The sequence below is a fragment of the Vibrio sp. ECSMB14106 genome, from assembly GCF_000972265.1.
Lineage (GTDB): Bacteria > Pseudomonadota > Gammaproteobacteria > Enterobacterales > Vibrionaceae > Vibrio > Vibrio kanaloae.
On the sequence record NZ_LAUM01000033.1, the window covers coordinates 1 to 57,671 of the forward strand.

The window sequence follows — 57,671 nt, forward strand, 5'->3', positions numbered from 1 at the left end:
CTAGCGTTTTGTGATTTACATCTCAATCGCTAGGGGTGCGTACTATACCTGCGCCACTTAGAGAGTCAAGGGTTATTTTAAACTCTTCTTTCTCTACCGATTTCACTGTGTGACTTTCGTCTCACTCCGTGTCGGTGAGGCGGCATTATAGAGAGATCGACATAGAGCACAAGGGCTTTTTTAAATAAAAGTTTTGTTCGCCTAAAAAGCCACCAGATCCGCATTTTTCGAATAAAAACTAAACATTTGAGACGTATCACAGCAATACATTGGAAAAATGGAAGCCATGAACGTAAGATTCATGTATCTATTTTGTTAAGAGTAGATGTGTCTATTTCGTTTATTAATATGTAGTATTCCGATATGAACTCAAAAAAATCGATGTTGTTAATTGTCGCACTAGCTGTTCTAGGTGGCATTATTTTCTCTCAGGTAGATATATCGCCTGCAATTACCTTTATCCTTGGTGTCTTGGCTTCCGCTTTTGTTGTTAACTTTTCAAGCACCGACTCAAAATCAGATTCAGAACCTAAAGCTTCAACCAAAACACTTTATGTAGGTAACCTTCCATACAAAGCGAACGAATCACATGTACGTGAATTATTCTCTGAGCATGGTGAAGTATTTGCAGTACGTTTAATGAAAGACAAACGTACTGGTAAAAGAAGAGGCTTTGGATTTGTTGTTATGGCAAGTAATGATGTGAATCATGCAATCTCTGCACTTAACGATAAAGATTACATGCAACGAACTTTAAAAGTACGCGTTGCAAATGATCCTAAACATCCTGAAGCGGACGAATCTGAACTGAGCTAAACCCTAACTGCTTTAACATACTATTTAGTGCACTTTCTTTTTTAGGAAGTGCACTACAAAAAACCTCACGCACTCCCCCTTCTTTATTAATGCTTTCCAAACCCAACAAATCTTGAACCCGTTTAGCTATCGCTTTACCAGAATCTATCAGCACTACACTTTCACCTAGTACTTGTTGAATCTCTGATTTGATCAGTGGGAAATGGGTACACCCTAATACGGCCACATCAATGGTATTGATCATCGGTTGAAGGATCTGCTGTAACTCTTCAAGGCTAATCCCCTCACCTCTGAGTTTATCTTCGGCCATATCCACCAGCCGAGTAGAACCCAATAGCTCTACTCTTTTATTACTCGAGAAGTTGTTGATGAGCTCGTGTGTGTATTCACGAGTAATCGTCGCGGGAGTCGCAATAAGGCCAACCGCTTTATTAGCAAGTAACGAGGCTGGCTTGATTGCCGGAACAACCCCAACAATAGGGATTAGGTTACTAGCACGAAGTGTAGGTAATACAATCGTACTTGCTGTATTACAAGCTATCACCACAATATCAATCACGTGGCTAGCCACAAAACTGGTAACGATACTTTGAACTCTGCTAATAAGTACTTGTTGATCAAGCTCACCGTATGGGTAAGCCTCGTTATCGAATACATAGATATAGTTGTGATTGGGTAGTAACTGGCTTATCTCTTTATATACAGACAGACCGCCAACTCCAGAATCAAAGACCAATATGTTTTTTTGTATGCTTTCCGACACAACCATTACCTGTAATAAGTTCCGTAGCAATGATACCCCTTCACTTAGTTTTCGCCAATCATCACTCTACATAATGCAAGCTCGGTAGCGTTGATGCACAAAGCGCTCACCCTGCTCTACATTTTCTAGCTCTATCTTAAGCTTTCCTTTAAAGCATGGCGCTGACGTTACTAAGGTATGGAATTCGCCATCTTCACCACAGGGGTCAACGTGACTTGGCAAACTGTCTATTAGTTCAGGCGTGTATTGTTGCCCACAATAGCCAGCATCTAATGACTCACTATCAACCGTGACGAGAAAGGTTTCGATTCCTCTGTCTATTATTTCACTCGCAAGTGCCTGACTGCTCTCTCCCATTAGGGGAAATACACACTCCCAACCAACTGGTTCTATATAGCTTTTTCGATAATCGGCAATACCATTACAGAACATATCTCCAAATGCGACCGCGTCGATTGATAAGCCAGACCCTTTCAATGCTGAGACAATCGTACTTTGGTAAATCTCATTGCTTGGGAACACTTCCGGAAGCTCTATGGTGATGAGTGGCAAACCGATTAATTGCGCCTGCATGGCAACAACTTCGATCGGAGTCACTTGGAAAGGAACTTCATCTCCCACATACGTCGTATAGAGAGCGACAACTTCATATTCGGTGCTTTCAAGTAGACGCTCTAGCGTTAATGTCGAGTCTTTACCTGACGACCAACTTATGACGACTTTCTTTTTCATTGATATACCCAATAAGAAAAAACCGCCCGAAGGCGGTTTAGATGTAAATTAAAATTGGTAAGTAGCATTCACGTAATATGTACGCTCTGGTGATGGGTATCCACCAGCAGTCTCGTACTCTTCGTCAGTTAAGTTATCCACTCGACCATTTAAAGTAAGATTTTCATTCGCATAATAGTTAACTGAAACATCAAACAAGCTATATGCTGCAAGATCTTCAGAGAAGTCTGTTCGCTCACCTACGTATTGGTAACCTAATGAAACATCAACCTCATCAAAACTAGCTACCGCATTATACTTATAGATCTCTTTAGCGCGGCGGACTAGCTGCTCACCTGATTGGTCTTCAGGGTCTTGAAAATTAGCGCTTACTTGATGATTAATAAAGTATGTATCAAACCCTACGACCATTTCCACACCACGCAACTGGCTTTCACCATCAGTGTTGTAGTACTTACTCGTCGCATAGTTATAATCAATCAAGTCTTCGACATTTGTATCGTATCCAGTAACCGACCAATCTACGCCTTTAACTAGGCCACTAAAAGTCAGCTCTACCGAGTCAGCTTTTTCCGATTCTAGCTGCTCATTACCGTAGTAGCTATATAATTGATACAAGTTAGGCGCCTTGAAGGATGTACCATAAGCTGCTTTAACAACAAGCCACTCCGCATAACGATAGCCTACCCCTGTGTTGTAAGTGGCTTCGGCACCAAATTGCTCATTATCATCAACACGAAAGCTCAACTCACCAAACACTTTATCTGCATCTGCGTTTAATGCTGCGAAGTATGCAATGTTAGTTCTGTCATATTCAGTATTCGATGGTTTTACAATGTAGGCTTCATCTCGCCAATCAACACCACCGCTCAGAGTCAGAGCTGAAGCCAGTTTGTATGAGTTTACCCACTGTAGGTTTAACTGCTCAAGTTCATCAGATGTTGCCGATGCTGAGTTTTTACCTAGAGATTGCTCGTAGTTCCAGTTGTCTTGGTTCTGATAATTAACAAGAAAATCTGACTTGAGTTCACTACCTTTAAATTTAACACCAGCGGCAACTGTAGAATTTTGAACTTCAGCTTCTTTATATGAATGAGCAGTACCGAATGAACCGTCGTACTGAGAGATCGTTTCAAACATTCTGAAGTTAGCGAAACTACTCCATTGCTTATCAAAATTATGTACATAACCAATTAACGCGTTACGTGATTCAAACCCATGACGGTCTCCATCGTTAACACCTGGTAATGGGTGAACGTTGTAACCCTCATCAGAGTCGTAGCCAACGGATACGTTCAAATGACCGTTTTCACCAATCTTATCACCACTAACAAAGCTAAGCTCTTGATAATCTAAACTTCCCAGACCGGCACTTACTGCTGTTTCTTCGTTGTCAGAACTCGCAACTGTAATGATATTAATAACACCACCGATCGCCTCTGAACCATACATTGATGCACGAGCTCCACGAACGTATTCCACTCGGTCAACAAATGTTATTGGTAACTGGCTAAAATCAACACCACCCTTTGCTGCTCGAGCAAAACGAATACCGTCAATTAATACGAGAACCTGATCAGAGTTAGCGCCTCGAACAAAGATCGAAGCTTGTTGGCCTCGACCTCCATTTTGTGAGACTTGGATACCTGTCAGTCGCCTAAACACATCCGTTAAAGATTTCGCTTGAATACGGGCGATATCTTGGCGAGTCACAACCTCAACTTGAGCAACAACACTTTCAGTGCTTTGCTCAAAACGGTTAGCCGTAACCACCATGGTTTCATCGGCAGAGGCTTCTTGGGCGTGTAACGGGGAGATAGGTGAAAGCAGCGATGCTACAGCAACCGCTAAAAGGGATTTGTTCATGTTGTGATCCTAAATCGCGTAAAGTCCTACCAAACCACATTGTGTGGCTTAGCCGCTGGCAGGTATTCGGACTCAAGAGCACAACCTTATGGTTACCTAATATTCGACTTCCCACAAAAAGCTATTTGCAGTGTCTTATGAATATTCGTTCTCTTTTACCGCTGCGCGTCAGTTCTGGATTCACACCAGATTCCCTCTTCAGCCATCTATACATCCAAATGGCACCAGCTTGTCGGAGATAGTATTAACCTATGAATCATTTGTCTAGTCTAAGATAGTTATAAGCTATAGTTTTCAAGGTCGATTTTATATTGAATAGCTCTCAACACTGGACAAGCGCCTGTGATTGAATAAAATCTGCGCTCTTGATTTAAAAGCACGACAGCAAAAGGCATAACAATGGCGAATTTAGATGTAAACCCGCAACGCTACCAAGAACAGCTCGCAGAAAAGACTGAACGTCTTACTGAAATGTTCTCACAATATGATGTGCCTGAGCTGGAAGTGTATGAATCTCCAGAACAACACTACCGCATGCGTGCTGAATTCCGCGTGTGGCATGAAGGTGACGATATGTATTACGTCATGTTCAATCAAGAAACCAAAGAAAAATACCGCGTAGACCAGTTTCCTGCGGCTAGTCGTCTTATCAACGATCTAATGCCTCTATTAACGGATGCAATGAAGAGCAACCACTCTCTACGCCACAAGCTATTCCAAGTAGACTTCCTTTCTACGTTAAGCGGTGAGATTTTGGTGTCACTGCTTTACCACCGTCAGTTGGGTGAGCAATGGATTCAAGATGCTAAAGCGCTAAAACAGCAATTGAACGATGAAGGTTTTAACCTAAACCTGATTGGCCGTGCGCGTAAGATGAAAATCGTACTAGACCGCGACTACGTAATTGAAAAGCTAGACGTGAATGGTGACAGCTACATCTACCAACAAGTAGAAAACAGCTTTACTCAACCAAACGGTAAAGTAGCAGAGAAAATGCTGGAATGGGCTGTCGACTGTACTCAAGACAGCAAAGGTGACTTGCTAGAACTTTACTGTGGTAACGGTAACTTCTCATTAGCACTGGCACAAAACTTTGAGCGTGTACTAGCAACTGAACTAGCGAAGCCATCTGTTGAATCTGCTCAGTACAACATTGCGGCGAACAAGATTGATAATGTTCAGATCATTCGTATGTCTGCGGAAGATTTTACCGTAGCAATGGAAGGTAAGCGTGAATTCCGCCGTCTGCAACAGGCGAACATCGATCTTAAGAGCTACAACTGCAACACTATCTTTGTTGATCCACCGCGTTCAGGTATGGATGTTGATACTTGTAAGATGGTTCAAGGGTATGAACGAATCATGTACATCTCTTGTAACCCTGAGACATTGAAAGAGAACCTAGACATTCTAAGCGAAACACACGACATTACTCGTTTTGCTCTGTTCGACCAGTTCCCTTACACCCACCATATGGAAGCGGGCGTGATGTTGGAACGCAAAGCGTAAATCATGATTCAAACCTCTAAGCGCTCGTGATGAGCGCTTTTTTTTGATATCGCTATACCGCCAATTTCAAGTCCGTGGTTTGAGCTCCACCACATTGCCTTCTGGATCTTCTATATAGGCAGAATAACCAAAACCTTGAGCACCATAGCGCTCTGCAAACTCGCTAACTTTAATATCGTGTTTGTGTAGATAATTGATCAACTCTCGCTCATCAAAAGCCGCTATTTGCAGACAAAAATGGTCGAGGTTTCTCCCATCTTGTTGCGGCGCCTTGCCGCCAAGTTTTCCTAGCTCACTATCGACGACGACTAAGTCAATGATTGACTCCCCCGCCCTTAATTGCGTCAACCCTAAGTCTGGCAATTCCCTTTCAATAAGACAACCCAGCACCTGCTGGTAAAAATAGAGCATCGCCTCACGGTTTGAAGTCCGCAATACAATATGGTCAATGGCCTTTATCTCTATCATGCAGCTTCTCCTTGTAACACGCACACTCCCCTAGTATAGGTAACATTACGTACAAAAAAATCACAATGGATAAGTAAACTACTGGGCTAAATCGTGATATCTAATTGCAAATAAAGCCTTTCCTTTCAAGTGGGCTTCTAGTTCTACATTGTTCTTTTCAAAACGGTTAACCGTTACGGTTAAGACTCTTTATGTCACACTTCACTTGGTTATAAGTATTTAGGAAGTACCAATGGCAACAATTTCAGATGTATCACGTATCGCAGGCGTATCGAAAGCCCCCGAGAGTTGGTCGAAGCGGGAATGAGGGGCTTAAATACAAACCAAACTCGGTGCCGCAAGACTTAACCACCAGCTACAAAAAAGGCCTGACGATAAAGCCAAGCCTTTACTTCACTATTTACCAAGCGAAGTGCTGAGGTTATTCAGCTTAAGTCGCTTTACCGATAAAACCGAGCTTTTTTCCTACCCAAGCTAACAGCAACATCGCAACAATAATCGCAAAAAAGTTTGAGCCCGCATCAGGATGTTGTGCTTTGACAAAAGCCGAGTGGCCAAATGCACCAACAAAGAAGCAAGCTAAACCTACCAATGGAATATCTTCAGAGACTGGGTTAGTTAGATACTCCTGGTAAAGTGCTTGTACAGTCAACACTAAAGCAATAAGCGGGAAAATAGAGAAGCCCACTTCGCTCATTGTGACCCAAGATAACAGCGCATCACCACACACACCGGCAACAACAGCTAGTACGAGTGTTTTTCTTTCAGAACCACGGTTTACAGTATTATTTTCATTCGACATTATTCAATCCCGCCTTTTAATCGGTTACGTTCACGTTCTTTACGATACCAAAAAGCCCCTTTGGCCATCATTCGCAATTGCATGATCAAGCGATCAGCCAATTCATCTCGCTGACGTCGATCTAAATCTAGTGCTTCTGCCCCTGAGTTAAAAACCAATATGACGGAGGCTTCAGCTTGAGTAAAAGCTTCATCTCTTGTCATGCCAGTCGTAATCAAATATTCGGTTAACTCAGCAGAGAAGTGCTGTATTTCACGAGCTACTGCAGCACGAAACTCAAATGAAGTTCCTGAACGCTCTCGTAATAACAGTCTGAATACATTTGGACTGCTTTCAATGAATTCCATAAAGGTTTCAACCGATGTGCGAATCACACTGCCTTCTTTTACTATACGCTGACGAGCTTGACGCATTAATTGACGTAATAATAAGCCACCTTCATCAACCATAGTTAAACCAAGCTCATCCATGTCTTTGAAATGACGATAAAAGGAAGTTGGGGCTATTCCAGCCTCACGAGCAACTTCTCTCAAGCTTAGGTTGGAAAAACTACGATCGGCGCTGAGTTGGCTAAATGCTGCATCAATTAAGCTACGACGAGTTTTTTCTTTTTGCTGTGCGCGAATGCCCATTGGTTTCATACTTTATCAAATTCTTCTTTTACAGCCTAAACAGGCATGTCTAATACTCTCTTCAATATAACGCGAATCACTTATTTATATAAGGCACTCTGGTTATATAAGACACTCAACATACCTCTTTGTTCACGTACCGAAGTAAATACGCTCGAACAAAAAATTTCAATCTCCACACTGTGATTTGGAGACATACAACATACCAAATGTTATTTTTTTGAGAACACTGCGTGATCCCACCGACTCTCTGATGTCCTTTTCATGTACCCAAGAACAGAATCAGTTAAAATCTCACTAAAGCAATGTTAATTAAATATAACAAGGAAGATATCTATGCCGCACTCCAACCACTTTGATGTAATCGTAATTGGTAGTGGCCCCGGAGGAGAAGGGGCAGCGATGGGATTAACCAAAGCAGGGTTGAATGTTGCGATCATTGAGAAAGAGAGCAGCGTTGGTGGTGGTTGCACCCATTGGGGAACCATTCCTTCCAAAGCACTGCGTCATGCTGTAAGTCGTATTATTGAATTCAACAGCAACCCGCTGTTTTGTCAAAATAACAAAAGCATCCACTCTACCTTCTCCAGTATTCTGGGCCATGCTAAATCAGTCATCGATAAACAGACTCGACTGCGCCAGGGCTTTTATGATCGCAACCAATGTACATTGGTGTTTGGTTCTGCACGTTTTATCGATACCAACACTATCTCTGTCATGCAAAGCGATGGGACAGAAGAACATTACAGTGCTGACAAGTTTGTAATCGCAACGGGTTCGCGACCTTATCAGCCAGATAATGTTGATTTCTTGCATGAACGTATCTATGACAGCGACTCGATTCTTTCTCTTAAGCACGACCCGCAACACATCATTATTTATGGCGCTGGTGTTATTGGCTGTGAATACGCCTCAATCTTCCGCGGTTTAGGTGTAAAAACCGATCTCATCAATACTCGTGACCGCCTACTCTCATTCCTAGACAATGAAACGTCTGATGCGCTTTCTTACCACTTCTGGAACAGCGGTGTTGTGATTCGTAACGATGAAACCTTTGAGAAAATTGAAGGTACGGACGATGGCGTTATCATTCACCTAGAGTCTGGCAAGAAAATGCGTGCGGATTGCCTACTGTATGCCAACGGTCGAACAGGTAATACCGATAAACTGAACCTTAGTGCGGTTGGCTTAGAAGCCGATTCTCGTGGACAAGTATCCATAAACACCAATTACCAAACCAGCGTTGACCATGTTTACGCGGTAGGTGATGTGATTGGTTACCCCAGCTTAGCGAGTGCTGCTTACGACCAAGGTCGATTTGTCGCACAAGCGATCGTCAAAGGTGAAGCAGAACACCACCTGATTGAAGACATCCCAACAGGGATCTACACCATCCCTGAGATCAGCTCTGTGGGTAAAACCGAGCAAGAGTTAACCGCTGCAAAAGTGCCGTACGAAGTGGGACGCTCTTCATTCAAACACTTAGCTCGCGCTCAAATTGCGGGTAAAGACATTGGTAGCTTGAAGATTCTGTTCCATCGCGAAACCAAAGAGATTTTAGGCATCCACGTGTTTGGTGAGCGTGCCGCTGAAATCATCCATATCGGACAAGCGATTATGGAACAGAAAGGTGAAGCCAATACCATCGAGTACTTTGTGAATACGACCTTTAACTATCCAACGATGGCGGAAGCTTATCGTGTTGCAGCACTCAACGGGCTCAACCGTTTATTCTAGATAAAGAACCAATAGGAGTATTTGACCACCCATAGGCCAAATACATAAACAGCAAGCCATGCGCTTGCTGTTTTTATTTAAGATATTGAATAGTAAGGTATTGATCGTAATTAGATCATGATGTTCTAAATATCCCTTTACCTGTACAGCTTCATTTATTCTCCACAAAAAGAGCCCTCAGAGCTAAGCGAGAAACTCACCCTTCTTCCACTGAGAAACAAACAACACACCAAGACCAATTCCGCGCATTGCCATAAAGCTCAGCATCGCTAGCCACAGTGCATGGTTCTCTAAACCTGATGCTAAGTAGAAAATCGCGAAGAAACTGCAGGTCGCAACAAACATACTATTGCGCATATCCTTACCTTTAGTGGCCCCAACAAAAATCCCATCCAGTAAAAAGCACCACATAGACACCAATGGCATTGCTATTAACCACGGTAAATACACCTCGGCTTGGCTCTTCACGTCTGGGATTGTAGTAATCATATTGATTAAGCTCGAGCCAGCGATTGCGAAGGCTATGGTCAGTACCAAACAAATATTGAAGCTCCAGAAAAAGGTACCAATCAATGACTGGTTTAACTCATCTTTATCTTTCGCGCCAATCGCTTTACCCACCATGGCTTCCATTGCATAGGCAAAGCCATCCATCCCATAAGAGATGATCATCAAGAAACTCATCAACACGGCATTGGCCGCAACAACATCATCGCCAAAGCTTGCGCCTTGGAAAGTCATGAAAGTAAACGTGGCTTGCAGACACAGAGAACGCAGGAAAATATCTCGATTCAGTTTTACGAAGCGACTTAAACCTTGGCTGGTTTTCTTAAGCAGATTCCATGGTGATGGTAACTGTTTCTTCACCCAGATTCGGTAAACACAAATCAGGCCAAATGTTAGACCGGCATAATCAGCCATTACAGATGCCAATGCAGCACCTTCCACTTGCCACCCTAAACCGATAACAAAAACAATATCCAAAACGATATTGGTGATATTGGTGATGATCACCATCCACATGGGCGCTTTGGCATTTTGAGTCCCGAGCAGCCAACCTAGAATCACAAAGTTAGTAAGCGCGGCAGGCGCACTCCAGGCGCGGATTGAAAAATATTGCTGACCATAGTGCTTAACTTGATCACTGGCGCTACTCAATGAGAAAACTAAATCGGCGACTAGACTGTGTAAAAGCAAAAAGACACCAGCAAACCCCAAGGCCATGGTTACACCTTGCACGAACACCAAACCAAGCTGTTTGCCATCATTCGCACCATAAGATTGTGCAGCTAGCCCTGTTGTCGACATACGCAGGAAACCAAGCAACCAAAAGGTCACGCTGATCATTGTGCCGCCCAGCGCCACACCACCTAAATACCAAGAGTGCTCGAGGTGACCGATAACCGCCGCATCGACTAAGCCCAGCAGTGGAACAGTAATATTAGAGAGAACCATCGGGATCGCGAGCAACAACACTTTTTTGTGCATCGCCTGATTGGATAGCGTTTGAAAAATAGTTTGGGGATTAAATAGCTTCACGATCACCTCTTCGATTAGAGGCGATAGTTTAACCTAGTGGGTGTACTTTCACTATGTTGCGAGGCTTTACTTATCTTTTACTTATACCGAGGCGTGTATTCCTCGATTTTAAGGCTGAGTTGTTAGTATTACCATTTAACGAGGACTAATTGTGGAGTTAAACGTTTTTTGACCTGAGAGATCTTACACAATAATCGCTGCCACAATTTCCAACGATTGCATTGTTGGTCTAGGGGAGAAAACGCTTTTACCCATTGTGCCCATGGCAGCCAATTAAGAACGCTGTCTATTGGTGAAGACAACCCATGAGCATACTTTCCTGAACCAAGCTTTTGTCCCAACGTACTTGAGCTTTTATCTCCAGCTAACACTAAACACGCATGTGCATGAGTAAAGTAGCGGCTCAAAGACTGAATGAAGTTCGCCGTCTGCTGTTCATTGCAATCGAGCAGAGCATGTTCACACACCACCATCACCGAGGCTTGTTCTGGAATATTAAGTTCATCCAACCAAGTTAGGTCATCGACAGAACCACACTCCAAGCGATATCGTTCATTTTTGTGGAACAAGCGTTGCCGCCAAACTAGATTTTCCGTGACATCCAATTCTACCCAATGACAGCGGCCATTATCTAAACGGTAGAAACGGGTGTCGAGCCCAGCCCCAACATTGATGACCCAAGCATCTGGGTTGTGAGACAGAAATTGTTGAACTTGAGAGTCACAAAGCTGAGTCAGGGTTGCGTAGAGAAGTTGTTGTTGGTCGAGTTCACCGGTAAGACATTCTGGTGCCAATTGGCAACGCTTACAGGCTTGCGCTCCGATAGGATCATAAACCAAACCATCATCGGCAAGACTTTCGCGGCTGCGAAACCAAAGATGTTGAACGAGATTCGTCGGAACTTGAAATTCTTGATGTGCAAACCCTTGATCAAAAGAAGCCTTTTGAACAGAGGAGCGCGGCTTACGAGTAAGCGGCTTCATTTGAGGTTTGGTTGGATTTGGCATCATCATCTTCCTTGTATCTCGACAAAGAAGATGATAATGAATATCAATTACAATAACAAGTTATTGAGAATAAATATCAATAAGCTGTTTGTACTGACTACATCCAGTCGGTGTTGCGAATAATACCAACCGCAAGTCCTTCAATAGACAAGTGTTGAGATTCTAGATCGACATGGATTGGAGAAAACTCTTCATTTTCAGCATGTAACAGAACCGTTGCACCTTTACGTTCTAGGCGTTTAACCGTTACATCATCATCGACACGAGCCACAACAACCTGACCATCGCGTACATCTTGTGTTTTATGAACAGCTAATAAATCACCATCCATAATACCGATGTCTTTCATACTTTCGCCATTTACACGAAGTAAGAAGTCAGCTTGTGGTTTAAACATGCCAGGATCAACTTGGTAATGCATTTCTACATGTTCTTGAGCCAAAATAGGCTCACCAGCGGCAACCTGACCGATGAGTGGTAAACCTTGTTCTTCGTTTGCTGCATCTTCAAGCAAAATACGAATACCGCGAGACGCACCCGGGATAATCTCAATCGCTTCTTTACGAGCAAGAGCTTTCAAATGTTCTTCTGCTGCATTAGCAGAACGGAAGCCTAATTCACGTGCAATTTCTGCACGCGTCGGTGGCATTCCGGAATCTTCGATCTTACTTTTGATAAGGTCAAAGACTTGTTGCTGGCGGGGCGTTAACGGCTTCATGATTCACCTGTCTTTTTATACAGTTGACTGTGAGTATATCCAGTAACTGAACAAAAGCAAAGCAATTGGTTGTTTTTAGTTCATTTTTAGCGAATTACAAAAACAATATCTCTAGCCAGACGTAACCCGCTAACATTAAACAGATAAAAACCGCTGCCGAACCGACATCTTTTGCCATTCCAGATAGCTCATGATGTTCACTGCCAATCCGATCAACGACCGCTTCAATCGCAGTATTTATTAGCTCGACAACCATCACCAATACGATGGCAGAGATCATCAAGATTCGCTCAACCTGGCTTACGTCTAGGTAAAACGCCAGTGGGATGAGTACAGCTGCCAGCAACACTTCTTGTCGAAATGCAGCTTCGTTTTTAAACGAACTCGTGATGCCCTGCCATGAAAAGCCTGCAGCTTTGATGATACGTTTGAATCCTGTACTTGATTTCTTTGTCATTTTTAACTCTATACTCAATCAGTCGATGAATGATTTTCCACAAACTTAACGCCAATATGACTATTTCCATTAAAAGGTTAGACCAGTTTCTGGTATTCTTGCATCGATTAAATTTACGCCTAGGCTTACCCCTATTTCACTCATAGGATTTATCCTTTCATCATAGAAATAGCGATACGCTTAAGCACATTGAAATAACTATTGAGGCAGTGAACCTATATGTCTTCTGGACAATCTTTTTCACGTTCATTAATGAAGCTACCTTTATCCTTATTGGTAAAAGGCACATCAATCCCTTCAAACCCAGTTGAGGATTTGAACATTGATTTAGGCAAACCGATTGTATACGCCTTACCGTTTCGCTCAAGTGTAGACATGCTTACATTGCAAAAACATGCACTTGAACTGGGACTACCTGATCCGTTGAGCAAGCTTGAAATCAACGGTAAATCACTGCAACGCTACGTTTTTATCTCTTCTCGCAAAACTTTACTGCAAGACGATGATTATGTACCAAGCTCTTCAATTGAAGTTTTCTCGGAGCTGCTTTCACTGCATGCCGACGACTCTGAGCTTGATGTTCAAGTTATCCCTGCCACTGTGCTGTGGGGACGTAAACCCGGTAAAGAGAATAACCAGAAGCCTTACCTACAAGCAATGAATGGCTTAGAGAAGTCAAAAGCTGTATTACTGGCAGGCCGTGACTGCCTAGTTCGATTTAGCCCTGTGGTTTCTTTACGTTATATGGCTAACTCTCACGGTACCGACAGCACCATCGCGCATAAATTAGCGCGCGTGGCACGTATTCACTTCTCTCGCCAAAAGTTAGCAGCATCAGGACCGAACCTACCCAGCCGCCAAGCTCTTTTTAACCGCCTACTGAAGTCAGAAGCGATCAAGAAGGCAATTGAAGATGAAGCAAAATCAAAGAACATCTCGGTCGAGAAAGCGAGCAAAGAAGCTCAAGATATCATGGATGAGATTGCCGCTAATTTCTCTTACTCACTGATTAAGCGTGGAGAGAAAGTGCTTGGTTGGTTATGGAATAAGTTGTACCAAGGCCTACACATCAATAACGCTTCAACAGTTCGTAAGCTGGCTCAAGATGGCCACGAAATCGTTTATGTACCTTGTCACCGTAGCCATATGGACTACCTACTGTTGTCTTATGTTTTATATCATGAAGGCATGGTGCCTCCACACATCGCAGCGGGCATCAACTTGAACTTCTTCCCTGCTGGCCCTATTTTCCGCCATGGTGGTGCGTTCTTTATTCGTCGTAGCTTCAAAGGCAACAAGCTGTACTCAACTATTTTCCGTGAATACCTAGCAGAGCTATTTGCAAAAGGTTACTCGGTAGAATACTTCAGTGAAGGTGGCCGTTCTCGTACGGGCCGTCTATTGCAAGCGAAAACCGGCATGTTAGCAATGACAATCCAAGCCATGCTGCGTGGTATGAACCGCCCAGTTACTTTGGTTCCTGTGTACATCGGCTACGAACACGTTATGGAGGTAGCGACCTACGCCAAAGAGCTTCGTGGTAAGCGCAAAGAGAAAGAAAACGCCAGCCTTGTGATTCGAACTCTGCGTAAACTGCGCAACTTTGGTAAAGGTTATGTCAACTTCGGTGAGCCGATCCAACTGAACCAATATCTAAACGAACACGCACCTGAGTGGACCAAAGATATCGACCCAATGGGGGCTGGTAAACCACAATGGATGAACCCTGTGGTTAATGGTTTGGCAACTAAGATGATGACGCATATTAATGATGCAGCAGCGACCAACGCTCTAACTCTTTGTGCAACCGCTCTACTCGCTTCACGACAACGTGCATTATCTCGTGACTCTTTGGTTTCTCAGATCAACTGTTACCTGTCTTTACTGAAAAATGTACCTTACTCTAATACATTCACGGTACCAAAAGAGAGCGCTGAAGATCTGGTCAAACACGCTGAATCACTAAACAAGTTCCTGATCGAATCAGATTCAATGGGCGATATAGTTTCACTCGATCGTCACCAATCCATTCTGATGACGTACTACCGTAACAACATCATTCACTTGTTCGCTCTACCGTCGTTAATTGCTCAAATGACGATTCGTCAGCGTGGTCTATCGATTGAAGCTATTCAAAAGAATGTTGCTGCACTCTACCCATTCTTGAAGAAAGAGTTGTTCCTAAGCTACGACGAAGACAAGCTTGAAGGTGTGGTTTCAAACATCATTGAAGAGCTAGTCAGCCAAGGTATGCTTGTTGTGTCAAACAACGAAGTCACCATCAACCAATCAAACAGCCAAGCACTGATGCTATTAGGTCGTACGATTACAGAAACGCTGCAGCGCTACTCTATTGCTCTAAACCTATTGGCAGAAAATCCTGAACTGGATAAATCTGATCTGGAAACAAAGAGCCAAGACATTGCACAGCGCCTTGGTCGCTTACATGGTATCAACGCTCCAGAGTTCTTCGACAAAGGTGTATTCGCATCGATGTTCGCGACACTGAAACAGCAGCAATACCTAGACAACGATGGTAACTGTGATTTAGAAAAGACTCAGCAATTCGCTAAGCTTCTTTACTCTATGCTTTACCCAGAAGTGCGTATTACGATTCAAGAGAGCATCCACCAAGTAGAGTAATCTTTCAGCTAATATTCGCTTTAATCACTAGACTGAAACGATCAAAAAAGGCACCAAATAGGTGCCTTTTCATTTTGAGTCAAGCAACTCAAAAAGCTAAGTTCTACCAGAAGGTAATGAACAAACCGACAGTTACTGCCATCCCAACATAGTTGTTGTTGAGGAAGGCTTGGAAGCATAGGTCTCGGTCGCGATGACGCATCAAGTGCTGTTGGTACACAAACAAGCCCCCTACCGCTAACAAAGCCCAGTAAAAGATATCACCCAAATGGTAATGCATGCCCACTGCAATCAACATCGTCAGTGTTACTAACTGCAAAAAGCCAACGATAAGCTTATCGAATCGGCCAAACAAAATAGCTGTCGACTTAATGCCAACCTTAAGGTCATCATCGCGGTCGACCATGGCATATTGTGTGTCGTAGGCAATCGTCCAAAATGCATTCATTATAAAAATAAACCAAACAACACTTGGTAGATCATTGGTTTGTGCCGCCCAAGCCATTGGTATTGCCCAGCTGAAAGCCAACCCAAGGAACAATTGTGGAAGATGGGTAAAGCGCTTCATGAACGGATAAATGAAAGCTAAGCCAATTCCGATAAAAGACAATTTGATGGTAAGAGGGTTCATAGTTAGCACCAACAAGAATGAGACCACAGCCAGTGCTAAAAAAAGTAATATGGCTTCTCTACTGGAAACCAAACCTGAAGGCAATGGACGCTGCTTGGTTCGTTTTACATGGCCATCTACTTTGCGATCAGCAAAATCATTAATCACACAACCAGCTGAGCGCATCAGCACCACACCTAATACGAAAACAATCAAAACATCAAGGTCAGGCATGCCTTGCGCGGCGATAATCAACGACCACAAGGTCGGCCAAAGAAGTAACAAAGTACCAATTGGGCGATTCATTCGTGTTAATTGCCAGTACGCCTTCGCTTTGGTAGCAAGCATTTACACACTCTCCTTAGAGTAAATGGGGGATGTTGGCAAAAACAGTTCTGCGACGAGCATAGGCTTGTGATTCATCCATAAACGAGAACGACGAGCGAGCAATCGCTCTTCGCCTACAATAACCCAACCAACTTGCAACGCATCTCGCTTTACGTTTTCGGCATTAAACACGGTGAGACCGAGCGGGATGTTCCCTTGTTGAGATAAGTCTGAGTGTTTATCTTCTAACGTCACTCTGGGAATTAAGGTTCGACCTAGTACCCACGGCGCGTCATCACCTTTTAAAATCACTTTACGTAGTAAGCAATCAAACGATGATAAAAGCTGTTCCTCATCGGGTTGCAGCATTGATCGCTCTACAACTTGATTATGAAGCAACTCAACCGATAAGTGCTGGCAGCTCCTTCCTAATTTTCGAGAAAGAGATCCTTGCTCCATAAGCCACTCTTTGGCGGTTTCATTAGGAAAATCAAATATTTCTGTGTTTTGCCAATCTACATTCATTAACGAATTAAGATACAGCGATATTGGCTGATTCATACTAGTATTCAATAGGTGACTTTACACGTACAATAAAGCTTCAATTTTCGAACAAACTCAAAGCGCTGTTGAATTGTAAATGTATTTAGATTTAGATTTAGATTTAGACCGCTCATTGTAACAAGACAAACGCGTTTCGAATATCGCGAATAAACTAAAGAAAAGTCACAAATATGCACAAACGTTATGTAGCCCAAGTATTTCTTGCGATTAGCCTGCTCTTTTCAGCATCAAGTTTTGCTGAAGAGGAGTCTATATCTAAACTCGCTTACTTCACGCTAGAACCAGACCTGACAACCAACTTTTATACTAAAGGTAAAAAACTGGGCTATATCCAAGTACGCCTCGACATCATGGTGGCCGATAGTCATGACTTAGCGACCATTGAACATCATCAGCCATTAATCCGTGATGCTGTTATTGAGTTACTCGGCAAGCAGAATGAAGAAACCATAAAATCGCTATCAGGTAGGGAAGATTTAAGAAAAACCTTGGTTGAACATCTTAACAAGATTTTACTTCCTGAGACGGGGAAAACCCTCATTGCTGACTTACTGTTTACCAAATATCTTTATCAGTAATGATGTAAAAACGAATCCCAATAAAAAAGCGGCTCACCTGGCCGCTTTTTGGTATCTATCAGTTGTCGGTAACTAATCACTCGCTCCTTGCTGAACTAGGCGCTTTCATGGAATCAACTAAACCGATAATCACACCTGCGACTAAACCTGCTAAGTGAGCAGTATTTGCGATCGCCATGAACGGCTGCATGTACCCAAGCACCAACCACACCAACATAAAGCCGACGATCTGTCTTGGGATACCCAAACCAAATTGTGGAGCCTTCGCACCAACAACCCAAAGATAACCAACCAAAGCATATACCACACCAGACAGGCCACCGAAGTTCGCACCTTCAACCCAATATTGCCCAGCACCAGAAAGCGCAGAAGAGACAGCAAAGATCTGAAGTAACTTGAAGCCGCCTAGCTTTTTCTCTATGTCTCCTCCTAACTGCCACCACCACAAAATATTAAATGCGATGTGCATAACAGAGAAGTGCAAAACAGCATGACTCAACCAACGCCACAACTGCCATTGTTGGCCATCAAGCGCTGGGAAATGTAAGGCATTGAAAATCGTCTGACCGAAGCCTATCTGCTGCAGAGCAAAAATAACCACACATAGCAACATGATACCGAGTGTCACTGGGCCAGCTTTGGCTTTTATCATGCCCATGAAGCTAGGGGTATGATAATGAAAGCTACTCTTTCTGGTTTCCACCATATCCCAAGATGCCGCTTGGTAGCGCTTATGGTTTGGCTCTGATAGGAAACGATTGAGCTCTGACTCTGTTTCAACCTGATGCTGGCTATCTGTCAGCCAAAGAGAAAAACGCCCCTCACCTTCAGGAAACATTTGAATAGGGATCTGGCGAGAAGCCATGTAATCAATAAATGCTTGAGCAAGACGCGGGTTGTCTAACACCATCAATCTAATCATTGTTATTTCCTATTCATGCTTTAGAGACGCTTAAAGTGGTTAAAGTACTAAAGGCTATAACCCAGCGATCACTGGAAGTTCAGCACGATGCCAAGCTTCAAAGCCACCATCAACACTATATACCTCTTCAAAGCCTTGGTTCACTAAATATTGTGCGGCACCTTGGCTACTAATACCGTGGTAACACATCACCAAAATAGGCTGTTCGAACTCGACTTCATCCATAAAGGACACCATCGTATCGTTCGTAAGATGGTAAGCGGTTTTTGAGTGAGCAACCGCAAATGACTGCGGGTCACGTATATCGACAAGTCGAGCTTCGCCTTGTTCAATGAGGGCTTGAGCGCCTTTAACGTCGATATGTTTAAACTGGTCCATGACTCTCTCTTTTATGCTGATTTACTTTGCTGCCATTGTAACCTATCCCAAGGCCAACAATCACATCCACTTAATAAGGTTATCCACCAACGATCACTTTTACACCGTTTGTGGATAAACCTGTGTATTGCGTGAATAAAGTGTTTTTTTAAAATAGATCCACAACATGTAGTAATGATCCTGATCTAACTGTGGGTTAGTTGAAACATATCCCCACCACTAAAACCCCTTCAAAGCCTTACTACACCCTGCTTTTAGACAGTTGACGAATAAACTTTTCACAGAGTTATCCACAAAATCATTTTGCAAATTTCGATCGCAAAATTTGAGAAATCGATCCGAAACAAAAAAGGCCGAGATCTCTCGATCCCAGCCTTTTCAAAATTTAGTTTGCTAGCTCTACTATTAGATAGAAGCTAGATACTATTAGAAATCGCCAACGGCTTGTTTCAACTTCTTCATAGCATTTTTTTCTAACTGGCGAACACGCTCTGCAGAGATACTGTAGGTATCCGCTAAATCTTGCAGTGTTGCTTTGTTATCATCTAACCAACGTGAGCGCACAATATGCTGGCTACGCTCATCTAAGCTTGCCAATGCTAGCCCTAAACGATTGTTGGTGTGTGATTCCCAGTTAGCCGCTTCAACCGTTTCAGCAACGTCTGACGCTTTATCTTCTAGGTAGTAAACAGGGGCAGTGTAAGCAGAGCCACCGTCGTCGTCGTCCATTGGCGCTTCAAACGTAGCATCTTGGGCCGCTAAGCGAGATTCCATTTCTCGAACCTCTGAAGGCTCAACTCCCAATTCACGAGCAACGGTCTCAACTTCACCGTTATTGAACCAACCTAAGCGCTTTTTAGACTTACGAAGGTTAAAGAACAATTTACGCTGTGCTTTAGTGGTTGCGATTTTAACGATACGCCAATTACGCAACACGTATTCATGAATCTCAGCTTTGATCCAGTGAACAGCAAAAGAGACCAGTCGAACACCAACTTCTGGGTTGAAGCGCTTAACAGCCTTCATCAAGCCGATGTTACCTTCTTGAACGAGATCGGCCATTGGCAGCCCGTAGCCTGAGTAGCCTCTTGCAACGTGTACCACGAATCGTAAGTGGGAAAGGATTAAACCTTTCGCAGCATCGATCTCACCTTTGTAATGTAATCGCTCTGCAAGTCCACGTTCCTCTTCAGGCGTCAGCATTGGGTAGCTGTTCGCTGATCGGATATAGCTATCTAAACTATCTTGTGTGACTAAAGCCATTTGATACGCTTGGTTTGCCATTCGGTTCCTCATCAATCTCTGATCTGGAGTAATACATCTATTAAAACCCAACAATCTTGAACCTAAAATGAACAGGTTTCAAGGCGGGGGAAGTAATTATGCATAATCAATTCTTCTATACAAGGCAAAGTCTGGTTAAGAAGTGCCTATTTTTCGTCTAATTATGACTCTATTTTCCTAAACTGGTTCAATTTCTTTTAGGTGACGCTGCGCAGAGAACTTCGCAGCCACACTACCAAGCAAGGTTCCAACGATCAAAAGCAGTAAAGACTCATCCCAACTCAGGCCTATTAATCTAAAGTGGCTATCATAAAGCTGCGCTAAATCGTCAACGGCACTGTTCAGCAATACAGTAATCAATGCCGTCATTACCCAAGCGCTAATCGAACCTAAAACGCCAAACCACATGCCTGCATAAAGGTATGGTCGAAGAATGTAGCTGTCGGTCGCACCAATCAGCTTCATGGTTTGAATCTCTTCTTTATGCGCCAACACATTAAATCGTAGTGTATTGCCGATAATCAGAAATACCGCGCCCAACATCAATACCGTTAAGGTAATCACGATGACCGCCGCTAATGCTTTGATCGCATCTAATCTCGCTAACCAATCTTCGTCTAGGCGAACATCGGTCACTAATTCTTGTTGTTTAACTGTGCCTGCCAGCTCTTTAATTAAGGTATCGCTGTGTACGCTTGGCGTAATCACCAGCACACCTGGCAGTGAATAATCGTCTAGAATGGTTAGGGCGTCTTCAAAACCAGAGTATTGGCTAAGATCTTCAAGTCCTTGCTGTGGAGAAATGTATTCCACCAGCTCAACTTGATCCCAATTTTCTATTTCATCTTTAAGTACCATCACCCTAGGCTCAGGGATACCATCCTCCACATAAGCACTAATTTGTGACGGGCTTGTGACGTCTTGAGCTACTTCACTAACGTTTTTGCCTAACAAATATAAGCAAGCAGGCATTGTCAGCGCCATTGAGATCACCGCTAACGTAAGCAAATTACCCAGCGGACGTTGCCACATTTGTGAAAACGATGACTTGGCTTGCTTCCAGTGAACAACAAAAAATCCGTCACTTGAAGTGCGGGTTTTAGCTCGGTTGGATTGAGGTTTCTTGATACGCTTATTCGCGGCCATAATCTTCAACCTCGCTCAAAAAACCTTGGTTTAACTCCAGGTGACGATATTGAGGGCGAGTATTCACTAACCCGATATCGTGCGTTGCTAGGATAATAGAGACACCCGCGCGGTTGAACTCTTCAAACAATCTCAACACACGATTCGATAACTCAGGGTCTAGATTACCTGTTGGCTCATCCGCTAACAGTAGAGTAGGACGATTAACCACGGCGCGAGCAATACCCACGCGTTGTTGCTCACCACCAGAAAGCTGGCTTGGCAAACAACGGGCCTTGTCTAGTAGCCCGGTTTTATCTAGTGCAGCACTGACTCGGCGTTTTACTTCATTTTCAGAAATAGACTCAATACGCATCGGCAGGGCGACGTTATCGAAAATCGAACGATCCATCAGTAGGCGGTGGTCTTGAAAGACAATTCCTATATTACGACGTAAAAATGGAATGTCTTTGGCTGGGATACGAGTGATATCGTGATCGTTAAACCACACGCGCCCATCGGTTGGACGCTCTATCGCACATATCAACTTCAGCAAGGTACTTTTACCAGCTCCAGAGTGCCCACCCAAAAAAGCCATCTCTCCACGTTTAAGATGAAAGTCCACTTTTTGGAGCGCTTGTCGTCCGCCTCGGTAGGCTTTACTCACTTGCTGAAATTTGATCACCGAAAATTCCTCTTACGATCACTCATATCAAATTTAAAACGGTAGCCGGTTAAGAATAAACCACCAGCCACACGCGTTATTCTTCACGACTAAATAGTGCTTCAATGAAGTCTTTCGACTCAAATGGACGTAAGTCATCGATACCTTCACCGACACCAATATAACGAATTGGAATCTGGAACTGGTCTGCAATTGAGAAAATCACACCACCTTTCGCCGTACCATCTAGCTTAGTGAGCGTAATCCCCGTTACCGGTGCGACTTCACTGAATAGTTTTGCTTGGCTGATAGCATTCTGACCAGTCCCTGCATCAAGTGTTAGCATGATTTCGTGCGGTGCAGAGTCATCAATCTTCTTCATTACACGAACAATCTTGCGTAGCTCTTCCATCAAGTTGCTCTTGTTCTGCAAACGACCTGCTGTATCAGCAATCACAACATCGACACCACGCGCTTTCGCGGCTTCAATCGCATCGTAGATAACAGACGCGCTGTCCGCACCTGTGTGCTGAGCGATAACCGGCACATCGTTACGCTGCCCCCAAACCTGAAGCTGTTCAACGGCTGCTGCACGGAATGTATCACCCGCCGCTAACATCACTTTCTTGCCTTCACTCTGGAACTGTTTCGCCAGCTTACCGATGGTGGTTGTCTTACCCACACCATTCACACCGACCATTAAAATAACGTAAGGCGTTTTAGTCGTATCAACAACCAATGGCTGTTCCACTTGGCTTAAGATATCTGCCATCTCTTCTTTGAGCAGACCATAAAGCGCCTCACCGTCTTTTAGGTCATTGCGAGATGCTTTTTCTGTCAGATTTTCAATGATCTTAACGGTGGTATTCATCCCCACATCAGCGATCAGAAGTTGCTCTTCTAGCTCTTCAAACAGATCTTCATCGATTTGCTTGCCTTTGAACAGACCAAAGAAACCCGCACCGATGTTTGCTTTAGTGCGGCTTAGGCTGCGCTTAAGGCGAGCAAAGAAGCTTTCTGTCGGCTTTTCTTGAACTTCTTCAACCTTAGCTTGAGGAGCTGCCACTTCTTCCTGTTCTGCTTCTGCTTCTGCTTCTGCTTCTGCTTCTGCTTCTGCTTCTGCTGCGACAGGTTGCTGCTCTTGTTGAGCTTCTTCAAGCGCTTGCTCAGGTTCAGTTGGCTTAGATTGTTCAGCTTCAGGCGCGACCTGTTCAGCCTCAACTTGTGATTCAACTTCAGTTTGCTCTTCAACGTTTTCTACGTTCGCTTCATTCTGCGTTTTTGGGCTTTGTTCTTCTTCACCAAAACCAAGCCACGATAATAATCCGCGCTTCTTTTTTTCCGTCATCCGAGGGGTTCCCTAGATCTACTAATTAACTGTATTGACTTAATGCACGTCGACTCTTTGCTATTGTTATACAATACAATCTTGTACAAACGAATAGTAAAGAAAAATAACAAAGCAGTGATAAGTTTGCTTTTAGCTTGATACACTTTGTCATTGCAAATTTATTTAATACTCGAACCCACTTAAATTGGGCTCGGTATAGTATCACTTTATTAGCGGTCAAAAAATCTATGGTAAGACGTCGCCAGCAAAACACATCACAAAAAAAGCCATCCGGGGGCTTTGTTCGAATTATTAGTGGCTCATGGAGAGGAAGAAAACTGCCTGTTCATGATTTAGAAGGCTTACGCCCAACCATTGACCGAGTAAAAGAAACACTCTTTAACTGGGTTGCACAAGATATCCCACACTCGACGTGCTTGGATGTATTTGCCGGTTCTGGTGGCCTAGGTTTTGAAGCAGCGTCTCGCCAAGCAAAAATGGTGACACTGCTCGAAATGAATCAAAAGGCCGCCAAGCAGCTTTCTGATAATGCTAAAGAACTCAAAGCAGACAACATCAATGTCGTGAATACTGATGCTATCTCTTTCCTTAAGAAACCGGGCACTCCTTACGATATGGTTTTCCTTGATCCACCATTTCGTAAAGGCTTACTGGCAGAAACAGTACAACTGCTTGAGAGTAACGGTTGGCTCGCAGAGAACGCCATTATTTACGTCGAAACAGAGAAAGAGCTGCAACTCGAAGCTATGCCAGAAAACTGGAAATTGCATCGCGATAAGACGACTGGCCAGTCTAGTTACCGACTGTTCAATCGAACGACTTAAGAATAGGAGTTATTGAATGAATATCTTGCTTCCACTAGCAAAAGCAGCCATCGCCTTTGTTTGGTTTGTCTTAATCGTCAATATTTTTCACCCGTTCCCGGGTAATGCGGCGATTGCGCTTTATATCATGACGGCATTCTTGTTCTTCATGCATGGCCTACAGATGCTGATCTTTATCGGTGCCTTCGGCGATAAAATTGAAATGTCGCGTTGGGAGAAATGGTCAATTCTGATTTTTGGAATCTTCGCCCTACTCGATATCCGTCGTAAACACATGATGTAATCGAGCTTAAGGATCAAATTTACAAAGCTTAGATACAGACAACATCCTTACGAAACAGTAGAAACAAAAACGCCGCTCAGTTAAGCGGCGTTTTTTATTGAACGATAGTAACAATACTAGCCCATGTAACTCTTCACACCATCCAAGAACATTTGAGTCGAGAGCATAACTAGCAGCAAGCCCATCAAGCGTTCGACAGCTTTAAGGCCTCTCTCACCCAGCACTCGCAAAAAGAAGCCATTAAACATAAGAATGAAGAAAGAGGCTCCCCATGCCAGTAGCACAGCAGCAGAAAGCTCTAACATGTTGTCAGGGTGCTGTGTAGAAAGCAGAATCAATGCCGCAATCACTGATGGCCCAGCAATCATAGGGATCGCCATCGGTACGATGAACGGCTCTTCACCGGCCGCTAGGCCAGTAATGCTGCCAGCACTTGGGAAAATCATCTTAATCGCGATAATAAACAGAATTATACCGCCAGATATACTTAAAGTTTCAGGCTGTACATGCAGGAAGTTCATAATGCTTTGACCTGCAAACAAAAACAGCAACAAGATGACGAGTGCGAACATCAACTCACGAATAAGAACAATACGACGACGTTTTGGATCGAGATGCTTAAGGATAGAGAGTACGATTGGCAAGTTGCCAAGCGGATCCATAATGAGAAACAGCATGGTGGCTGCAGATAATATTTCCATAAGTTTATCTCGAAAAACGTAAGTGCGCGGAAGTATAGCAGCCTCAACATTGATTTTCGAACACAGTAGCAAACTCGGTAATTTATACAGCCAGAAGAGTATTTATAGAGATACGTTTACCCTAAATGGTAAGGGAAGCAACAATAAGAGCATGTGCGAGAAAGTAACTGCCTGTTACCCAAAAGTAGGCCCCCTTGATTGGGCTACGATAACAATTTAAAGCATACGTCAATGCGGAAATCAGCAATACGCTACAGCCAACAAAACCAACCGCATGCGACAATTGAGGATCCAGCAGCCAGACCTCACCAGCAGCCCATGCCAGCTGAATAAGCACCATACCCATGATAACCACAGGAAAGACAAGTTTGTCTAAACGAGGTAATAATAAGAAGAAAGCGACGATACATGCCGCCAATAGTAGTGCGAACAACCACCAGACCATTTCTCCCGACAGCTGTAACCAAAATGCTTTGCTGTAACAGAGTTGAGCCACCAAAAAGCAAACAAAATAAAGAGTACGTTTGTAAGTGAGAGAGTGAAGGACATCGGCAATCGCAGAGACAACCAACCCTGCCACCAACCAATAGGTAAAATCAGCCACAACCGACTGAGTTAAAGCAATGACCGCCAATAATACAAAGGTAAAGACCTTATACGATAAAGCCTGACCGATATGTCCATGTTTCGTTCCTGTTATTGCTCCAATACCAGACAAGGAAACCGCTAACCAACTCCACATACCATTTACCCTATTGCTTTAAATCGTCGCCAGTCTAGGCACACGAGTGTTGATGTAAAGCCTCAGCCCTTCAAAATTGGATCTTGATTACGCTTCCACTAAAAAGAACCTCTTTAGATTGAAGTCGTAACAATTATCACTACGATCATGATTACTGGTTTAACATTAAAGCGATTTATCGGAAAACCCGCCTAAAAGTACATTACAACCTTCAGCATTCGATTTTGGTCATTTCTAGCTTATCGAAATCATAGTAAACCAGCGATTTTCGCTAATATTCATACTTAAAAAATAAAAGAACCTCCATTAAAACCTAATAAATACATAATATTAGATTATAAAAAACAAAATTAACTGACAAATGATAATTACAGACAGGAGTTAACTCTTAAAGTAAGTAACTTGTTTTTTTATCCCCATATTTGTCAGCCGCCTCCAAACTCTTTGTAAAAATCACCACCAAAACGAAACCAAAAATGAAAAAATAAAACAAAAATCAAACATAGGCACAACCAACCCTCATTAATACAGTTTAACAACCTTTAACAATATAAATCACAAAAACCAACCATTAAAAAACAGCAACTTAAAAGAAAACAGAGCAAAAATAAACCACAACGACCAAAATAAGAACACACCAAAAAACACAGTTAAACATAGAAAAACAAGATAAAAAGCAACAGTTCTCTATCACTTTTAAAGCCTTAGAAAGTAATTATTGATCTAAACCCATAAGTAATGCTATTCTTTAAAATATAGCGAAAGACAACCAAATTTAGGAGTAGTGTTATGATTTCATCTTCGCAAAAGCAAGGACTTGTAATGATCGCGGTAGTTGTAGGCCTCATGACGCTACCGATGATGTACTAAAGCAAGTTACAAATAAAAAAAGGGACGCTTATAGCGTCCCTTTTTTGTTCAATTTTTCACTTAGAAAACAGGTGCAACTTTAATACATCCCAATTCGCATAATAGAAACCAGCAGCAGCTAAAGTCATTACCATCATAAGTAATATCGCAACTCGCCAAATAAAACGACCACTACGTGGCGTCAGTTCCTTCTCACACTCGTTACACATCATTATAAATTGATGTTGATCTTCCAATTGAGCATCATGCTCATTTACTACCTTATTACGACATGTTGCGATATAACGCAGCTTGATTATCATATCGTGCGGTAGCCTTTCTTCACAGCTTGTTACAAGTTCATGCAGGCCTTCGCCTTCAGCGTGATAGTGTAGTCTCAATAATTTTTCTATATTGCGAACTCTTGTCACCACTTTTTCAATGTCGGTCATCTTGGCCTCCCGCTCCACACTATAATTCTAGTCGAGCATTTCCTTATTCTTATACAAAATCACTGTTATTTACGAGAGAAAGAGACAATAAATAACAATGCTTTAAACCAAACTGGCTATTAAATGTGAAGTCTACCGAAAAATAATCAGCTTAGCTTACAACAGTTCACGAATAGTGGCTTTCAACACACATATCGATTGCCGAAAGACTAGAATAACCACCTCAACAATATGGAGGTTATATGCCCAATTCACTCTTTTTTTCTATCTTTGCACTCGCAGTTCTAGCGGCTTGGGCATTTCTTGTTTTCTACCGAAAACACATGCAAGGCGAAAATGCACCAGAAAAGAAAGTGAACGTCACGGTACTAGATAAACAGTCCATCGACCTTCCCGACGTAGAGCCAGGCCAAGAAGATCAAGAGTACTGGATTTACGTTCAACGAGGTGTCGTTGGTCCGAAACGAGAATTCCAAGTCGGCATCCACTACTTTCACGCGCTTAATCCAGGAGATAAAGGAACCCTAACCTATCAAGGTGATAAATTCTTGCACTTTGCGTTGAAACGCTAATCGTAAGCGGTCTCAAACAATTATTAGACTTACTTCTACGGCAATAACCAGCGTGTTTTTTCGGACTTAGATACCAGCCAACTCATCCATAAAGCCCCTGCACCACTAATCACAATCCATAACGGAATGACCCAAACAGGATGCCCTTGATACCAACCGAACGCTTTCATTGACCATAAAAAGATAGGGTGCAGCAGATAGATACCCAAACTGTGCTTACTGATAAAACCAACCACTTGATTACTTTTTTCAGATAACCCTTCTCCAAAATAGCGACACAGCATAAACACCATGCTTGCTGCCAATACGGTATTCAGCGTCTTGTAAGATAACCAACGGCCAACCGTGTACTCCTCAGCGATTAGACTCGCATCAACCACCATGTAAACCGTGGTTAATAACGCTAGCCCACCCAGTAACACACTCACACCAACTGTCATCTTGTTAAGTGGCACAGTCTTATACAGCAAGTAACCCAATGGTAAGTAACCGGTGTACAACCACAACTCGTGACTCCAAGGGCCATCGATTTTCAGTAAGAACAGCAATGTTGTGAACAACCATACCGCCGTAAAGGCATAGACCGATCTATCACCGTACTTTCTAACCATGATCTGCAAGAACGGAATCACAAAGTAGAGCGGGATGAAGTAATAGAAGAAACCAAGGTGGTAATAGGTGTAATGATGGTAGCTATTGAGCAACACGTCCCAACTGACGTCGGCATCAAAGCCCATTGCCGACCAACCCGACAGGTAAGTATAGAAAAGCGACCAGACAATGAAAGGTATCAGTACCTTGCCCAGACGACGCTTGAGGTAGTATTTGGCGTCAAACGGGCGTTGATCACTGAGCATCAGTGCGCCAGTAATCAAGATGAACACAGGCACAGCCCAACGGCTGAATCCATTGACGGTGATTGCTGTTAACCATTCGCCGAAAGGAATGGTTCCTAGCTCGTTGCGATAAGGCGCCAAAACATGAATCGCGATAACCGCTACGGCCGCGACACATCGTGCTAAATCAAAAAAGAGAATTCGCTGCTTCATGTAAATGCCTGATTAATATTCAATCATTCGACTATAGCAATAAAAAAGCTGACCGGAATAAATACCAGGTCAGCTTATTGTTAAAGGAGAAGCATATCGCGAATTAAGATCATTCGACTTTAGATTATGAGACTTTAGCTCTTGTGAATGAAGCTCTTACGAATGAGGATCATGCGGCTGATGTTTGCGGTACCTTAGGTAAACGCAAAGAAATCACCGTTGTTATCGCTAAGAACACGAACGATACCCACAAACACGCAGACAAACCGGCCATTTGAAATACCAAACCCGACAGAATGGTGCCAATCAGACGGCCCATCGCGTTTGCCATGTAGTAGAAACCAACATCAAGCGACACACCATCGCCTTTCGCATAACTCACAATAAGGTAAGAGTGGAGTGATGAGTTTACCGCGAAGATAGCGCCAAACACCATCAAGCCACCAATGATAGCTAACTCTGGTTGCCAACCTATCTGTACCGCATACGCAATACCAGCCGTCACAATAGCCAATGCGCCCGCCCACAATAGCGCAGCATGACCATCAGGCACCTTGCCTTGTGCTTTACCGGTAATCTTAGGTGCTATGCCCTGTATCAAGCCATAAGCGATGGTCCAAGCCGCTAAGAAGCCACCAACCCATGAATGATCCCAACCAAACACGCTGCCTAGATAAATAGGTAGACCAATCACAAACCACACATCACGAGCACCAAACAGGAACATGCGTGCCGCAGACAGGATGTTGATGGATTCAGATTTAGAGAAAATCTGTTTGAACTTAGGTTTTGTTTTCGCTTTACCCATGTCCGCTTCTAAGCTCACCACACTACCAATGAAAACCAAGGTCAGTACAGCCGCCATCGCCAACACAGCGTATTGGAAGCCAATTGTAGAAAGCAACAAGCCACCAATAAAGAAACCCGCACCTTTAAGCGCATTTTTAGAACCAGTCAGAATAGCGATCCACTTATACAAAGCACCTTGTTGCTCATCAGGCACCAAAGTCTTAATCGAGCTCTTTGCACTCATCTTATTGAGATCTTTAGCAATACCAGATAAGGCTTGCGCCGTCATCACCCACGGAATGGTCAACATTGCGGTTGGCACCGCGAGCATCCCCAAGGCGACGACTTGCATCCCTAAGCCGATGTTCATCGTCTTATTAAGTCCAAGACGAGCCCCTAACCAGCCACCGATTAGATTAGTGACCACACCAAAGAATTCATAGAAAAGGAACAGTGAGGCGATCTCTAACGAACTGTAGCCAAGATCGTAAAAATACAGGACCACCAGCATACGAAGTGCACCATCAGTAATGGTGAAGTTCCAGTAGTTGAAAGTCACCAACATATATTGGCGAACGCTCTTACTTAGATTTGAAAACATAATGCTATCTCTACGATCTAAACAAAAAGAGCTTTTGGATCATGATAAGTTCAACACTTCAGATACCAAAAGCTCCTTGGATAACAATGATGGCTTATTAGCTGTTCGCTACGCCATTAATATACTCAACCTGGATTGGTCTAGTGAAGGCTCCCGGGCGAAGTGACTGTACTTCTTGAACAATCCTGCTCAGATCCCAGCTCTTTTCTAACAATAAGTGTGCTGCCAACAAACCAGTACGGCCTGACCCACCCATGCAATGCATCGCTACCTTACCGCCGTTATCCACCACTTGGTGCAACGCAGGGCTCGCCGCCTGCCATTTCGCAGCAAAATCAGCGCCTGGCGCACAATCGTCTTCAATCTCGATCTGGAACCACTGCATGCCTAATGTTTGCGCTTTGTCACTTAGCTCAGAAACATTCTTGCTCGCCAGTTCTTGACTGTCTAAAGCTGTCACAATCGCTTCTACACCTTGCGCTTTAAGTTGAGCCAGAGATGCATCTAGGTCAGCTTCTTTGGTACCTGGGCACGGAGTAAGCACTAACGCACCAGTTTCTAAATCTAGTTGCCATGTTGGGTGTGTCATTATTTATTCTCCAGATTCTACTATTTCTTAAATACGCAGGCTTATGCGAGACCAACTGTACGTACAAGCTCAGCGGTACGTGTCGCGTAGCCCATCTCGTTGTCGTACCAAGCGTAGATCTTAACCATGCGCTTACCTACCAACATGGTTGATAGTGCATCTACGATAGTTGAACGTTGGTCGCCTTTGTAATCGATAGAAACCAGTGGGCGCTCTTCAAAACCAAGAATGCCTTTCAGTTCGTTCTCAGACGCTTCTTTCAGCATCGCGTTAACTTCTTCTGCTGTTGTGTCTTGCTTCACTTCGAAGATGATGTCTGTCAGAGAAGCGTTCGCTAGTGGTACACGAACTGCGTGGCCGTTAATACGATTTTCCAGCTCTGGGAAGATCTCAACAATCGCTTTAGCGCTGCCCGTTGTGGTTGGGATAAGGCTCATGCCACATGCACGTGCACGTCGTAAGTCCTTGTGGGGCGCATCAAGAATAGTTTGCGTGTTGGTTAGATCATGAATGGTCGTGAAAGAGGCATTCTCGATACCAAGCTTCTCATTGATCACTTTAACCACTGGCGCGATGCAGTTTGTTGTACACGACGCTGCGGTTACGATTTGGTGCACTGCCGGGTCGAAGATGTTGTCGTTCACACCAACAACGATGTTTGCGATGCCTTCTTCTTTCACTGGCGCCGATACCACAACACGTTTCACGCCCTGCTCTAGGTATTTGTTTAGGAAAGATGTCTTACGGTGAACACCAGTCGCTTCGATAACGACATCACAGCCAGACCAATCGATCGCATCAATGTCGCGCTCTTTTGTGGTTTTGATGCGTTGACCGTTGATGATCATCTCATCGCCTTCAACAGCCACTTCGTGATTCCAACGACCTTGAACCGAATCGAACTCTAAAAGGTGCGCCAATGTCGCGGTGTCGCCAGCAACGTCATTAATTTGTACAAATTCTAGCTCAGTCCAATCGAATGCTGCGCGAAGTGCTAAACGGCCGATACGGCCAAAACCATTAATACCTACTTTGACTGTCATTTTCTGTTCTCTCAGTTAATTGCTTTCATATTTGAAACTGCAGCGTTGTTGACTGTGTTCACTTACCCTAATCACATAGGACATCTATGCTCATAGGGATAATTTCACTTGTCGCCTAGCTGCAACTCCAACTATTTCGGCAATAAGTTTTAATGTACTTAAACGCAACATTGAGGGCGTGAAGTCATGGCTTCTAGTCGTTCAATGTCTTGTTGATATTCAGTTTTCAAACAGTTCGATGCGATAAGGTCATCAATTAACTTTAGCATCCAACCCGGTAAATCTTGTGACAAGCGATAAAACACCCATTGCCCTTGGCGAACGTCAGTCAAAATGCCATTTGAACGCAACTGCGCAAGATGGCGTGAAACCTTTGGCTGACTTTCTTGCAATGCCTGAGTCAACTCACCAACCGATAAGCACTCATTGCGAACTATCAACATTAAGCAACGCACTCGCGTTTCATCGGACAGTAATTTAAAAAATTGGTGAGGAAGCATAAAAACATACTCATATATGGATATACATATATATTAGATATAAAAAAACGCACGTCAAGGCGTGCGTTTCAATTGTCATTAAAGTTTAACAAAGATAAATCAAAGCTGGTTGGTGATCGTATGGCTCCAGCGTCGAGCTTCAGTGAGCTCTGTTTTAACCTGCTCCACGTTCAGCCCTAGATTTGCGCAATGCTCATCGATCTGTTGCCAATCTGCATGTTCAAAACTCTCTTCAAGCGCCAATAATGTGCCATAAGGTCCCTCTCTGCGAAGCAGAGCGACCTTGATGCTTTTACATAGCGGTAACTGCTCGACAAGGTTCTCTAGCGACAGGTCGAGCAGTGCATCCAACAACGAAAACAAACCAATCATAAAGGCTTGCTCTTGGTGCCCTTCAAATGCTTGGTAGCGAGACATACGCTGGCAAAACTGTGCACGCTGCAAAGACAAACCGTATAGCTCTTTTGATTTTTTATCAGAGACATAAGAGGCCACCGCCAACGAAACAAACATTTTCAGCTTATCTTGCCCCAGATAAACCAAGGCCTGACGGAATGAAGAAATGGTAACTTCAAGTCGTGGAGACATAGTGTTCACAAAACGCAACAGCTTATAGGACAAAGCAATATCTTTAGCTACGATGCTTTCGACACGCTGGAAGTCAACATCAGGCTTACACACTTCCTGGAATAGCTCCATGGCAATCACTTGCTCTGGGCTAATGTACTTAGTCTTGATAATTTCTGGCTTACTAAAGAAATAGCCTTGGAAGAACTTAAAACCGGCCTCTTTTGCTTGCTGGAATTCTTGCTCGGTTTCGACTCTTTCAGCAAGAAAGCTAAACTTCTTCCCTTGATGCGCCTTCACCAAATCGCACGCCTCATCCAAACCCATCTGCATAATATCGAGCTTAACAATATGCGTGTACCTGAGAAAACGTTCCCACTCAGGTGTTGAGGTGAAATCATCAAGGGCAATCATATAACCCGCTTGATAGAGCTCTTTAACGGCCTCTAAGAGCTCATCGGTCGGTGTACAGGTTTCAAGAATTTCCACCACGACCTTGTCTTTAGGCAAGCTTAAAGGAAGCCGACGAATCAGGCTCTGGTACGGAAAATTAACAAAGCAACGTGAAGACGGAATCGAAGGGTTGAGTCCAACCGACAAGAAGTTCTCAACAATCAGACGATACGTTGCTCGATTGGACTCAATATGCGCTGGATAGGCATTCCTTTCTCCATCGCGAAACAACAGTTCATAACCAAGCGTGTTCTTATTACGATTTAAGATAGGTTGTCGAGCAACGTACGTAACGGTCATTTATTGATAACTCTAATTGGTTTAACGAGAACTCTATTGCTTTCACTAAGCTTTGGCAGCAGCCAGCAAGGCACCGCAGCCCATGAACATACCACCAAATATTTTATTTATCTTACCCATTATGCGATCTGAACGGATAAAACGCCCCATTTGTGAAGCTAATGAGGTGTAACCCAACATAACAACACTATCAATAAATACCGTCGTAACACCTAACACTAACAGTTGCGGTGCTTGCGGTTGTGTCGGGTCAATAAATTGAGGAAACAGAGCCACCAAAAATACGATAGATTTAGGGTTGGTGAGGTTAATAAGTACCGCATTTCTCAGCAGCTTGCCACTCGATAGGGTAGAGCTCTCTTCAGAAGCCACTAAGCTAGAGCTATCACGCCATTTTTGAATACCTAACCAAACAAGATAAACCACGCCAACCCATTTGATAATGATGAACGCCAATGCAGATTTAGCCACTAATGCACCGATACCCGCCCCCACCAACATGATGTGGAATGCAAGGCCTAGCTGTAAGCCTGCGATCGATGCGAGTGATTTCTTGGTGCCATAACTTAGCCCATTACTGATTGAATTCACGGTGCCGGAGCCCGGAGCCAAGCTAAACAAAATCGCAGTAACGACATAAGCAAGCCAAACATGAGTATCCATTTGCATTTCCTTACTAGTTCTTTAATCTAATAACATTAGTAGCAATAAAGCTCTCACACGTATTAGCTCAGGTAACTTTCCATGGAAAACCACAGTGTCACCCCGTTTTCTTACACGCAAGAACCTCAGTTCGAGCAAGCGATTAGACACCTGATCCCTACCCTTTGGCAACAACGAAAAGAAGGGTATATAACATCATCTGGTAAAAAGAAACTGTATTGGTGTAGCTTAACCTCATCAACACACACCAAAGCCATTGTGATTGCCAATGGTCGTATCGAATGTTGCTTAAAATACCAAGAACTCTTTTATGATCTCTACCAGCAAGGTTATGACGTTTATTCATTTGACCACCAAGGTCAAGGTCAGTCAGAGCGAATGGTAACAGACTCTGACATTGGTCACATTCATGAGTTTGATGATTATGTATCCGACATGTCTGACATCATTGACAGTTTTGACCTTAGCAAGTATGACAATCGTTACTTGTTGGCTCACTCAATGGGCAGCACTATTGCTACACGCTACTTGCAAACACACCCCGAACAGCCGTTTGACAAAGTCACCCTGTGCGCTCCAATGTTTGGTATCAATACCGAGTGGTATCTTAAGCCCATCGCGATGGTTGTTGGACAAGTACTCACCGCTTACCATATCAAGCCTGTCTATGCTCCAGGTCAACAAGCGTACAACTCAAAGCCATTTGAAACTAACCTGCTAAGCCACAGTCAGGTACGTTATCAATGGTTCCGAAACTTATATGAAGAGTCTCCCGCATTACAAGTAGGCGGAGCGAGTACCCGTTGGGTATGGCAAGGGTTAATGGCGGCAAAACAGTCAATCCAGCAAACTCGTCAAATCAAAATTCCGTTGCTGTTGATTCAGGCTGGGGAAGAGAAGATTGTCAGTAACTATGCTCAAATAAAGTTCATCAATAAGCTAAGAAAAACCAACCCCGTTTGCCAATTAAAAGTCATTGAAGGCTCTAGGCATGAGGTGTTATTTGAACAAGATAAATACCGTAACCAAACTCTGGATGCCATTATTCAGTTTTTTGTTTAGCTCAGCACACCAAGAGAGATTAATTACAACTAAGATAAGCGCTAAAGAGGAAGAGAAGTAAGTGAGCTTTGCCCTCTTTTCTTGCGCAGATTTGGCATACAATTTCTAGCTAAAGATATTGTAGTTACAACAATGCTAGCGTTGGCTAGTAACAATATTGGTTAAGCATTTTGCAATGAGGGTTAAATGACTATTTCTGCACTAAAAGATTCCGTGAAAATTGTTGCCTCCGATTTAGATGGTACGCTACTAGCACCTGATCATCAGCTCAGCGACTTTACTAAACAAACACTCACGAAGTTACACGACCAAGGTTATACCTTTATCTTCGCAACAGGTCGCCACCATGTCGATGTGGCAGGTATTCGTGAGATAGCTGGGATTCCGGCCTATATGATCACTTCAAACGGTGCACGTGTGCACGACCAGAATGATCAACTAATGTATAGCCAGAACGTGCCTCAGGAATTAGTACAACCGGTTATTGATATTGTTCGCCAAGATCCAAACATCTTTGTTCACATGTACCAGGATGAAGATTGGTTGCTGGATCGTGAAGATAAGATGCTCGCTAAATTTCACAGTGAGTCTGGCTTTAGCTACAAGCGCTTCGAAGCGGACAACGCACCAAGTGACGGCATTGCGAAAGTCTTCTTCACACACCCAGAGCAAGACCATGAATACCTAGTAACGTTTGAGCAAAAGCTAAGAGATACGTTTGGCGACAAACTGAACATCGCTTTTTCAACGCCTTGGTGTCTAGAAGTGATGGCAGCAGAAGTATCTAAAGGCCATGCGTTAGACGCTGTCGCGAAATCTCTGAACCTGACACTTGATAACTGCATTGCCTTTGGTGATGGTATGAATGATGCTGAGATGCTTGCTATGGCAGGTAAAGGCCTGATCATGGGCACATCGCATGAGAAAGTGATGAAAGCCCTGCCAGACAATGAAGTGATTGGCAGCAACGCAGACGATGCGGTTGCTCACTACTTAGAAAAACACCTGCTTTAATCTAGACAGGTCTAATCGAAGCCATCTGAGTAAATAAAAAAGCAGCCACTGGCTGCTTTTTTGAACCTTACGCTAAAACCTTCCTCTAACGTTAACGAGAACTGAGAACTTCTTTACTTAAAATAGTCTGCCACTCCTGCTCGGTAACAGGCATGATGGACAAGCGATTACCTCGTTTAACCAATGGCATCTCTGATAGTTCTGGCATGGCTTTCAATGTTGCTAAAGGAATCAATCGCTCGGTTACTCGCACAAACTCGACATCCACCATAATCCAGCGCGGGTTGTCTGGTGAAGATTTAGGATCGTAGTAATCACTCTCAGGCTCGAATTGAAAATGGTCTGGGTAGGCTTCTCTGGTTACTTTCGCGATCCCCGCTACGCCAACTTTTTTACATGATGAATGGTATATCATCACCAGATCTCCAAGTTTGACGTCATCTCGCATCATGTTTCGAGCCTGATAGTTGCGTACCCCCTCCCAACAAGAGGTTTTTTGTACCCTAAGAGTTTGAATAGAAAAGGTGTCGGGTTCTGTTTTAAATAACCAATATGCCATAATAAATCCAATTAACGGTTGCTTCGAGGAAGATATAACATGAAGGTAATGAAAAACCCAGTGACATGGCTAGTCGCATTCGCGCTACAAGGTTGTGTAACGGCGCCAGATACGCCGCAACAACCTGAAGTTCCACCAGCAACCTTGGATGAGCCACTCAGCATTCAACCGCAAACCTTCATCATGCGTGGTCAGGTTGTGGTTGGCCATGAGAGCCGAACCTTCACCCCTTGCGGTAGCCAGCAACAATACTGGTTAGATTTATCGCCAGAGTTGGCACTTGAAGCGCAAGGCTTAGCAACCAGACCTTATCAAGCCTTGTATGGTGAGCTCATCGGCCACCTAACGGTACCAAGCCAAACTGGATATAATGCCGACTTCACCGCGCGCTTCGTGGTTGACCAAGTCAATATCCTAACCGCAGAGAACCCTGATCGCTGTGACCAACCCTTGCGCTCTACTCATGTGTTCGGCAATGAACCATTCTGGTCTGCGACCTTTGATAAAGACCAACTCAAATACACCAAAATGGGCGAACAGCCACAGCGACTCAATATCGAATCAAGCCGCACTACACCAAGCACTCGTGACTACCAACTAGAAGGTCAATCAGCGCAAGGCGAGCTAAATCTTAAGAAAGAGAGCTGTAGCGATGGCATGAGTGACTCTATCTATGGCTGGGAAGCGAAACTCAATCTTAATAACAGCAAGTACAACGGCTGTGCAACAGTATCTAACCAAGATCCTACGCAGGACTGGAGCGGACTCTACTTCGCGAGCTCAACACAAAACTCTGGTTTCTCTATCAACCTAGAACTCAACGATGACCACAGCGCAATCACGACTTACTCGTACAGCAATGGTGACCCTTCGATTGTTGAACAAGGCTTCTGGCAGCAACTCAACCAAAATCAGGTTCAAGTAGTGATGACTCGCCACCAGCAGCAATACCTAATCTCTGAGCGTATCTTTACGCTCGATAACAGTAAGCTGATCGCTGAGAAAGAGAAAGTAGGCAATGTCGTCTACCCGATTGCCAATGGTGGGCTGGTATTGTTTGAAGCCAAGAGCAAGCAGGCGCAAGTGAACGCGACCACAAACTTTGATCTAGCTGCAAAGGAGATAAACTCGAGCGATCAACTTGATCCAAAAGTCGACCAAGCGATCCGAAAGTATTTTAAGATCAACAATACCTCACCGGGCAATACTAAGTACCGTTGGCTTACCTATGACCTCAACGGTGATGGCAAAAAAGAACTGTTTGCTCAACTCGATTGGTGTGGTTCTGGTGGCTGTACACTGCTTATATTTGAAAACTACCAAGACAAATGGCGCTTCAATAGCCGAGTAACATTGGTTAAGGGCGATATACGCTTAGGTAATGCCCAAAATCACGGATGGCAGGATCTGATCTTCAATGTCAGCGGAGGCGGAGCAAAACCCGCGAAACATACACTGTCTTACACTGGGGTTAGCTACCCACTCAACCCAAGCGTCGCGCCAGTCGCCGATGATGCTAATATCAGCGACGTGGTGTTATTTGCTGATGGCGTCTCACCCGCACAAAGTGGAGTCAAGCTGTAAACATGAGTAACCAACAAGCTTGCCCTGGTTGTGGCTTCACTCACCAATGTATTTGTCACCTGATACCTAGTATTGAAAGCCAAATCGCTCTGGTACTGCTCACTCATGAGAATGAACTATCACGCGACACCAATACCGGGAAGCTGCTGCAACAATCGCTTGAGCAGTGCGAGTCATTCGTGTGGCAAAGGAAAACACCGCCAGCTGATTTAATATCATTGCTTGACGATAACACGCTACAACCTTTTCTGTTGTTCCCAAGTGAAAAGAGTATGGAGTGTCAGCAAGCGGTATTGAACGAAACGAATGACCGAAAACCGTTGTTCATCATCTTGGATGGCACATGGCAAGAAGCGAAGAAGATGCTCAACAAGAGCCAGTGGTTAAAAAACATTCCTCAGGTTCATCTCGATATTACGAGTGAATCTTCCTATACCTTACGCCGCAATCAAGACTGTGGTCATCTGTGTACCTGTGAGGTGGGTGTCGAACTATTCAAAGCATTAGGTGAAGAAGAGCCTGCAAGACTGATTGACGATTACTATCAACATTATCTAAAAGTATTCCAAGCGGATAAATGTGGGCACTCACTCAAATAGTTAAGTACAGAGGTTTGAGATAAATAGCGTAATCCAAAAGGGTGAGCCATAAGCTCACCCTTTTTTATATCGTACTTTAATCTATTGAACCAATTTGTGTTTCACGTGAAACGCTCTATTAGAACAAACGTTGAGGCTCACCGAAGTAGTAACCTTGTAGGTAGTCGACACCCATTTGCTCAGCTATCTCACAAACTTGCTGATTATGGACGAATTCAGCCACCGTTTTGGCATTAAACACTTGGCATAACCGAACCAACTGAGAAGCTATGTTTCTTTGTTTTTGATCTTTGTCGATATTACGAATCAAGCTACCGTCGAGCTTAATGATCTGTGGCTCAAGCTTAATGATTTCATCGATGTTGGAGTAACCAGAGCCAAAGTCATCAACAATGATTCTCGCCCCAAGCGCACGGAAGTGATCACACACCTCAATCATGCGGCCATAATCTTTAATCTGTTCAGACTCGAGAACTTCTAAACCAAGTCGAGTAGGATCGTTCATACCACTGATCGCAGCCTCAAGAACCTCGAGTGTCTTATCGCTCAATAAATCTTGTGGGGATAGATTGATAGAAAACGAACTCTGCTTATCCGCCATATAGCCAATAGTGCTCTTAATCATGTGTCGACTAAGACGCGTGTAAAGATGGGTGTCAGCAATGATCGGTAAGAACTTTCCTGGTGGCACAATGGTACCGTCCGATTCCATGATTCTGACCAGACACTCTTGGCCAATCATTTCGTGCGTACCCGATTCCACAATCGGCTGTGAATAGGTGATGATGTTCAGATCTAAAATCGCACGGCTGACACAGCTCAACCAACCGAGTTGCTCTTTGCGGTCCTCTTCGCTCACCTGAATGTCTTTGGCATTGGTGATGTGGGTATTGTTCCGCACCCCATAGCGCCGAGCTTCGATCGCTTTCAATAAGATTTGGTCACCGTTGTCGGTTAAGAAATCACAACGACTAGCAAAGCCACCACACAGAGAAACTGACAGGTAATCAATATCAGCCAAACCATATGGCTCAAAATTTATGTGTTCGATGTCATCGGCGAACTCAACGAAACCTTCTTTTATTTTCGTACTACCAACACTAGCATTGAAGATAATCGCCCACTCTCCAACACCAATACTGAATAGCTCTACCTTCACGCGAGGCTCTTTGACGACACGAAGCTGCAATCGCTCGATAAAGTGATTAGACAGATCAAGCAGTAACTGATCACCCACTTGATAGCCGTATTTTTCGTTAACTTGATGGAAATTCGTGAGCTTTAACGTGAGTAAGTGTTCACTAAATAGAATCGTATTGAGACGTTCTTTTAATACGATACGATTTGGCAAACCAGTACGCGAGTCAATGCGATAGCTTTCGGTTAAGCGACGCGCTTGTTGATGGAGTTTTTTCTCCATCTGAGTATTCATACTGTCGAGATCAGCGACTGCATTTCTGACCAAGTTAAGCAACGGCGACACGGTTGCGCCACACTGAAAGTCTTCGCAATGAAACTCTTTAATCTCGTCAGACTCGCGCATAGCGATATAAGTCAGGCTGTGGTGCAGTATCTCTTGGCGGTCTTCATTACGGTATAGCTCCCCCATGCAGTAGGCACCACATGTATTCACTATCCCTTCAAATGGCTTGAGCTCAAGTTTGCTGTCGATAAATTCAAGTCGAGATACGCAGTTATAGATGATCACCGATTCAGGCTGATGCATGGCTAGCATCTCAGCACCGTGACGCACCTTTTCTGCAGTGAGCGATGGGTGGTTATAACAAAACTGCGCCTCCTCACCGACATGCCAAGGGCTATCAAACTCAATACTGCCATCATCATTAATACGCAGAGGCGTCGAGATCCCCTTCTTTCTGCCAAGTTCTCGATAAAGCGGAAAGCTCATCAGCTGGCTAAAAGGAAGGTCTTTGCCATCCGCAAGGTAATGTTTGAATACTTCGATAGCTGGCTTGTCGTTCAACGCGTATAAGCGATTTCCAACTGCATGTGTGACTCGTAGCTTCATCCCAATCGGGTTCCACTCAGAGTACGCGTCCGACCAAACCTTAAATCTTGGGTTAGTCAGAGCCACCGCAACACAGGCGTGCTGGTAGGTTTGCTCGTTATACATAACCCAACGGCCAAATTCATTCTCATGACATAGTCCACCAGCAATCGGCAAGGCGTAAGGCAAATTTTCAAAAGCGCTATAGATAGGGTAATCACGACCTTCAAGCTGATCGCACAGACTTATCACTGCTTTGGTATCTTTAGATAGACCCAACTGGGAAGACAGTACTTGGCTGTCATGAAAGGGATTGCCCGTAAAAGGCTGAACGGTAGAGGTTAAACTTGTTTCATTAAATTCACTGATAATGACTAAGGTACATGCACTCTTGAGAGTGTTATCACAGATCACATGACGAGCACTCTGCCCGATTAAAGTGGCACGGTTTAAATGATTTAAGGCGATACTCGCAATCCGACGAGCGACATCCGAGGATTGATCTGAGAAAAGTTGAATAAGGTATTGTTTATTGTCACACCACTCTCGCTGATCGAATTGAGATTTGAATAACTCCTCAGTATGTGCGAGAAATGTAAATGTTTGCATGCCGAACCTTGTTCAAAATCGAGTAAAGTGAATAACCTGCTATGACTGAAATGAATCGCGAATAACGCCGTACCAATAATCCTAGTCTAAACCAAGTTTGAATAGCGACTAATCTAGCTATTCATATTATAAATGCGGCGTAATGAGCTTACAGTAGCGGTTAAATCAGTCGCACGAGATCGCTAAGTTGGTCTATTTCAACATCAGGTAGCACTCTTGCCTTAGGAGATAGGTATAAACTGGAACCAATGTCATTAAACCAGCATGCTTGGAAACCACTTCGCTTCGCACCGTAGACGTCGGTTCTAAGATGATCGCCAACATGAAGAATGTTCTCAGCATCACACGCTAAGTCTCGCTGGGCTTTATCAAACATATCTGGGTAGGGTTTTGCTCTGCCATCTGGGCCAGCTTTAAGGATTAGTTGAAAGTACTGCCCCAAACCAATTTGATGAGGATCCACATTACCATTAGTAATCGCAACTAAAGGAATGCGTTGGCTGAGTTCTTTCATCACTCGATGCGTTTCTTGAGGGACATCGACTTGATTACGTAACCATAAAGCATGCTCTATTCCTTCACGGGCAGCTTGCTCTGCTTGCTGCTGAGAATATCCCAATTGCAATAATCCGCATTTAATCTGAGTTTCACGCCACACGGTGACATCGTGCTTTAAATTGGGGTTTTCAGCAGCCACCTGTTGCTTGACCCCCTGCCATTCTTCTTGTGATAAAGAAGCCGACACCGGATGCTTTTGATACAACCATTGCGCCATCTCTTTTTCTACTTTCATTATCACAGGCCAGTTATCATACAAGGTGTCATCCAAGTCAAAGGTCATCGCTTTAATGGTCTTCAACCCTCGATAAATTCGCATAGTAACCTCTATCTAACCTTTGTTCTTCTTACGTGCTCTTGGGTGAGCTTGATCGTACGCTTGGGCTAAGTGTTGGAAGTCTAAGTGAGTATACACTTGAGTGGTCGAAATATTTTCGTGCCCCAGCAGCTCTTGGACAGCTCGAAGGTTCTGACTAGACTCAAGCACATGCGTTGCAAACGAGTGGCGAAGTTTATGAGGACTGATGTGGCTCGCCACAGATTGCTTCTTACCCCAATCTTCCATACGTTTTTGTACACTACGGTGAGAGATGCGCGTTCCTAACTTAGAGACAAACAAAGCGTTTTCACCCGGTGAAGCTAAGTCACCGCGTACTTTTAGCCATTTGTCGACCCACTCTTTAGCCAAACCAGAAAAAGGCGCTTTGCGTTCTTTGTCGCCTTTACCAACCACGCGAATTTCACCCTGTCGACCCAACACATCTTTTAGATTGATGCTGACCAACTCCGCCAATCGTAACCCCGCACCATACATTACTTCCATCATAGCTCGGTCACGAATCGATAATGGGTCATCTCCACTTACTTCAAGCAACTGACCAACCTCGTCGACATCGAGGTTTTTAGGTAAAGGACGCTGCTTGCGAGGTGCCGAGACCCCTTTGGCAGGGTTGGCGGTCATTTCGCCACGCAACACAAGGAAATCAAAGAAGCTACGCAGTGAAGACAAGCGTGTTGCAATACTGCTCGCTTTCATACCTTCACGCATGCCTTTGCTAGCAAGTTGTCTTACCCACGCCGCGTCCACTTGCCCCCAATCTTTCAGCCCGAGGGTGACCAAGTGTGCGGCCATAGTTTCAAGCTGTTGTTTGTAATTACGTTGAGTATGTAGGCTAAGCCCCTTCTCGCTTCTAAGGTACTCATAAAAGCGAGAAAGTGGAGTTTGAAGACGATTAGGAAGAGGTGCTTTGGGCTCTAGGCTCATTATTTATCTGCCAAGGTAAGGTGTCCGCCAAATGCGCAACGACAAGCGCTAAATGGCGTAAAAATAGCGTATCCATATACGGTTGGAAATGACCACCATCTTCACTAGAAAAGGCGAGCAACCCCAACGGAGACTGCTTAGTAAGTGGTAGTACTACATAAGAGCCTAGCTCTGGAACTGGATAATCACCAAACAAATCGTGTCTGTCGGCTTTTCTCAAGCGCCCTAGATAAGCATCTTTGCCGTTGAAGTGGTTAAGCGAAAACTTAGAGTAACCCTCAGCACTCAACTGATAAAAGCCAGATTGCGAAAGAATTCGAACATGAGCCTTAAGCCCAAGATCTAACGCTTTTTGTTCAACGGCTTTTATCACCTGCATAAAGTCGTTGCACTTCAGTACTTGGACTTGAAGATCCATAAACTCATAGAAAGTTTTATCGTTATTCGCCGCCAGCGACATCAAGCCAGTGATCTCTTCTTCGAGCTCTTCAATTCTATGACGTTGTCGTTTTAGCTGGACTTCAACTAAGGAAACAGCGCCCTGCTCAACATTATTGATAGCAAGGCGATCAACCAAACCTTTCCTATCTTGAAAAAAATCTGGGTTATCACGTAAATATTCCGCGACCACTTCTGCGGTGAGTGCATCGGCTTCAACGTAAGACAAAACCTATCCTTTATGTTTTATGAATCTATTAGTGATGAATCGTTATTAACAAGAAAGTTGACCATCAAACACATGTGTTGCAGGGCCTGTCATAAACAGAGGCTTACCCGGGCCTTGCCAATTAATGTGTAAGTCACCGCCAGGTAAACGAACCTTCACATTCTCAGCCAGCAAGCCTTGAATAATACCAACCGCAACCGCGCCACATGCTCCGCTGCCACATGCTTGAGTTTCACCTGCACCACGTTCGTAAACACGCAAGCGAACCTCTTCACGGTTAACCACTTGCATAAAGCCAGCATTCACACGCTCAGGGAAACGTTCATGTGATTCAAGAAGTGGACCTAGCGTTTCAACATCAGCAGTATCCACATCATCAACAACCGTGACGACATGTGGGTTACCCATGCTCACGGCGCCACAGAATAAAGTGTGCTCGTCCGTTCTTAGGATATACGTCTTCTCTGACTGCTTTGCCTTAAAGGGAATCTTGCTAGGTTCTAACTCAGGCACCCCCATATTGACGGTGATCTGGTCATTATCCTCAATCTTAAGAACCATTTTACCTTTCTTGGTGCTCACGTTGATGCTGTATCTATTCGTTAAACCTTTCATTCGAACGAATCGTGCAAAACAACGAGCGCCATTACCACACTGTTCCACTTCACTACCATCCGCATTAAAGATACGGTAATGGAAATCAGTTTCTGGATCATAAGGAGCCTCAACGACAAGCAGTTGATCAAAGCCCACACCAGTGTGACGATCCGCCAAACGACGGATCAAATCTGGAGAAAAGAAGATATTTTGAGTAATGCAGTCCACGACCATGAAATCATTGCCCAAACCATGCATTTTAGAAAAGTGGAAGTGCATAACGCTTAAAATTACTCCGGAAGAATGTTTTCAAGTTCCCACAGACTCGTAAGCTCTTCACGCTGACGAACCAAATGAGTTTTATCGCCATCCACCATCACTTCAGCCGCACGCGAACGAGTGTTGTAGTTAGATGACATCGCGAAGCCATAAGCACCAGCGGAGCGAACTGCTAGTAGGTCACCTTCTTCAAGAACAAGGTCACGATCTTTACCTAGGAAGTCACCCGTTTCACAGATAGGGCCAACCAAATCATAGGTCACAGACTCACCCTGACGTGGGCTCACTGGCACAATATCCTGCCATGCTTGATAAAGCGCGGGACGCATCAAATCATTCATTGCTGCATCTATGATGGCAAAATTCTTATGTTCTGTTGGCTTCAGGAACTCGACTTTTGTTAATAATACACCAGCGTTCGCCGCAATCGCTCTTCCTGGTTCAAAAATCAGCTCCAGATCAGAATGATTTTCTAATCGAGCAAGCAGAGCTTTCGCATAATCGGAAGGTTGTGGTGGCAATTCATCGCGATAAACCACACCCAAACCACCACCTACATCGAGGTGCTTGATATTAATACCATCAGTTCGCAGTTGATCGATAAGTGCAAGTAGACGGTCTGTTGCATCGATGAATGGTTCGAGATCCGTTAACTGAGAACCAATATGACAATCGATACCATGGATAGATAAGTTATCGAGTGTTTGTGCAAAAGCGTACACTGCAGGAGCACGATCGAAAGCAATGCCAAATTTGTTATCACGTAAACCAGTAGAAATATAAGGGTGAGTGTTGGCATCAACATCTGGGTTGATACGCAGTGAAATAGGCGCTTTAACACCCAATTCGCCCGCCACTTTATTTAACCGTTCGAGTTCTGGTTCAGACTCTACGTTGAAACACTTAATGTTCAACTCAAGCGCACGCTTCATTTCAGCGGCTGTTTTACCGACACCAGAGAACACAACCTTTGCCGGATCGCCACCGGCAGCAATCACACGCTCTAACTCACCGCCAGAAACGATATCAAAACCTGAGCCTAAGCGAGCTAAAGTATTCAATACACCAAGGTTTGAGTTAGCTTTAACGGCATAACACACCAAGTGCGGATGCTCACCAACTGATGAATCGAACGCATTCCAGTGGCGTTCTAATGTTGCACGAGAATATACATACAGCGGTGTACCATATTGCTCTGCGAGTTGTGAAAGTGCGACGTCCTCAGCCCAAAGCTGGCCATCTTCCTGATAGTTGAAGTAATCCAAAGTTCTTATCCCTTATAAATAACGATTTCTGCGTGTTTCACTTATTCTGATTGTTCTGCCTGTTGTACTTCATCAGGATCGTACAACGGACCTGTTTGACCACAACCAGAAAGTCCAATAACGGACACCATAAACAGAGCGGTAATTAATTTTTTCATTTTGCATATCGTGATTATTAACTCAATGCCCCCTATAATCGCACCACACTCAGGAAAAGCAATAGGATAGAAAGGATGAACGATACTGAATTTCATCAACTGGTCGATATACAGATGCAAAACATCGAAGAAGCCATCGATGAATCAGAGGCAGATGTTGATTACGAAGTGACAGGCAACGTGATGACGCTGGAATTTGAAGACCGCAGCCAGATCATCATCAATCGCCAGGAACCAATGCATGAGGTCTGGTTAGCGTCGAAATCTGGAGGCTTTCACTTCAAGTTAGTTGGCGACAAGTGGACATGCTCAAAGACTGGTATGGAACTGTTTGAGATGGTTAAAGAAGAGTGCGTGAAGCACGCAGGTGAAGAAATTGATTGGGTTTAATCATTTGTAAGAAAAACTAAAAGGAGTGAATCAATCACTCCTTTTTAATATCTACCCGCTGAGATAAACCTAAATATTTACTATCTTTGAACTCCGCGAAGACAAAATAGCATCATTGCGATAAGGCACAACATAAGAGCTGCCTTCTTCCGGATGAACAATTTGGTAATACTGAGGTAGATTGAAATTAATCAACTTAGATGACACCTTTGTCTCATCTTTTACCGAGGTATAGAAAGAGTTCACGCTCGCAATCATCTCATCTTTCTCACCATTGTATTGGTGGTAAGCCTCAATTTGATTAGATTCATCCAATACGTAAATATTGAAACCTTTATCCGTATCTTCAAAGAAAAATTGAATTAAACCTTCACTCGCAAAACCATCCACCACTTCTGGTAGTTGGTATTCTTGTTCTTTATCGAGCATCAATAGTGGTGAGCCCTTCAACTTATTTGTTGAAATACTACGATAGAAATCAACCGAATTTTCGAGCATTTGTACCGATACTCCACGGCGTTCGAAGAACAGACCGAACATCTTGTTCGCTAAGCGGATAGCCTTAAAGCGACGACGTTTCTCTGGTTCGATCGGTTTCAAGCGTAAATCAATACACTCAGCCAGTAATTGATAAACCATGTTACGCATCACACCGCGCAAGTTTTTGCTGTAGCAGAAAACATCAACAGACTCTGGAGGTAAAGCATCTTGGTGCATTTTTCCAAGTACCGTCTTCAAAGCATCTAGCATTGCAGTATCACCTTGGAAATGAAGTGTACGCACTTCATGCCAAGAGTTTCGATAAACCAAATCAACACTGCCGACTAAGCTCTTGCCTTCTTCTCCAAAACTGAAAATATCAGCGTTCTTCACATCCACTTTCAATGCACGACCCGTTAACTCCGAAGTCGGGTCATTTTCGAAGTTGATGAACATCGCCAGTTGGCTTATCTCACACGGACTCGCGAGCGCTTGCATACTTGGACGACGCTTACGCAAAGAAAACGTATTACGCAGATCACTCACCATTTGATAGAACTTATCAATATCAATATGAGCATCACGAACGACAGAATGCAAACGAGTTGATTCCGTAATTAAACCATTAAAGAATGACCAAGCCACCAACTTACTCAAGTACTCATGGTGCTCGAGCGATGGCTGACCAAGGATTCGATGGGCAACCAGTGGTTGTTTATACAGATACCAACCGGCCTTGTTAGCTTGGCCTTGGCGAACCTCAATAAAGCTCAAATCCGGCTCATGAAGATCCGGTGAGATTTGTGGGTTCAATAACGTCACTTTACCTGGTAACACTTCAAAAGCCGCATAAAGCTTACGAGCTAGGATACTGATATCTTGTGGGCTAATCGCTGAAGTAATGTTATTACGACGAGCAAACTGAATCAGGTTACGATAGCTCAGCATCAATGCATCAAGCAGTGCATGGTGCACAACTTTAACCTGCTCAACCTTCCAGTTACGGCGGTTATCGAGCTCTGCAATGATTTCATTCCCCCAATTCCAAGATGTTGTCATCTCAGTCAAAGCTTCACGACGCCAGGCCACAGACCCCATACCCGCTTCACGTGACAGTTTCTCATGGGTTTTCAGGTAGAAACAGCGTCTCACTAGATCCAATCGAATATGATCGTTTATCCGCTCTAGGTAACGAGTCACCTTCTCGAGCATCAGATAGTAACTGTCCATACCATAGAGATCAGGTTCATCCGTAAAAAAGCGACGCTTGGTATCAATACTTAGAAGTTGTGTATTTGGATATTCCCAAGAATAAGCTTCTAACAAGATCGCCTTCAACACCGATTTATACGGTGAGTCGATACTCTTATACAGTTGCCACAAGTTGGACCCAAAATACTCTTCAGCAGGGATGCTATTCAACTTACCGAAATCAATCCACTGCGAACAATCAAGAGCCCCACCCTGACATAAGCCTTGAACATACTCGTCATAGCACTCCTCCATTTCTGGCGGAATGATTTGCCATAACAGGCGTTGACCAGCCAAACGAACCGCAGAACGATAAAATTCATCAAGTAATAATAGGTGCTGAGACGAGCCACAATTATCTCCAGTCATCTCTTCAGAATGATTCGAACGGAAACGCTCTTCGTCCATCAGGAAGAAGTTAGCTTCAATGCCTAAGGTTTCAGCCCAGTCCGTAATAAGCAGACATTTATTCGTCAGGCTATCACGTGACGCGCCATCCATATCCGACGAAACACAGACCCAAATATCGAGATCACTAGAGGTGCTTTGGCCAATAGAAGAAGTGCTACCCATAGTGTACAAACCCAAGATAGCAGGCTCAGTAGCCTCGGTGAGTTTACCACCCAGCGTTAATTCAGTATCAGAGACAAATTGCTTTTGGAATGAGTTTAAGGTGAAGCTTCGTATTCCAAAAGGAACTTGCTCGTCGTAATAACCAGGCATCATGGGATGATTAAAATGAAGCAGTGCAGGTATTAGGTTGAAAACTTGCTGGCCTTGCAAATTCATCAACGCCAACGCTCGATCAATGCGCTGTTGGTTTAGATTGTCCAATCGTTGAATCAAAGTCTGAGTGTAAGCCTGCAAGGTAAGTCCTTGGTTTAAGATAAATGCACTTCTGTTTAGTTACTAAACGATACAAGCAACAAAACGTGATCAATTTAACACTTTTACCTTTAATGGTAAAGCAAAGGAACCAGTCTCGCCTATCAATTCCTTAATGACAATAAGTAAAAATCACGGCGCCGTAGTGTCATCTTTATTGACTATTTCTAATAATAGCCCATGTTTCAAATGAGATACTAATCACACTATTTTGGTGAACTAATGAAAATCCGTCAGCTATCAAAGCATGGGATGATCAAACAGTAAAAATTTTCTTTTCACAATGATAGGATTGAGCAATTAAAGAACCTATACCGGAAACACCATGACAAATTCAGCACCAATCCGTATCGCCACCAGAAAAAGCCCTCTTGCCCTTTGGCAGGCATACTTTGTAAGGGATGCTCTTCAAGCTGCTCACCCTGGTTTAGAGGTTGAGTTGGTAACTATGGTGACCAAAGGTGACGTCATCCTCGATACCCCGCTTGCTAAAGTCGGTGGTAAAGGGCTGTTCGTAAAAGAACTCGAAGTGGCAATGCTAGAGGGTCGTGCTGACCTAGCCGTTCATTCCATGAAAGATGTCCCTGTCGACTTTCCTGAAGGTCTAGGTTTGGTGACAATTTGTGAACGTGAAGATCCTCGTGATGCTTTCGTTTCAAATACCTACAACAACATCGATGAACTACCACAAGGTGCTATCGTTGGTACATGTAGCCTGCGTCGCCAGTGTCAATTACTCGAATACCGTCCTGATCTAATCATTAAAGAACTGCGTGGTAACGTGGGGACTCGTTTAGGTAAACTTGATAATGGACAATATGACGCTATCGTACTGGCAGCGGCTGGTCTTAAACGCCTAAAACTAGAAGAACGCATCCGCAGCTTCATCGCACCCGAACAATCTCTACCTGCCGTTGGACAAGGTGCGGTAGGGATCGAGTGTCGTCTTGATGACGAACGACTGATTAAACTTCTTGAACCACTTAATGACAAAGACACCGCTGATCGTGTGCTATGCGAACGTGCAATGAACCTGACTCTGGAAGGTGGTTGCCAGGTTCCTATCGGTAGCTACTCACTATTGGATGGCGACAACATTTGGCTACGCGCCCTTGTCGGTGAACCGGATGGCTCTAAAATGGTTCGCGGCGAGATCTCAGGCTCTCGTAAAGATGCTGAAGCTCTGGGCACTACTCTAGCAAATCAATTGCTGGATGACGGTGCGAGAGAAATCTTAACCAAGCTCTACGCAGACCAAGAATAATCATGACCGTGTTGGTAACTCGCCCCGGGACTGAGGGGCAATCGCTTTGCCAACAACTAGCGGATGAAGGGATTCAAACAATCCATCATCCGCTTATTCGTATCGTTGATAATCCAGACTCAGTGGATTTAAGTACCCAGCTTAATAGTAGCGATATCATTATTGCAGTCAGTCACCATGCCGTGACTGCTGCCCAGAGCATCCTTTCGAAAACCTCATCTATTTGGCCAACTTCGCCGCTTTATCTTGGCGTCGGTCAAAAAACCGCGCATATTTTAAGCAAGTCTTGCAAACAAAAAGTAAACTACCCTCAGGTGAGTGATAGTGAACACCTTCTTAAACTGGCTGAACTTAATAGCGTAAATAATAAATCCATTTTGATATTGCGTGGCAATAGTGGGCGGGAGCTTATTAGGGATTCTTTAATCAAGAGAGGTGCACAAGTCTCTTATTGTGAGACCTACTGTAGAGAATATATTCCTATTAACGACCACAATACCTATCAAACATGGGTCAACAAAAAAACATCTAAAGTTGTCATCACTAGTCAGGAACAATTGGAGTACCTCTGCTCAATAACTCCTGACGAGTATTTGGCTTGGCTTTCAACAAGACAACTATTTGTCCCAAGTCAGCGCATAGCAGAACGAGCACAACAGCTCGGGTTCTCCAATGTGGTTAATACTCAAAGTGCTACGAACCAAATATTACTGGCTGCTCTCCGGCCTTAGCTAGAAACAGGAAATAAGCATGACAAGCAAAAAAAATAATGAGCATATTGAACCTGAACAGAAACAAGACACTCAGCCAGTCGTTGTTGAAGACGAAAAAGCTGAAACTACAGAGACCAAACAACCTGAACAGAAGCTTGATGCCTCTGCTTCAAATACCGTTAAAAGTGAGCAGCCTCAAGCTGAACATAAAGAGCAAATAGAGAAAGCCGAAAAGCAAGGTAAGCGCGGTGTCAAACTAGGCGCTATTGCGATCGCTATTTCTATTATCTTCAGTGGCGGTATCGCATTTCAAATGCAGCAAAAGAGTGCCGAGTACTCGGCTCAAATCGCCGCTCTTCAAGCACAACTGCAAAACACCCAATCTGCAGTAAATAAAGACCTACAAACCATTAAGCAAGAGACTATCCAAGAAGCGTCACACGCGGTGGAGAAAACTCAGGTCGTGCAGTCTCAACAGCAGAAGAGCATTCAAAGCCTGCAGTTAGCAGTGGCTGACGTGAAAGGTCGTCGCCCGAACGACTGGCTACTTGCCGAAGCCGATTACCTTGTGAAACTAGCAGGACGTAAACTGTTCCTAGAGCATGATGCCGTTAGCGCCACCAAGTTAATGGAAAGCGCCGATCAACGTATCGCCGCACTGAATGACCCGAGCTTAGTGTCACTTCGTCAATCAATCACCAATGACATTACTAAGCTTCGCACTATTCCTCTGATCGACCGTGACGGATTAGTTCTACGCATCACAAGTCTACAACAGCAAGTCGATACACTGCCGCTTGCCAATGCGATTCTTCCAGAAACTGCGGTTGTTGAGAAAAAAGCAGTATCGCAAGATATTAATGATTGGCAGAACAACCTGATGACGTCGATGAAAGACTTCTCAGAAAACTTCATCACATTCCGCAGTCGTGATGGCGAAGTTATCCCTCTACTATCACCAGAACAGCACTTCTACCTACGTGAAAATATCAAAGGTAAACTAGAGACAGCCATTCGCGCAGTCTATAAAGAACAAGGCGATATCTACAGTGCAGCACTGCAAACAGCTAACGAGTGGTCGAAATCATACCTAAACCAAGATAACCATTCGGTCATTGAATTTGAGAAGGCGATTAAGCAATTAAGTGAGCAGAACATTTCGGTTAAATACCCGGTAAAACTTGAGTCTCAAAATGAGTTATCTGATGTGATTCGCGAACGTCTACGCCGTGAGGTGACGGTAATGACCTCGGAGGAGAAATAATGATTCGTTTGATTTTTCTTTTTCTCATTCTAGGTGCAGGCTTGTTTGTCGGTACACAGTTCTCTGGCCAACAAGGTTATGTACTCATCTCAATTGCTAATAAGACGATTGAAATGAGTGTGACAACAATGGCTATCTTTGTAATTGCCCTTTTAGCTGCACTGTTTGGCTTGGAATACCTATTTAAAAAGCTTATTTACGCGAGCTCAACCACTTGGAACTGGTTCAGCGTTCGTAAACTGAAACACTCTCGTCGTTATACCAATGAAGGCATCATCAAACTTCTTGAAGGTGATTGGAAAGGCGCAGAGAAGAAGGTAACTCGTTGGGCTAACCATCACGACATGCCTCTACTTTGTTACCTAGTGGCTTCTCAAGCCGCGCATGAACAAGGCAATACTGCAGAGCGAGATAAGTACATCGAACTTGCTAGTCAACAAGAGGACTCTCTACTGGCTGTTGAACTAACCAAAGCGAAACAGCAAATCAGTGAATCAAACTACGAAGCAGCATTCGATACCCTCTCTAACCTAAAAGGCTTACACCCTAACAACACAGCGGTACTTGGCCTACTAAAAGCCACCTACATGCAGCTTAAATTATGGCAGCCACTGTTAGAATTAACGCCTAAGCTCGTTAAACACAAACTGATGACTGCTGATGATCAACGAGATCTAGAACAAAAAGCACAATGCGGGTTACTTCATGATGTGGCACAACAACAAGGTAGCGAAGGTTTAATCAGTCATTGGAATAAACTTTCAAGAAAGCAAAAACAAAGCTCTCACCTTGTTTCCTGCTTTGTGAAGCAACTGATCGCTCGTAAAGCTGATTCTGAAGCCTTCACTGTAATAAAAGAGAACATTGCAAAGAATGGTGCAAATGAACTCTACATGTTGCTCCCTGAGCTTAACCTTGCCGACAACCACCCAGCTGTCGTAATGTTAGAGCGCGCTATCAGTAAAAATGATAACAATGCAGAAGCGCACAGCGCATTAGCCCAGTTCTACCTAAGAGGGCAAAAATGGGCTGAAGCGCAAAGCCACTTCGAGAAAGCACTAGCACTTCGCTCTAATGTTTCAGATTACGGATACCTATCTGATGCACTAGAGAAGCAGAACCTGACCAAAGCAGCTCACGAAGTTTCTCGTAAGGCACTCGCTCTAGTTCAGCCAGCTTAAGAAAATACACTTAACATGAAGCCGATGCCAAGCATCGGCTTTTTTGTATCTGCAGTTTACCCTAGATAACATCCTATATTGTTCAAGACTAAAGAAAGGAATGTATGGCTATGGAGTTCAGATTCTAGACAAAACCAACACGGAGATAGAACAACGACTCGCTATTTGAAACGAGGCTTAGTCATTACGCAGAATGCGCTTAACGTAGGGTATGTTTTGGAATTGTCATAATGAGTCTTCAATCTATAAACACATTTAAGGACGGGGGTAGCCTAGAAACGTAAAAAGCCCTGCTATTCCTAGCATAGCTTTCTAATACCAACCTAGAACATTAACTGGTCAGGTCTATCCATCCTCTTGAACACATCTTCGAGACCCTTTCTGGCACTTCCAGAACCTATTCCATACGACACATATTTTGGAAACGATATCATCATAGTCTTCGAAACTTTGGTTCGCTAGACAGCGTTGCCGCACCCCAACTCCAAACTTGTTCTATTGGGTTGAGCTCTGATGAGTATGGAGGAAGCTTGATGATACTGACGTTATTAAACCCGTTAGCGATATCATCTGTGTGTCAGCCAGCACCATCCATAACTACCACTGCGTGTCTTCCTTCGTCTGTGATCTCGGTTATTTTTTAAGTGCTCAGTCATAATGTCCTTATTGACCCTAGGTACAACCATAGATTCTCCAACTCCTTTACTAAGACAAACGGAGCCGAACAAAATTGCTTCTGTTTATCGCCCTTTGGCGTGTTCCTGCTTCAGCCCACAAGCGAGTAGTTGTACTCTGTTGCCCAAATCTAGCCTCGTCCTGAAACTAGATATCAACATACTCCAGCCCAATGTGGCCGGGGGCCTTAAGGATCGTTTCTATTTTGAATTTTTTAAAATCCTCTTGGATTTCATCAGAGTGTTTCGAACGCGATGTTGTCCATGAAAAGCCTATATGACTTAGCAAATAATAGATAGAGTCAGGGTGGTAGTGTTTACCAAATTCCTGGACGATATATGTATGAATATCATGGCCGGTCAGTCGACCTCCAGACGGATTTTCAGCCTCATTTTTAAGAAATTGGCTTAATTGTTCTTTTTGCCTAGGCGTCAAAAATGCAGGTCTCCCTGTTCGAGGCTTTTCTTGTAACCCCTCGAGTCCTTCATCGAGAAAAACTTGACCCATTTATTCACACTGGTTCTGTTTACTTTAAGGAACTTTACTATTTGAGTTCTTGAATGTCCGTCTTTCAAGTGAGCAAGTGCTAGCAATCGCTTCTTCATTTGGACGGATCTTTGTTGGTTAGCAAGTTTTTTTGAAGTCGATATTATTGAAGCTATCCATTGCAATATTACGTTGAGCTGGAAAGTTTCAATTTGATCACATTCTTACTTAGATTGGTATGAGCCGGCACTCCGGAGATTCGACCTGGTTGGCGATCCAGCTCCAAACATTGCTTCGTAGAAGCAACAGATGCAAAAAAGCCCCAGCATTTCTGCTGAGGCTTCGTATATGGCAGGGGTGGAGAGATTCGAACTCCCAACACGCGGATTTGGAACATAATATTTCGCTGCATTAAAGATATAACCAATATTACTAGTCAGTTATGTTGGCATTGCCTATATGGGAAACTCGCAAGCTAATAGCTAAAACCTATCACCACCACAAATCCATTAGCCCTTGCCTATGATAGAACCGCGGATTTGGAACATAATATTTCGCTGCATTAAAGATATAACCAATATCACTAGTCAGTTATGTTGGCATGACCCATATGGGAATCTCGCAAGCTAATAGTCTAAGAAATTTCCACCACGGTATTTCATCGTTAGGTCGTATCGAGAATATCTAGCTAAGTATCACCGAGTTGAGAGTCTGGGCTAAATTTCCGACTATGAACGTAACAATGGGTACATTGCGGCAATTCCATCAGCGATTAGCGAAACCATCCCACCGAGAATCTTCCAAGACAGCCAGAAGACAATGACGCTCTGGTAATCACTGATGAGAGATTCGCAACGAACAATACGATTGCGCTACCAACTAACACAAACCATCAACTATCGAACCATCATCAATTTCAGAACCAGTAATGGTAATGGGTACATTACTTTAATTACCACCAAGGTTTAGCAACACAATCAAGTGCATCAAATCTTCAGCACATCACCAGAGAATGACAGCAATCGTTCCACTCACTGCTAACAACAGCTTCTGATTTAGTTCTTAAACCACTAATAAAAACAAGTACCTAAACTGGTATGGGAAAACGAAAGGGTGTTAGAGGGTATTGGAGATAAATGATTTGTCACTCGGTTATGTATTAAGATACAGCTCCGCCATACCATCTAAACGACTCTTTACTTCTTTCCAGTTTGGCATTACCTGAGTCAATAACCGCCAAAACCGTTCACTGTGATTGTGCTCTGCGATATGACAGAGTTCATGCAATATCACGTAGTCTATACACTCTTTAGGTGCTTTCACTAAATGAGGGTTAAGTATCAGCGTACCTTTCGCTGAACAACTTCCCCACTGCTTCTGCATTGCCATAATACGAAAACTTGGGATACCCGTTACCCATGTAGCTTGAGGTAGTAGATGACTTAAACGTTCATGGAAAATTCGTTCAGCTCGAACCTTATACCAGTTGTTCACCAAGGCTTTCACCATCGCTGGCTTATCCTCATTAAACTTAGTTAACGTGACGAGTAACTTACCACGCCCCATTTTTACTGTATTTAGAGCTTCTTTATCTTCAACAATTTTGAGCACGTAGCGACGACCAAGATAAAACTGCATTTCACCACTGACGTAATGCTTTGTCTGTACATACTCTAAATGGTGCCGAAACTCAGTAAGCGCATCAAATATCCATTTAGAACGTTTCATTACCGCTTCATGGATATCGGTTTTATCAGCATCTTCAGGAGTGAAAACGACTACCTCGCAATTGGGGTGTACCTTTATCGACACCTTACGTTTCTTCCCCTCAGTATACGGCTTACGCACCACGGAATAAGTAACAGCTTCATCCCCGTAGATAAAGCTGTACTCTTCTTTAATATGCTCTTTAGAGTGTGTCTCAGCCATTACTGATTCAGTCCTGATAAACCTAGTCGAGTAATTTTGATCACCTCATTAACCAATGCTTGCGCTTTATCTATCCCCAAATCACTAAAGAGTAGTGGGAGTAAGCCTAACGTGATTTGCTTCTCTATCTCTTGCGGATTGATAGAAAACTCGGCAACTGACTTCCTTACAATCTCATCAATTTTAATCGCGTAATCAAAGCACTGGTCTTCAGTCAATGGTAGTGTTTCACCTAATTGTTTCAGGAATAACCCATAATAAGCTTGTACATGACGCTTAATCTTGGGGTCTAAAGCACTAAAGCGATCCGTTGGAAGACCCTCGACTTTTCGTTCTTTGACTTGCTCTTCAAAATCAGCGAACAGCATGTATTGTTTAACAGGAGCGTCAAACATCTCTTTCGTTTTCTCTATTGCTTGTTTGAGCAGCTTAGAGAAATATTCTTGAGCATAAGGATCATC

Annotated in this window: 56 protein-coding genes, 1 pseudogene and 1 riboswitch (1 of these 58 running past the window's edge); of the genes and pseudogenes, 17 read left to right on the forward strand and 40 right to left on the reverse strand. The window is 43.7% G+C overall.

What is annotated here, in order from left to right:
- The first annotated feature begins 363 nt into the window (after positions 1-363).
- Complete coding sequence (locus WR49_RS17885) at positions 364-816, forward strand: RNA recognition motif domain-containing protein (RefSeq protein WP_017055501.1); 453 nt, start codon at positions 364-366, stop codon at positions 814-816.
- Here the strand turns inward: WR49_RS17885 and murI are convergent.
- The 3 genes from murI to btuB are packed head-to-tail and all read right to left on the reverse strand — an operon-like array spanning position 779 to position 4,177.
- On the reverse strand, positions 779-1,585 hold the full coding sequence (gene murI, locus WR49_RS17890; protein WP_046224915.1) for a glutamate racemase: 807 nt from the start codon (positions 1,583-1,585) through the stop codon (positions 779-781). The two genes, WR49_RS17885 and murI, sit on opposite strands and share 38 nt — an antisense overlap.
- 60 nt (positions 1,586-1,645) lie before the next feature.
- Complete coding sequence (locus WR49_RS17895) at positions 1,646-2,311, reverse strand: ATPase (RefSeq protein ID WP_046224916.1); 666 nt, start codon at positions 2,309-2,311, stop codon at positions 1,646-1,648.
- 48 nt (positions 2,312-2,359) lie between these two features.
- Positions 2,360-4,177, reverse strand: coding sequence for a TonB-dependent vitamin B12 receptor (gene btuB, locus WR49_RS17900; protein ID WP_046224917.1), 1,818 nt, complete (start codon positions 4,175-4,177; stop codon positions 2,360-2,362).
- Positions 4,178-4,217: 40 nt separating this feature from the next.
- A riboswitch (cobalamin riboswitch) is annotated at positions 4,218-4,421 on the reverse strand.
- 155 nt (positions 4,422-4,576) lie between these two features.
- On the opposite strand from btuB, the gene trmA reads away from it, so the two are divergent.
- On the forward strand, positions 4,577-5,686 hold the full coding sequence (trmA, locus tag WR49_RS17905; protein WP_017055505.1) for a tRNA (uridine(54)-C5)-methyltransferase TrmA: 1,110 nt from the start codon (positions 4,577-4,579) through the stop codon (positions 5,684-5,686).
- A 66-nt stretch (positions 5,687-5,752) separates the two neighbouring features.
- On the opposite strand, the gene WR49_RS17910 is transcribed toward trmA, so the two are convergent.
- The 3 genes from WR49_RS17910 to fabR form a co-directional block, all read right to left on the reverse strand.
- Complete coding sequence (locus WR49_RS17910; protein WP_046224918.1) at positions 5,753-6,154, reverse strand: VOC family protein; 402 nt, start codon at positions 6,152-6,154, stop codon at positions 5,753-5,755.
- Positions 6,155-6,584: 430 nt separating this feature from the next.
- Positions 6,585-6,956: a YijD family membrane protein gene (locus WR49_RS17915; protein WP_017055507.1), complete on the reverse strand. Its 372-nt coding sequence runs from the start codon at positions 6,954-6,956 to the stop codon at positions 6,585-6,587.
- The gene (gene fabR / locus WR49_RS17920; RefSeq protein WP_004736697.1) at positions 6,956-7,597 is read right to left on the reverse strand and encodes an HTH-type transcriptional repressor FabR; all 642 of its coding nucleotides are present in this window, start codon (positions 7,595-7,597) and stop codon (positions 6,956-6,958) included. The genes WR49_RS17915 and fabR overlap by 1 nt, the downstream gene beginning before the upstream one ends.
- Positions 7,598-7,924: 327 nt before the next feature.
- Here fabR and sthA point away from each other — a divergent pair, with 327 nt between their 5' ends.
- Positions 7,925-9,325 (forward strand): Si-specific NAD(P)(+) transhydrogenase, encoded by a 1,401-nt coding sequence (sthA, locus tag WR49_RS17925; protein WP_017055508.1) that lies wholly within the window; start codon positions 7,925-7,927, stop codon positions 9,323-9,325.
- Positions 9,326-9,508: 183 nt separating this feature from the next.
- Here the strand turns inward: sthA and dinF are convergent, their stop codons facing one another.
- The 4 genes from dinF to WR49_RS17945 form a co-directional block, all read right to left on the reverse strand.
- Complete coding sequence (dinF, locus tag WR49_RS17930; protein WP_197078540.1) at positions 9,509-10,864, reverse strand: MATE family efflux transporter DinF; 1,356 nt, start codon at positions 10,862-10,864, stop codon at positions 9,509-9,511.
- Between the two features lie 128 nt (positions 10,865-10,992).
- On the reverse strand, positions 10,993-11,871 hold the full coding sequence (locus tag WR49_RS17935; protein ID WP_046224920.1) for a class I SAM-dependent methyltransferase: 879 nt from the start codon (positions 11,869-11,871) through the stop codon (positions 10,993-10,995).
- 97 nt (positions 11,872-11,968) lie between these two features.
- Positions 11,969-12,589, reverse strand: coding sequence for a transcriptional repressor LexA (lexA, locus tag WR49_RS17940; RefSeq protein ID WP_046224921.1), 621 nt, complete (start codon positions 12,587-12,589; stop codon positions 11,969-11,971).
- Positions 12,590-12,683: 94 nt separating this feature from the next.
- Positions 12,684-13,046, reverse strand: a complete 363-nt coding sequence (locus tag WR49_RS17945) for a diacylglycerol kinase (RefSeq protein ID WP_046224922.1) — start codon at positions 13,044-13,046, stop codon at positions 12,684-12,686.
- A gap of 219 nt (positions 13,047-13,265) precedes the next feature.
- Between WR49_RS17945 and plsB the strand changes: the two genes are divergently transcribed.
- The gene (gene plsB, locus WR49_RS17950) at positions 13,266-15,689 is read left to right on the forward strand and encodes a glycerol-3-phosphate 1-O-acyltransferase PlsB (protein WP_046224923.1); all 2,424 of its coding nucleotides are present in this window, start codon (positions 13,266-13,268) and stop codon (positions 15,687-15,689) included.
- Positions 15,690-15,792: 103 nt separating this feature from the next.
- Here the strand turns inward: plsB and ubiA are convergent, their stop codons facing one another.
- Together ubiA and WR49_RS17960 are read right to left on the reverse strand one after the other, a co-directional pair.
- Positions 15,793-16,647: a 4-hydroxybenzoate octaprenyltransferase gene (ubiA, locus tag WR49_RS17955; protein WP_046224924.1), complete on the reverse strand. Its 855-nt coding sequence runs from the start codon at positions 16,645-16,647 to the stop codon at positions 15,793-15,795.
- Positions 16,648-17,187: a chorismate lyase gene (locus WR49_RS17960; RefSeq protein ID WP_197078541.1), complete on the reverse strand. Its 540-nt coding sequence runs from the start codon at positions 17,185-17,187 to the stop codon at positions 16,648-16,650.
- A 173-nt stretch (positions 17,188-17,360) separates the two neighbouring features.
- Here WR49_RS17960 and WR49_RS17965 point away from each other — a divergent pair, with 173 nt between their 5' ends.
- Positions 17,361-17,768 (forward strand): flagellar basal body-associated protein FliL, encoded by a 408-nt coding sequence (locus WR49_RS17965; RefSeq protein ID WP_017055515.1) that lies wholly within the window; start codon positions 17,361-17,363, stop codon positions 17,766-17,768.
- Between the two features lie 76 nt (positions 17,769-17,844).
- Here WR49_RS17965 and glpG read toward each other — a convergent pair whose 3' ends face one another.
- From glpG to ftsY, 6 genes are all read right to left on the reverse strand, one after another.
- Positions 17,845-18,690, reverse strand: a complete 846-nt coding sequence (gene glpG / locus WR49_RS17970; protein ID WP_017055516.1) for a rhomboid family intramembrane serine protease GlpG — start codon at positions 18,688-18,690, stop codon at positions 17,845-17,847.
- A 54-nt stretch (positions 18,691-18,744) separates the two neighbouring features.
- On the reverse strand, positions 18,745-19,068 hold the full coding sequence (glpE, locus tag WR49_RS17975) for a thiosulfate sulfurtransferase GlpE (protein WP_046224926.1): 324 nt from the start codon (positions 19,066-19,068) through the stop codon (positions 18,745-18,747).
- 426 nt (positions 19,069-19,494) lie between these two features.
- Positions 19,495-20,352, reverse strand: coding sequence for an RNA polymerase sigma factor RpoH (gene rpoH, locus WR49_RS17980; RefSeq protein ID WP_017055518.1), 858 nt, complete (start codon positions 20,350-20,352; stop codon positions 19,495-19,497).
- A 177-nt stretch (positions 20,353-20,529) separates the two neighbouring features.
- Positions 20,530-21,498 carry a permease-like cell division protein FtsX gene (gene ftsX / locus WR49_RS17985; RefSeq protein ID WP_046224927.1) on the reverse strand — a complete coding sequence of 323 codons (969 nt, stop codon included), beginning with the start codon at positions 21,496-21,498 and terminating at the stop codon, positions 20,530-20,532.
- A complete protein-coding gene (gene ftsE, locus WR49_RS17990; protein ID WP_017055520.1) occupies positions 21,485-22,162 on the reverse strand; it encodes a cell division ATP-binding protein FtsE in 678 nt (225 codons plus the stop codon). The genes ftsX and ftsE overlap by 14 nt, the downstream gene beginning before the upstream one ends.
- A 76-nt stretch (positions 22,163-22,238) precedes the next feature.
- Positions 22,239-23,489 carry a signal recognition particle-docking protein FtsY gene (ftsY, locus tag WR49_RS17995; RefSeq protein WP_046224928.1) on the reverse strand — a complete coding sequence of 417 codons (1,251 nt, stop codon included), beginning with the start codon at positions 23,487-23,489 and terminating at the stop codon, positions 22,239-22,241.
- A 230-nt stretch (positions 23,490-23,719) separates the two neighbouring features.
- Here ftsY and rsmD point away from each other — a divergent pair, with 230 nt between their 5' ends.
- Together rsmD and WR49_RS18005 are read left to right on the forward strand one after the other, a co-directional pair.
- Positions 23,720-24,316, forward strand: a complete 597-nt coding sequence (gene rsmD / locus WR49_RS18000) for a 16S rRNA (guanine(966)-N(2))-methyltransferase RsmD (protein ID WP_017055522.1) — start codon at positions 23,720-23,722, stop codon at positions 24,314-24,316.
- A 16-nt stretch (positions 24,317-24,332) separates the two neighbouring features.
- A complete protein-coding gene (locus WR49_RS18005) occupies positions 24,333-24,599 on the forward strand; it encodes a DUF1145 domain-containing protein (protein ID WP_017055523.1) in 267 nt (88 codons plus the stop codon).
- A 116-nt stretch (positions 24,600-24,715) separates the two neighbouring features.
- Here the strand turns inward: WR49_RS18005 and WR49_RS18010 are convergent, their stop codons facing one another.
- From WR49_RS18010 to WR49_RS18020, 3 genes are all read right to left on the reverse strand, one after another.
- A complete protein-coding gene (locus WR49_RS18010; RefSeq protein WP_029626862.1) occupies positions 24,716-25,300 on the reverse strand; it encodes a YhgN family NAAT transporter in 585 nt (194 codons plus the stop codon).
- A gap of 121 nt (positions 25,301-25,421) precedes the next feature.
- Complete coding sequence (locus tag WR49_RS18015) at positions 25,422-26,042, reverse strand: lysoplasmalogenase (RefSeq protein WP_046224929.1); 621 nt, start codon at positions 26,040-26,042, stop codon at positions 25,422-25,424.
- 926 nt (positions 26,043-26,968) lie between these two features.
- Positions 26,969-27,343, reverse strand: coding sequence for a hypothetical protein (locus WR49_RS18020; RefSeq protein WP_017055526.1), 375 nt, complete (start codon positions 27,341-27,343; stop codon positions 26,969-26,971).
- A gap of 242 nt (positions 27,344-27,585) precedes the next feature.
- Between WR49_RS18020 and WR49_RS18025 the strand changes: the two genes are divergently transcribed.
- Positions 27,586-27,915 carry a DUF2500 domain-containing protein gene (locus tag WR49_RS18025; protein ID WP_017055527.1) on the forward strand — a complete coding sequence of 110 codons (330 nt, stop codon included), beginning with the start codon at positions 27,586-27,588 and terminating at the stop codon, positions 27,913-27,915.
- 35 nt (positions 27,916-27,950) lie between these two features.
- Here the strand turns inward: WR49_RS18025 and WR49_RS18030 are convergent, their stop codons facing one another.
- From WR49_RS18030 to rhtB, 7 genes are all read right to left on the reverse strand, one after another.
- The gene (locus WR49_RS18030; RefSeq protein ID WP_046224930.1) at positions 27,951-28,964 is read right to left on the reverse strand and encodes an acyltransferase; all 1,014 of its coding nucleotides are present in this window, start codon (positions 28,962-28,964) and stop codon (positions 27,951-27,953) included.
- A gap of 169 nt (positions 28,965-29,133) precedes the next feature.
- Positions 29,134-30,354 carry an organoarsenical effux MFS transporter ArsJ gene (gene arsJ / locus WR49_RS18035; protein ID WP_046224931.1) on the reverse strand — a complete coding sequence of 407 codons (1,221 nt, stop codon included), beginning with the start codon at positions 30,352-30,354 and terminating at the stop codon, positions 29,134-29,136.
- A gap of 97 nt (positions 30,355-30,451) precedes the next feature.
- On the reverse strand, positions 30,452-30,943 hold the full coding sequence (locus WR49_RS18040) for a cyclin-dependent kinase inhibitor 3 family protein (protein WP_046224932.1): 492 nt from the start codon (positions 30,941-30,943) through the stop codon (positions 30,452-30,454).
- Between the two features lie 41 nt (positions 30,944-30,984).
- The gene (locus WR49_RS18045; RefSeq protein WP_046224933.1) at positions 30,985-31,986 is read right to left on the reverse strand and encodes an ArsJ-associated glyceraldehyde-3-phosphate dehydrogenase; all 1,002 of its coding nucleotides are present in this window, start codon (positions 31,984-31,986) and stop codon (positions 30,985-30,987) included.
- Positions 31,987-32,144: 158 nt separating this feature from the next.
- The gene (locus WR49_RS18050) at positions 32,145-32,486 is read right to left on the reverse strand and encodes a metalloregulator ArsR/SmtB family transcription factor (RefSeq protein ID WP_017104736.1); all 342 of its coding nucleotides are present in this window, start codon (positions 32,484-32,486) and stop codon (positions 32,145-32,147) included.
- A 99-nt stretch (positions 32,487-32,585) separates the two neighbouring features.
- The gene (locus WR49_RS18055; RefSeq protein WP_046224934.1) at positions 32,586-33,806 is read right to left on the reverse strand and encodes an EAL and HDOD domain-containing protein; all 1,221 of its coding nucleotides are present in this window, start codon (positions 33,804-33,806) and stop codon (positions 32,586-32,588) included.
- A 45-nt stretch (positions 33,807-33,851) separates the two neighbouring features.
- A complete protein-coding gene (gene rhtB, locus WR49_RS18060) occupies positions 33,852-34,469 on the reverse strand; it encodes a homoserine/homoserine lactone efflux protein (protein ID WP_046224935.1) in 618 nt (205 codons plus the stop codon).
- A gap of 81 nt (positions 34,470-34,550) precedes the next feature.
- On the opposite strand from rhtB, the gene WR49_RS18065 reads away from it, so the two are divergent.
- Positions 34,551-35,531 carry an alpha/beta fold hydrolase gene (locus tag WR49_RS18065; RefSeq protein ID WP_017055535.1) on the forward strand — a complete coding sequence of 327 codons (981 nt, stop codon included), beginning with the start codon at positions 34,551-34,553 and terminating at the stop codon, positions 35,529-35,531.
- A gap of 186 nt (positions 35,532-35,717) precedes the next feature.
- The gene (locus tag WR49_RS18070; protein ID WP_046224936.1) at positions 35,718-36,545 is read left to right on the forward strand and encodes a Cof-type HAD-IIB family hydrolase; all 828 of its coding nucleotides are present in this window, start codon (positions 35,718-35,720) and stop codon (positions 36,543-36,545) included.
- Between the two features lie 91 nt (positions 36,546-36,636).
- Here the strand turns inward: WR49_RS18070 and WR49_RS18075 are convergent, their stop codons facing one another.
- A complete protein-coding gene (locus WR49_RS18075) occupies positions 36,637-37,104 on the reverse strand; it encodes an EVE domain-containing protein (RefSeq protein ID WP_017055537.1) in 468 nt (155 codons plus the stop codon).
- Between the two features lie 39 nt (positions 37,105-37,143).
- Here WR49_RS18075 and WR49_RS18080 point away from each other — a divergent pair, with 39 nt between their 5' ends.
- Both WR49_RS18080 and WR49_RS18085 read left to right on the forward strand, forming a co-directional pair.
- Entirely contained in the window at positions 37,144-38,688 is a 1,545-nt protein-coding gene (locus WR49_RS18080; RefSeq protein ID WP_046224937.1) for a COG3650 family protein, read from the forward strand.
- Between the two features lie 2 nt (positions 38,689-38,690).
- Positions 38,691-39,287: a tRNA-uridine aminocarboxypropyltransferase gene (locus WR49_RS18085; protein WP_046224938.1), complete on the forward strand. Its 597-nt coding sequence runs from the start codon at positions 38,691-38,693 to the stop codon at positions 39,285-39,287.
- Positions 39,288-39,405: 118 nt separating this feature from the next.
- Here the strand turns inward: WR49_RS18085 and WR49_RS18090 are convergent, their stop codons facing one another.
- From WR49_RS18090 to lptM, 7 genes are all read right to left on the reverse strand, one after another.
- Positions 39,406-41,904: a bifunctional diguanylate cyclase/phosphodiesterase gene (locus tag WR49_RS18090; RefSeq protein WP_046224939.1), complete on the reverse strand. Its 2,499-nt coding sequence runs from the start codon at positions 41,902-41,904 to the stop codon at positions 39,406-39,408.
- Between the two features lie 160 nt (positions 41,905-42,064).
- Positions 42,065-42,781 (reverse strand): 5-amino-6-(5-phospho-D-ribitylamino)uracil phosphatase YigB, encoded by a 717-nt coding sequence (gene yigB, locus WR49_RS18095; RefSeq protein ID WP_046224940.1) that lies wholly within the window; start codon positions 42,779-42,781, stop codon positions 42,065-42,067.
- A gap of 12 nt (positions 42,782-42,793) precedes the next feature.
- Positions 42,794-43,726 (reverse strand): tyrosine recombinase XerC, encoded by a 933-nt coding sequence (gene xerC / locus WR49_RS18100; protein WP_029626866.1) that lies wholly within the window; start codon positions 43,724-43,726, stop codon positions 42,794-42,796.
- Positions 43,695-44,393 (reverse strand): DUF484 family protein, encoded by a 699-nt coding sequence (locus tag WR49_RS18105; RefSeq protein WP_046224941.1) that lies wholly within the window; start codon positions 44,391-44,393, stop codon positions 43,695-43,697. The genes xerC and WR49_RS18105 overlap by 32 nt, the downstream gene beginning before the upstream one ends.
- Positions 44,394-44,438: 45 nt before the next feature.
- On the reverse strand, positions 44,439-45,269 hold the full coding sequence (gene dapF / locus WR49_RS18110) for a diaminopimelate epimerase (protein ID WP_046224942.1): 831 nt from the start codon (positions 45,267-45,269) through the stop codon (positions 44,439-44,441).
- A gap of 11 nt (positions 45,270-45,280) precedes the next feature.
- Positions 45,281-46,534, reverse strand: a complete 1,254-nt coding sequence (lysA, locus tag WR49_RS18115) for a diaminopimelate decarboxylase (RefSeq protein WP_017055545.1) — start codon at positions 46,532-46,534, stop codon at positions 45,281-45,283.
- A gap of 41 nt (positions 46,535-46,575) precedes the next feature.
- Positions 46,576-46,692: an LPS translocon maturation chaperone LptM gene (gene lptM, locus WR49_RS21805; RefSeq protein WP_408059362.1), complete on the reverse strand. Its 117-nt coding sequence runs from the start codon at positions 46,690-46,692 to the stop codon at positions 46,576-46,578.
- A gap of 75 nt (positions 46,693-46,767) precedes the next feature.
- On the opposite strand from lptM, the gene cyaY reads away from it, so the two are divergent.
- Positions 46,768-47,082: an iron donor protein CyaY gene (gene cyaY, locus WR49_RS18125; RefSeq protein WP_017055547.1), complete on the forward strand. Its 315-nt coding sequence runs from the start codon at positions 46,768-46,770 to the stop codon at positions 47,080-47,082.
- 69 nt (positions 47,083-47,151) lie between these two features.
- Here cyaY and WR49_RS18130 read toward each other — a convergent pair whose 3' ends face one another.
- Entirely contained in the window at positions 47,152-49,680 is a 2,529-nt protein-coding gene (locus WR49_RS18130) for a class I adenylate cyclase (protein ID WP_017055548.1), read from the reverse strand.
- Positions 49,681-50,023: 343 nt separating this feature from the next.
- Here WR49_RS18130 and hemC point away from each other — a divergent pair, with 343 nt between their 5' ends.
- From hemC to WR49_RS18150, 4 genes are read left to right on the forward strand one after another with little or no spacing between them, the layout of a single operon-like run.
- Positions 50,024-50,962, forward strand: a complete 939-nt coding sequence (gene hemC, locus WR49_RS18135; protein ID WP_046224943.1) for a hydroxymethylbilane synthase — start codon at positions 50,024-50,026, stop codon at positions 50,960-50,962.
- A gap of 2 nt (positions 50,963-50,964) precedes the next feature.
- On the forward strand, positions 50,965-51,693 hold the full coding sequence (locus WR49_RS18140; RefSeq protein ID WP_046224944.1) for a uroporphyrinogen-III synthase: 729 nt from the start codon (positions 50,965-50,967) through the stop codon (positions 51,691-51,693).
- 19 nt (positions 51,694-51,712) lie between these two features.
- The gene (locus WR49_RS18145) at positions 51,713-52,939 is read left to right on the forward strand and encodes a uroporphyrinogen-III C-methyltransferase (protein ID WP_046224945.1); all 1,227 of its coding nucleotides are present in this window, start codon (positions 51,713-51,715) and stop codon (positions 52,937-52,939) included.
- Positions 52,939-54,120 carry a heme biosynthesis protein HemY gene (locus WR49_RS18150; RefSeq protein ID WP_046224946.1) on the forward strand — a complete coding sequence of 394 codons (1,182 nt, stop codon included), beginning with the start codon at positions 52,939-52,941 and terminating at the stop codon, positions 54,118-54,120. Before WR49_RS18145 ends, WR49_RS18150 begins: the two co-directional genes overlap by 1 nt.
- Before the next feature lie 331 nt (positions 54,121-54,451).
- On the opposite strand, the pseudogene WR49_RS21195 reads toward WR49_RS18150, so the two are convergent.
- From WR49_RS21195 to WR49_RS18165, 3 genes and pseudogenes are all read right to left on the reverse strand, one after another.
- Positions 54,452-55,400 (reverse strand): annotated as a pseudogene (locus tag WR49_RS21195) (IS630 family transposase).
- A 1,033-nt stretch (positions 55,401-56,433) separates the two neighbouring features.
- On the reverse strand, positions 56,434-57,210 hold the full coding sequence (locus WR49_RS18160; RefSeq protein ID WP_046224947.1) for a M48 family metallopeptidase: 777 nt from the start codon (positions 57,208-57,210) through the stop codon (positions 56,434-56,436).
- Positions 57,210-57,671 carry the end of a type I restriction endonuclease subunit R gene (locus tag WR49_RS18165; protein ID WP_046224948.1) on the reverse strand. The gene runs 2,808 nt beyond the window's last position, so the window shows 462 of its 3,270 coding nt (coding positions 2,809-3,270); its start codon lies beyond the right edge, outside the window; the stop codon is at positions 57,210-57,212. Before WR49_RS18165 ends, WR49_RS18160 begins: the two co-directional genes overlap by 1 nt.

What these genes read in the sequence shown, in the direction of transcription:
- lexA (WP_046224921.1), bottom strand. Translation starts at nt 12,589, where the DNA reads ATGAAGCCGTTAACGCCCCGCCAGCAACAAGTCTTTGACCTTATCAAA.
- arsJ (WP_046224931.1), bottom strand. Translation starts at nt 30,354, where the DNA reads ATGTTTTCAAATCTAAGTAAGAGCGTTCGCCAATATATGTTGGTGACT.
- WR49_RS18050 (WP_017104736.1), bottom strand. Translation starts at nt 32,486, where the DNA reads ATGCTTCCTCACCAATTTTTTAAATTACTGTCCGATGAAACGCGAGTG.
- WR49_RS18045 (WP_046224933.1), bottom strand. Translation starts at nt 31,986, where the DNA reads ATGACAGTCAAAGTAGGTATTAATGGTTTTGGCCGTATCGGCCGTTTA.
- WR49_RS17885 (WP_017055501.1), top strand. Translation starts at nt 364, where the DNA reads ATGAACTCAAAAAAATCGATGTTGTTAATTGTCGCACTAGCTGTTCTA.
- WR49_RS18070 (WP_046224936.1), top strand. Translation starts at nt 35,718, where the DNA reads ATGACTATTTCTGCACTAAAAGATTCCGTGAAAATTGTTGCCTCCGAT.
- WR49_RS18010 (WP_029626862.1), bottom strand. Translation starts at nt 25,300, where the DNA reads ATGGAAATATTATCTGCAGCCACCATGCTGTTTCTCATTATGGATCCG.
- WR49_RS17965 (WP_017055515.1), top strand. Translation starts at nt 17,361, where the DNA reads ATGCACAAACGTTATGTAGCCCAAGTATTTCTTGCGATTAGCCTGCTC.
- glpG (WP_017055516.1), bottom strand. Translation starts at nt 18,690, where the DNA reads ATGATTAGATTGATGGTGTTAGACAACCCGCGTCTTGCTCAAGCATTT.
- cyaY (WP_017055547.1), top strand. Translation starts at nt 46,768, where the DNA reads ATGAACGATACTGAATTTCATCAACTGGTCGATATACAGATGCAAAAC.
- ftsX (WP_046224927.1), bottom strand. Translation starts at nt 21,498, where the DNA reads ATGGCCGCGAATAAGCGTATCAAGAAACCTCAATCCAACCGAGCTAAA.
- WR49_RS18140 (WP_046224944.1), top strand. Translation starts at nt 50,965, where the DNA reads ATGACCGTGTTGGTAACTCGCCCCGGGACTGAGGGGCAATCGCTTTGC.
- lptM (WP_408059362.1), bottom strand. Translation starts at nt 46,692, where the DNA reads ATGAAAAAATTAATTACCGCTCTGTTTATGGTGTCCGTTATTGGACTT.
- WR49_RS18025 (WP_017055527.1), top strand. Translation starts at nt 27,586, where the DNA reads ATGCCCAATTCACTCTTTTTTTCTATCTTTGCACTCGCAGTTCTAGCG.
- dapF (WP_046224942.1), bottom strand. Translation starts at nt 45,269, where the DNA reads ATGCACTTCCACTTTTCTAAAATGCATGGTTTGGGCAATGATTTCATG.
- WR49_RS18160 (WP_046224947.1), bottom strand. Translation starts at nt 57,210, where the DNA reads ATGGCTGAGACACACTCTAAAGAGCATATTAAAGAAGAGTACAGCTTT.
- WR49_RS17945 (WP_046224922.1), bottom strand. Translation starts at nt 13,046, where the DNA reads ATGACAAAGAAATCAAGTACAGGATTCAAACGTATCATCAAAGCTGCA.
- rhtB (WP_046224935.1), bottom strand. Translation starts at nt 34,469, where the DNA reads ATGGATACTCATGTTTGGCTTGCTTATGTCGTTACTGCGATTTTGTTT.
- WR49_RS17910 (WP_046224918.1), bottom strand. Translation starts at nt 6,154, where the DNA reads ATGATAGAGATAAAGGCCATTGACCATATTGTATTGCGGACTTCAAAC.
- WR49_RS18085 (WP_046224938.1), top strand. Translation starts at nt 38,691, where the DNA reads ATGAGTAACCAACAAGCTTGCCCTGGTTGTGGCTTCACTCACCAATGT.
- rpoH (WP_017055518.1), bottom strand. Translation starts at nt 20,352, where the DNA reads ATGGCAAACCAAGCGTATCAAATGGCTTTAGTCACACAAGATAGTTTA.
- WR49_RS18005 (WP_017055523.1), top strand. Translation starts at nt 24,333, where the DNA reads ATGAATATCTTGCTTCCACTAGCAAAAGCAGCCATCGCCTTTGTTTGG.
- WR49_RS18080 (WP_046224937.1), top strand. Translation starts at nt 37,144, where the DNA reads ATGAAGGTAATGAAAAACCCAGTGACATGGCTAGTCGCATTCGCGCTA.
- plsB (WP_046224923.1), top strand. Translation starts at nt 13,266, where the DNA reads ATGTCTTCTGGACAATCTTTTTCACGTTCATTAATGAAGCTACCTTTA.
- WR49_RS17915 (WP_017055507.1), bottom strand. Translation starts at nt 6,956, where the DNA reads ATGTCGAATGAAAATAATACTGTAAACCGTGGTTCTGAAAGAAAAACA.
- ubiA (WP_046224924.1), bottom strand. Translation starts at nt 16,647, where the DNA reads ATGCTTGCTACCAAAGCGAAGGCGTACTGGCAATTAACACGAATGAAT.
- WR49_RS18015 (WP_046224929.1), bottom strand. Translation starts at nt 26,042, where the DNA reads ATGTGGAGTTGGTTAGCGGTTTCCTTGTCTGGTATTGGAGCAATAACA.
- WR49_RS17960 (WP_197078541.1), bottom strand. Translation starts at nt 17,187, where the DNA reads ATGAATCAGCCAATATCGCTGTATCTTAATTCGTTAATGAATGTAGAT.
- ftsY (WP_046224928.1), bottom strand. Translation starts at nt 23,489, where the DNA reads ATGACGGAAAAAAAGAAGCGCGGATTATTATCGTGGCTTGGTTTTGGT.
- WR49_RS18075 (WP_017055537.1), bottom strand. Translation starts at nt 37,104, where the DNA reads ATGGCATATTGGTTATTTAAAACAGAACCCGACACCTTTTCTATTCAA.
- WR49_RS18145 (WP_046224945.1), top strand. Translation starts at nt 51,713, where the DNA reads ATGACAAGCAAAAAAAATAATGAGCATATTGAACCTGAACAGAAACAA.
- WR49_RS17895 (WP_046224916.1), bottom strand. Translation starts at nt 2,311, where the DNA reads ATGAAAAAGAAAGTCGTCATAAGTTGGTCGTCAGGTAAAGACTCGACA.
- WR49_RS18055 (WP_046224934.1), bottom strand. Translation starts at nt 33,806, where the DNA reads ATGACCGTTACGTACGTTGCTCGACAACCTATCTTAAATCGTAATAAG.
- btuB (WP_046224917.1), bottom strand. Translation starts at nt 4,177, where the DNA reads ATGAACAAATCCCTTTTAGCGGTTGCTGTAGCATCGCTGCTTTCACCT.
- WR49_RS18150 (WP_046224946.1), top strand. Translation starts at nt 52,939, where the DNA reads ATGATTCGTTTGATTTTTCTTTTTCTCATTCTAGGTGCAGGCTTGTTT.
- rsmD (WP_017055522.1), top strand. Translation starts at nt 23,720, where the DNA reads ATGGTAAGACGTCGCCAGCAAAACACATCACAAAAAAAGCCATCCGGG.
- WR49_RS18020 (WP_017055526.1), bottom strand. Translation starts at nt 27,343, where the DNA reads ATGACCGACATTGAAAAAGTGGTGACAAGAGTTCGCAATATAGAAAAA.
- WR49_RS17935 (WP_046224920.1), bottom strand. Translation starts at nt 11,871, where the DNA reads ATGCCAAATCCAACCAAACCTCAAATGAAGCCGCTTACTCGTAAGCCG.
- xerC (WP_029626866.1), bottom strand. Translation starts at nt 43,726, where the DNA reads ATGAGCCTAGAGCCCAAAGCACCTCTTCCTAATCGTCTTCAAACTCCA.
- fabR (WP_004736697.1), bottom strand. Translation starts at nt 7,597, where the DNA reads ATGAAACCAATGGGCATTCGCGCACAGCAAAAAGAAAAAACTCGTCGT.
- murI (WP_046224915.1), bottom strand. Translation starts at nt 1,585, where the DNA reads ATGGTTGTGTCGGAAAGCATACAAAAAAACATATTGGTCTTTGATTCT.
- yigB (WP_046224940.1), bottom strand. Translation starts at nt 42,781, where the DNA reads ATGCGAATTTATCGAGGGTTGAAGACCATTAAAGCGATGACCTTTGAC.
- hemC (WP_046224943.1), top strand. Translation starts at nt 50,024, where the DNA reads ATGACAAATTCAGCACCAATCCGTATCGCCACCAGAAAAAGCCCTCTT.
- glpE (WP_046224926.1), bottom strand. Translation starts at nt 19,068, where the DNA reads ATGGACCAGTTTAAACATATCGACGTTAAAGGCGCTCAAGCCCTCATT.
- WR49_RS18040 (WP_046224932.1), bottom strand. Translation starts at nt 30,943, where the DNA reads ATGACACACCCAACATGGCAACTAGATTTAGAAACTGGTGCGTTAGTG.
- WR49_RS18065 (WP_017055535.1), top strand. Translation starts at nt 34,551, where the DNA reads ATGGAAAACCACAGTGTCACCCCGTTTTCTTACACGCAAGAACCTCAG.
- trmA (WP_017055505.1), top strand. Translation starts at nt 4,577, where the DNA reads ATGGCGAATTTAGATGTAAACCCGCAACGCTACCAAGAACAGCTCGCA.
- sthA (WP_017055508.1), top strand. Translation starts at nt 7,925, where the DNA reads ATGCCGCACTCCAACCACTTTGATGTAATCGTAATTGGTAGTGGCCCC.
- WR49_RS18090 (WP_046224939.1), bottom strand. Translation starts at nt 41,904, where the DNA reads ATGCAAACATTTACATTTCTCGCACATACTGAGGAGTTATTCAAATCT.
- WR49_RS18030 (WP_046224930.1), bottom strand. Translation starts at nt 28,964, where the DNA reads ATGAAGCAGCGAATTCTCTTTTTTGATTTAGCACGATGTGTCGCGGCC.